Origin of the sequence: Amycolatopsis sp. CA-128772 (assembly GCF_002904295.1) — a bacterium.
In the GTDB taxonomy this organism is placed as follows: domain Bacteria; phylum Actinomycetota; class Actinomycetes; order Mycobacteriales; family Pseudonocardiaceae; genus Amycolatopsis.
This window is the reverse complement of record NZ_PPHG01000026.1, coordinates 173,014-229,404: the sequence shown is the minus strand read 5'-3', so window position 1 is coordinate 229,404 and position 56,391 is coordinate 173,014. Positions and strand designations below refer to the sequence as shown.

The following is a 56,391-nucleotide window of genomic DNA, read 5'->3' as shown; positions in this document are numbered from 1 at the left end:
GAGAACCGGAAGTCGGCCAGGGGCAGCTCGGCCCGGCCGGCCTGGGTCCGTTTGACGGGGCCGCCGCGATCCAGCTCCCAGTAGGCCAGCCCGAACGCGATCACGTTGGTCAGCCAGACCTGCAGCGCACCGATCAGCAGCTCCTGACCGCTGTTCCCCGCGCCGGCGACGAGGTCGTGGATGAGCAGCACCAGTGCGCCGAGGTTGGTGACCCCGATGACGGCGACCAGCGACAGCGACAGGACGCGGGAGAGCCGGGTCTGCCGGGTGACGCGCCGCGGGTTGATCGCGACCAGCGGCACCAGCAGCAGGATCTCCAGCCCGGGCACCACGAACCGCGGCGCGACCAGCAGCTGTTCGGGCAGCGCGAGGTAGAGGGCAATGGCGACGAGCGTCGCCACGGCGGCGGGCAGCCGAGCCTCACCCCGCCGCTGGTGACGGGGACGGCGGGCCCGGGCCTCGTCCCGATCGGCTGACATGGCGGCATCCCCCTCGCGGACGGCCGCTGACCGGCCCCTGTTCGTCGGAGCGCCAGCCTAACGCCCAGGGCGGCCGCACCTCCTGCCGAACGCCGCACGTCGGGCACCTTGCCGCCGGTGCGCCGGCGGCAAGGTGCCCGAGCACCCGGTCAGTTCCGGGTCCACTTCTGGTTGCTGCCGCCGGTGCACGTCGCCAGGTCGATCAGCGTTCCGTTGCCGGTGCCGTTCCCGATGGCCTCCAGGCACAGTCCCGCTGCGCTGCCCACGATCGTGCCGTCGGCCTTCAGGGTCCACTTCTGGTTGGTGCCGCCGGTGCAGGTCCAGATGATCGCCTTGGTGCCCGGGGTGGTGCCCTGGCCGCTGGCGTCGAGGCAGGCGTTGCCGTAGACGCGCAGCTCACCGGCGGCGGTCGAGGTCCATTGCTGGTTGGCGCCACCGTTGCAGTCCCACAGCTCCACCTGGGTGCCCGACGTCTGCGACGCGTGGGGCACGTCGAGGCAGCGGCCCGAACCGGCGCCGACGAGCGTCGACGTCGTGCCGCCGTTCCCGCCGGGGCCCGGGGTGATGGACAGGTTGTCGAACTGCGCCGTCTCGCCCTGGCTCGTGGCGTAGCCGACCTGACCGGCGCCCCGGGTGGAATCGGTCGCCGAGCCGACGGTCACGCCGTCGACGGCGGCGGTGATCGTGCTGCCGGAGAAGGTGAGGGCGAGCGTGTGCCACCGGTTGGTGCCCAGCGCCGCGACCGTGCCGCGGGCCAGGGTGGACACCGTGCCGCCGGTGTTCGAGTTCAGGATGGACCAGTTCCCGGTGTCGCTCACGCGCAGGTGGTAGGCGTTGAGCCCGGCCGCGCCGGTGTAGCTCTGGCTGCCGGCGCGCCCGATCACCTCGGCGTACCCGGCCTTCTCGAGCAGGGCGTCGGACGAAACGGTGTAGTTGCTCCACCCGAGCTCGCCGAGCAGGGTGTGCGGGTCGGTCAGCGGGTCCCAGGTGATCGGGGCCTGCGCACTCATCTGGCGCACGCACCGGCCCGCGCGGCCGCCGCCGCAGCCCGCCACCTCGAACGCACCCTGCCAGTCCATCAGGTACTTCGCCTCGGTGCCGATGGCGTTGCTGTCGAAGGAGTCGCTGTAGGGCAGGCTCAGCGCACCCGCCGCCGGGCCGGCCGCGGTGCCCTTGCCCTGCCCGGTCGTGGTGGTGAGCGTGTAGACGTACCCGGGTTGCACGGTCAGGCTGTAGCTGCCGCCGGACGGGGTGAGGTCAGTGGTGTGCACGAAGTAGTCGGCCGCGTTGCCGGAGTTGACGTTGGTGGCCCACACGTGCACCGCGCCCGTCGACAGCCCACCGGTTGCGGTGAAGGTCAGCGTCTGCGGCCCGCCCGCGTCCACCGTCTCGATGACCGTGCTGTAGTTCTGGTTGTCCGGCGACTTGAGCGAGACGTAGCTGCCGTTGTTCCGGTTGCCGCCGAGGTAGCCGCTCGCGCTGTCGAGGTACCGCCAGCCGGGCGCGGTGAACTGGGTCGTCTGAGCCATCACCCAGGCGTTCTTGCCGATCGCGTAGTGGCCGGACCACGGCTGCGCGGCCAGCGCGACCCCCATGGTCGGGTACGGCAGGTTCGGGGTGATCGCGGCGATCACCGGCCAGTTGAGGTACGCGGTCATCTTCCCGTCGATGTACCCGCGGTTGAGGCCGCGGGCCATCGCCTGGGCACCGCCGTTGTAGTCGTCCGAGCCGTTTTCACTGGCCCACAACGGTTTACCGGACGAGGTGGCGGCCGACGGCACGCTGCAGTTCGTCTGGGCCGAGCGGTAGCCGCACGGGTAGTGCGCGCCGATGATGCCGATGGCCGAGGCGAGCGCGGGGTTGGAGTTGACGTCGTTGGCGATCGACCAGTCGGAGTCGGCGCCGACGATCTTCACCGCCGGGTAGCCGGCGGAGTTGAGCGTGGAGCGCAGGTTCTCGTACCAGCCGACGTTGTAGCCGCGCTCGTTCCAGCCGCCGAGGTAGTCGATCGCCAGGTTGTGCTGCTTGGCGCAGCCCAGCCACGTGGTCAGGTAGCCGAGGGTGTCGGTGGACCAGAAGTTGCCGCCGCCGATCCAGCCGGGCGCGCCCCAGGCCAGCCCGTAGAGCTTGATGTCCGGGTTGCGGGCCTTCGCCTGTTCGGCGAGCCAGAACTCGTAGCCCACCTCGCAGTTGACGGTCCCCCGCGTGTGCTCGACGCTCGGCTCCGCGCCGGAGGTGGAGTTGGTGTCGCCGCCGATCTCGATCTTGAGGATCTGGACCGAAGCGCCGTAGCCGGGCTTGAACAGGTAGTCCAGGATCTGGCCGCGCTCCGGCTCCGGGTAGTCGATCAGCAGGCGGGAGTTGCCGCCACCGCCGCTGATCGCCCCCACGCCGTCGAACGTGCGCCCGCCCGACGAGCCGTTGATCGTGATCGAAGTCGCGGCTTCGGCCGGTGCGGCGGTGCCGGCCACGACCCCGCCGGCGGTCAGGGCGAGGCAGCAGGCCGTGACCGCCGCCGCCCGCCAACGCCTGAACCTTGCCATGACGAGTTCCTTTCCCAGCGGAGGAGGGGTTGCGCGGCTAGCCGAGCGTCCATTGCTGGTTGCTCCGGCCGGTGCAGGTCCACAGTTCGACGAGGGTGCCGTTGGCGGTGGAAGCTCCGGTGACGTCCAGGCAGAGCCCGGACTGCACACCGGTGACCGTCCCGTCGGCGTTGACGGCCCACTGCTGGTTGGCCTGGCCGCTGCAGGGCCAGATGATCACCTTGGTGCCGGGACTCGTGCCCCGGCCGCTGGCGTCGAGGCAGTCGGCGCCGTTGTACACGCTGAGCGCGCCCGAAGAGCTGAGGGTGAAGGTCTGGTTCGCCCCGCCCGAGCAGTCCCGGATCTGCAGCTGTGTGCCCGCGGTGGTGGTCGAATCCGGCACGTCCAGGCACTTGCCCGCGCCCACCGCGCGCAACGGCCCGGTCCCCCCGCCGCCGGGCGGCGGGCCACCGAGGGCCGTCGCGGTGGCGGTGTAGGCGGGCTTGGGCCGGTAGTTGTTGTCGTACATGCTCGCGGCGCCGTAGCCGGGGAAGGTCCCGGGGATCCAGGAATCGGCGTCGCCGACGCCCCACTGCGAGACGCCGGGGCACCGGGTGACCGCCAGGCAGTTCTTCACCACGGTGGCGTAGTCGGTGGCCTGCTGCTGGAGGTTGCCGCTGGACGCCGGCAGCGGGACGCGGTCGTCGAGCTCGGTGATCGCGACGTCCAGTCCCAGAGCCGCGAAGCGCTGCATGTTCGCGAGCATGGACGACGGGACCTGGCCGACGATGAAGTGGCTTTCCAGGCCGATGCCGCCGAGCGGCACGCCTTGGGACAGCAGGGATTGCGCGAGGCTGTACAGGGCGTTGCTCTTGGCGTTCTGTCCCTCGATGTTGTAGTCGTTGATGTAGAGCACGGCGGCCGGATCCGCGGTGTGCGCGGTGCGGATCGCGTCGGCGAGGTAGCCGGTGCCCATCGCGGCGGTGAAGGCGTCCTGGCGCAGGCTGCCGTCCTCGTTGAAGGGTTCGTTGATCACGTCCCAGGCGTAGATCTTGCCCTTGTAGTGGTTCACCTCGGTGGTGATGTGCGCTTCCATCGCGCCCTGGACCTGGTTGCGCGGCAGGCTGTTCACCCACCCGGGCAGCTGTGCGTGCCAGACCAGGTTGTGCCCGCGCACGCGCATGGCGTGCGCCTGCGCGAAGGACACGACGTTGTCGCCGGGGCCGAAGTTGTACGAACCGTTGCCGGGCTCGATGGTGTCCCACTTCATCTCGTTGCCCGGGGTCACCACGTCGAACTGCGTGCCGGCGAGCGAGGTGATCGTCGCGTTGTTCACCATGTTGCCGGTGAGTTCGGTGCCGATGTACCGGTGCTGGGCCTCGGCCAGCGAACGCAGCGTCGAAGCCGCGTCCGCGGGCGGTGCCACGGCCAGGACCGGCGCGACGGCGAGCCCCGTCGCGAGGGCGAGCGTGCGGATGAAGGGGCGCATGCGAACTCCGGTGGCGTCGTCGGCATCTCGGCGGGTGGCGCAGGTCGGAAGGCGGCGATGGGCGGACGGTCCGGTACCGATCCCTTGGCGCCACGGCGAAAACCAGGTAACTCCCCGGCGGTGATCGGTGTCAAGCGACCGTGAAAGGTGCACGGCCGGAGACCTCGTCCGGCACCGGCACGCGCGGCCTCCGAAGTCGAACCGGTTCGTCCGGCAGCGGATCCTGCCGACCGGCCGCGGTTGAAAGTTTCAGCGACGTTCGGTCGGAAACCGGGCAACAGTGCGGTTTTCGGCCGACCGCACGTTGACCGTTGTCCACTCACGACGTACCGTCCAGCCGACCTGGCCGGTCGAACCGGTTCGATCCCGGCGGTCGCGGGCAACGCAGGGAGGACCCCATGAAAACGAGACCCGGGCGCGGCCGGCTGCGGGCGGCGGTGGGCGCGGCACTGGTGCTGGCCGGGTCGGTGCTGGCTCCGGCCACCGGCCAGGCGGCGGACAAGTCGTTGACGGTGGACCTTTCCGCCACGCGCGGACCGGCGACCGGCGTGGGGGAAGGCTTCCTGTACGGCATCACCCAGGACGGCAGCCAGCCGGCCGACGCGTTGCTCCAGCCGTTGGCCATCAACGCCTTCCGCGGCGGCGGCTGGTTCTCCGGCGGCTGGATCAGGGACGGCTACCAGAACGGCTCCGCGACCAAGGCCGACCTCGACTCGATCATCGCGCAGGCGAAGCGGCTCACCCGGCCGCCGTACCACGCGCAGTACCAGGTGCTCGTCACCGACATCTACGGCCTCAACGGCGGGCAGCCGGCGAACACGATGTACCCGTGCGACAACGGCGACTGCTCGAACTGGCTGAAGTTCATCGACGCCACCGTGGGCGCGCTGCAGGCCTCCGGGCTGAAGTTCGCCTACGACATCGACAACGAGCCGGACGTCTCGGTGTTCTGGAAGCGCGGCGTGAACAGCCCGCAGTACCTCCGGATGTGGGACACCGCCTACCGGGAGATCCGCCGCATCGCGCCCGGCGCGCAGATCGTCGGACCGTCGTTCGGGTTCACCCCGCAGCGCAATCCCGGTGAGTGGCAGACGTGGCTCGCCCACGTCAAGGCGGCCGGGACCGTGCCGGACATGATCAGCAACCACAACGAAGGCGACGTCGACGACCCGGTGAGCGTCGGGAACACGCTCGACAGCGACCTGACCGCGGCGGGGATCGGCCGGCTGCCGCTGTCGTCGAACGAGTACCAGCCCGCCGACCGGCAGACCGCCGGGGTGACCGCGTGGTACCTCGCGCGGTTCGCGCAATCGTCGTACACCAACGCGATGCGCGGCAACTGGGTCTGCTGCGTCACGCCGAACCTCACCGGTGTCCTCACCCAGAGCGGCGGGACCTGGCAGCCGACCGGCAACTGGTGGGTGATGCGCGACTACGCCGACCTCACCGGCACGCTCGTCGGCACCGCGGGTCAGGTCGGCTCGACGGCCATCTCGGCCGCCGAGGACGCCACCGCCCAGCGCGCGGTGGCGATCATCGGCGACTCCGCCGGGTACACCGGGGCCGCGTCCGTGACCTTCACCGGCCTGGGCTCGGTTCCCTGGCTGGCGCACAACGGCAGCGTGCACGTCACCGTGCACCGCCTTCCCGATCAGGCGCCCCTGACCGCACCGCAGGTGGTGTACGACCAGAACGTCAGCGCCGGCGTGGCGATCACCGTGCCGCTCACGTTCCCGGCGCCGCACGACGCGTTCGCCGTCTACCTGACCCCCGCACCGACCTCCGGCGGCGGATTCCCCACCGGCTACCACCGGCTCGTCGCCGCCCACGACAACCTGTGCCTCGACGTCTACGGCAACTCCTCGGCCGCGGGCGCGGCGATCGACCAGTGGACCTGCAACGGGCAGGCCAACCAGCAGTTCCAGTTCGTCCCGGGCGCCGGCGGCTACGGCGAACTGCGGGCGCGGAACTCCGGCCAGGACGTGGCGGTGTCCGGCGGTTCCACCGCCCAGGGCACGCCGGACATCGTCCAGCAGCCGCCGGACACGGCCGCCGGCACCCTCTGGCAACCGGTCCCGCAGTCCGACGGCTCGTACGAATTCCGCAACCAGCACAGCGGTTTGTGCCTCGACGTGCCCAGCGCCGGCAGCACGGCGGGCCAGCAGCTGGACCAGTGGCCGTGCAAGGACGCGCCGGGCACGAACCAGGACTTCCTGGTCGGCTGACCGGCCGGGAGGTGCCGGTGGTCCGTCACGCCTTCCGGCGATGGCGGACGGGGCTGGTGACGACCACGCCGAAGAGGGCCAGCGCGATCCCGCCGGCCACAGAGGCTTCGACGGCGGAGGCGCGGGTGTCGCCGTTGCGGCCGGGGTCCTCGGGGACGTAGTCGATCTCGTAGCGGTTCCCGACGTGGGCGTCGGAGGGGATTTCCGGCTGGGTGTGGTGCGTCGTGCCGTCGACGGTGAAGACCGCGCCGACGACGAAACCCGCCCCGGAGCCTGGCTATCCGAGCCGGGATGAACGAAGATCCTCGGGTGCCCGACTTCAGAGGTTTCACCCTGATCGCCCGGATCGGCCTGACCTGCTACGCCCTCGTGCACCTGGTCGTCGCGTGGCTGGCGGCGCAGGTCGCCCTCGGCGACAACGAGAAGGCCGACAAGGCCGGTGCCCTGCAGATCGTCGCGTCGGGCGGAGGGGCGTGGTTGCTGTGGCTGATCGCCGCCGGTACCGGGTTGCTCGCCCTGTGGCAGCTCGTCGAGGCGATCCGGGGTCACCGGCACGCCGCACCGCGCCGGCGGTGGGTGCGGCGTACGGCCAGCGGCGTCGAGGTCGTCCTGTACGGCCTCGTCGCCTACAGCGCGGGAAAGATCGCGACCGGCGGCTCCGGCAAGGCGGGCTCGGTGGTGGCGACGGTGCTCGCCGAACCCTGGGGAGCCGCCGCGGTGATCGCGGCCGGTGGCGTCGTCATCGTGGTCGCGGCGTTCCTCGGTTACCGCGGGATCAGGAAGAAGTTCGTCCACGACCTCGACCTCGGCGGGACGTCCCGGACGATCCGGCGGTCGACGGAGAGACTCGGCCAGGTGGGCTGGTCCGCAATGGCGGTCACCTACGGCACGGTGGGCGCGATGTTCATCGTCGCCGCCGTCGAATACGACCCCGCCAAAGCCGGCGGCCTGGACCCCGCGCTCAAGACGCTCGCCCTCCAGCCCTACGGCCAGGCCCTGCTGCTGGCCCTGGCCGCCGGCATCGCCGTTTTCGGCGTGTTCGCGCTGATCGAGAGCCGCTACCGCAGGATCTGACGCTCCCCCGGCCTAGTGCGGGTCGGTGCCGTTGAGCGTCGCCACCACCTCGTCGTAGTCGCCGCGGACCTCGCCGTAGCGCAGGAACTTGACCCGCTCGACCTGGATCTCCTTCGCCGCCGGCTGAGTCTCCAGGATGTCCATCACCTCGGCGACGAACTCGCCCAGCGGCATCGCGTGCTCGTTGTCGGCCTGGCCCGGCAGCAGGTCGGTCTGCACCGACGGCGGTACCAGCTCCACGACCTCCACCGGGGTGTCGGCCAGCTGCAGCCGCAGGGACTCGCTGAGCTGGTGGATCGCCGCCTTCGAGGCGTTGTAGCTGGGGGTCACCCGCAGCGGGGCGAAGGCCAGCCCCGAGGAGACGGTCATGATCGTGGCGCCCGGCCGGGTCCGCAGGTGCTCGACGAACGCCGCGATCAGGCGGATCGGGCCGAGCACGTTCGTCGTCACGATGTTCTCGGCCGATTCGAGGAAGGTTTCCGGCTGGTGCCAGTCCTCGACGCGCATGACGCCGGCCATGGTCACCAGCACGTTCAGCCCGGGGTGGCGGGCGAGCACCTCCTTCGCCGCGGCCTGGATGCTCGCGGAGTCGGTGGTGTCGATCCGGACGGTGTCGATGCCGGGGTGCTCGGCCGCGATGCGCTCCAGCAGCTCGGTGCGGCGGCCGCCGACGATCACGGTGTTGCCGCGGTCCGCCCAGGCGAGCGCGAGCGCCAGGCCGATGCCGCTGGTGGCGCCGGGGATGAAGAGGGTGTTTCCGGTGTTGTCCATGCCCCGAGCTTCACCGGTCCGGGCGGGCGGCGGCAGAGACCGCACATCGGGGGACCGGGGATCCCTGGTTGCGGCCGCGGCGGGCGCGATACTGGAGGGGTGGACCGAGTGGAACTGGCGGCCTTCCTGCGACGACGCCGGGAACAGCTGTGCCCCGAGGACGTCGGCCTTCTGCCGGGCACCCGCCGCCGCACGGCGGGGCTGCGCCGGGAGGAGGTCGCGTCGCTGGCGGCGATGTCGACGGACTACTACACCCGGCTCGAGCAGCGCCGCGGCCCGCAGCCGAGTGAACAGATGCTCACCGCGCTGGCCCGCGCGCTGCGGCTGAGCAACGACGAGCGCGACTACCTGTTCGAGGTGGCCGGGCGCACGGCCCCCTCCCCCTCGGCGACGGCCGCGCACGTGGCCCCCGCCTTGCTCAGGGTGCTGGACCGGCTCTCGGACACCCCCGCGCTCATCCTGTCCAACCTCGGCGAAGTGCTGGTCCGCAACCGGCTCGCCGAAGCCCTCTACGGCGGCCCGGCCGAGCACACCGGGCTGGCGCGCAGCGAAATCTACCGCTGGTTCACCGACCCGCGTGAGCGGCTGATCTACCCGGAGCACGACCGGGACCGCCAGAGCCGCGCCCTGGTGGCGAACCTGCGCGCGGCCCACGGTTCGATGGGCCCCCGGTCCCGGGCCGGCGACCTGGTGCGAGCGCTGACCCGCGAAAGCGAGGAGTTCGCGCGGCTGTGGGAACGCCACGAGGTCGCGAAGCGGTTCGAGGACCACAAGGTGCTCGTGCACCCGCAGCTCGGCGAAATCGAAGTGGACTGCCAGGCGCTGTTCACCGAGGACCAGTCCCAGGCGCTGCTCGTGCTCACCGCACCTCCGCGCACGGAGGCGTTCGAAAAGCTGCAGCTGCTGGCGGTGCTGGGCAACGAGCGGTTCGACGCCCCGCTCGGCCGGGGGCCCGAATGACGCCGCCGGGCCGGGTGGTCACCGGTCCGGGGTCCCCTTGATCCAGGTGCGGGCCCGCTCGATTGAAGGATGGACGCTGAGCGTCGCATCGAGCCGGGTGACCTGCAGAGCGCGCAGGACAGCGTATTGGGTGGCGACGACCGCGAAGGCCGATCCCCCGTCGGCCGTGGACGTCACCAGTTCGGACAGCACCTGCAGGCCGGCCGAGCCGCAGAACTTCACCTCGGCGAGGTCCACGATAAGCCCCGGCGGCGAGTCCGCCACCGCGGCCAGGGCTTCGCGGCGCAGCACCGGAGCGGTGGCCATGTCCAGGTCACCGGCCGCCACGACGACCACCGCCTCCGGCAGCATCACGCACTGGACGGAGAACGCCGCCCCCGCTCCTTCGACGTCGGTCACCGGTGTCTCTCCCTGTCGGACTCGGCTGCGGACTTGTTGCATCGTTTTGTCATCGATTCCATGATGCAGCGAACATCGCGGATCCGCAGCACAATGGGCGGATGAGCACCTCGTCGGCCCCCGCCGCCAGCTGGCCCGCGGGGACGGTCGCCCGGATGCTCGGCCTTCCCCCGTCGACGCTCCGGGCGTGGCACCGCCGCTACCACCTGCCGCTGTCCGCGCCCCAGACCGGCAGCCACCGCCGGTACTCCAGCACCGATGTCGCCGCCCTGACGCGGATGAAGTACCTGATCGAGCAGGGTTTCAGCACGGAGAGCGCGGCCCGGCGAGCCTTCCACGCCGACGGCGCCACCGACGTGGTCACGCTGCTGGCCGCCGTCCGGCAGCTGAAGATCGACGCCGCGACCGCGTTCCTCGAGGCACACCTGGCCGCCCACGACGTCGTCGCGACGTGGGAGCAGCTCTGCCGGCCCGCGCTCGCCGCTCTGTGCGGCCCCGACGCGGACCACTGCATCGACCTCGTGCAGGGCCTTTCCTGGGCCATCGCCGCCGCCCTGCACCGCGTCACCACCGCGGCCGGCGCACCCCCGCCCGTCCTGCTCGCCTGCGCCGAGGGCGACCGGCACACCCTCCCGCTGGAAGCCCTCCGCGCGGCACTGGCGGAACAGGGCCGCACCGCGTTGTTCCTCGGACCTTCGCTGCCGGATACGGCCCTGCAGAGCGCGGTCGATCGCACGAACCCCGCCGCCGCGCTCGTCTGGGCGAGCCGCGCCGCCGGTCCGCTCCCCCGGATCAGGGGCACCCGGCTGATCCTCGCCGGCCCGGGCTGGCCCGCGACGGCGGCGGGGGAACACCCCGCGACGCTCCAGGAAGCCGTGGCGCTGCTGATCCGGTGGTGAGGCCCGGGCAGGCCGGCCGCCGAACATCATCTCGGCCTGCATCGGTTTGTCATCGTTTTGGCCGGGTAGTCCAAGATCCTGCTGCCGTCCGATGCGAAGGAAGTGCCCGATGCCCGCGTTGACCCGTGTACTCGGAGTGGCGACCGCTGCCTACAGCGCGACCATCATCGTCGCGCCGAAGGTGCTGGCCAAGCCGTGCGGCCTGACCTCGCCGGACGGCGAAGTCGGCCGGGACGTGCGGACCCTGATCGGCGGCATCGGGGCCCGCGACGCCGCCATCGGCCTCGCCATGGTGTTCGCCGCGCCCGGGCGGCCTCTGCAGCTGGCCCTGGCCGCCCGGGTGGCCTCCGACACCGCGGACGCACTGGTCTTCGGCACGGGCCTGCCCGATCGCTCGGCCCGCAAGAAGGTCGCGGTGTTCGCCGCGGCCTGGGCCGCGCTGTGCGCCGCCTCCGCCCTCTTCCCGTGACCGGTCTCGCCGCACGCCGGAGCCACTGACGGCGTGCCGGCCGCAAGGTCGTGCGGGCGCGGAGCCCACGAATCCCCGCGCCCGCACGGCGGCTCGTCCCGGCGTCCCGCGACCCAGGAGGTAGTTCCCTTGTCCACCGCCGCTCGGCTCGCCCCGGCGTCCCGCGACCCAGGAGGTACTTCCCTTGTCCACCGCCGCTCGGCTCGTCCCGGCCCGGGTCCCCCGGTCACCGGCCGGCGCGGTGCTCGTGCTGCACGGCGGCGGCGGGCGGGGGCGGGCCACGCCGGTGAGCCCCACCCAGCCTTCGGTGCTGCGCATGATCCCCGTCGCCCACCGCATCGCCCACGCCGGCCACGCGGAGCTGGCCGTGTGGCGGCTGCTGAACTCCGCCCGCGGCTGGGACGGCCCCCGCACCCCGGTCGACGACGTCCGGTGGGCCCTGGGCGAACTGCGCCGGCGGCTGCCGCCCTCGACACCGGTGAGCCTGGTCGGGCACTCGCTCGGCGGCCGCGCGGCGATCCTGAGCGCCGGCGAAGAAGACGTGTGCAGCGTCGTCGCGTTGGCGCCGTGGGTGTACGCCCACGACGGTGACGTCGACGCGGCGGGCAAGCGGATCCTGATCGTCCACGGGACGGCGGACCGGGTCGCCGACCCCCGCCGCGCGCTGGCGGCCGCGCACCGCCTCGCCCGCACCGCACGCGTCGGCGTGATCCAGGTGCGCCACGGCCGGCACGCCATGCTGCGCCGCCACGGCGTGTTCGACGGACTGGCCGCCGCCTTCACGACCGCGACCCTCCTCGGCCGGCCGCCGGACCGTCCCCACGGCCCGCTGGGCCGGATACTGGCCGGAGAGTCCTGCGCAGTCGCCTGAAACGCCGCATCACCGCCGACGCCGACCGCTGGTTCGACGCCGACGACGCCCTCCCTACGGCTTCGTCGTCGACCAGATCATCGCCGCCGGCTGCGACGGCTCTCGCCCCCGGCGCACCGGGGACGAGAGTTCACCGGGTCGGCAATCCTGCGCAGTCGCCTGAACCCGCGAGCACCGGGGAACGACCGGGCCGGGCCGGAGCTGCCGCGGGGCCACCGAAAACGTGACCACCCGAGCCCCGGCCGGCCGCGGTCAGGCGGCGCGGCGCTCCACCTCGTCGCCGCGGTAGGGACCGGGCTTCGGGCGCGGTTTACCGCCCGGGAAGGCCAGGCGCAGGATCGTGCGGTGCACCGTGCCGAGCTGGCGGGACAGCGGGCCGGTGTTGTACGGCAGGCCGTAGCGCCGGCAGATGTCGCGTACCTGCGGGGCGATCTCGGCGTAGCGGCTGCTGGGCATGTCCGGGTACAGGTGGTGCTCGACCTGGTAGCCGAGGTTGCCGCTGAGCAGGTGGAACAGCGGGGAGCCGGTGATGTTCGCCGCGCCGACGAGCTGCCGGACGTACCAGCCGCCGCGGGTCTCGCCGCGGACCTCCTCCTGGCTGAACGTGTAGGTCTGGTCGGGGAAGTGGCCGCAGAAGATGATCGAGTGCGCCCACACGTTGCGGATGATGTTCGCCGTGAAGTCGGCCCGGAAGGTCGCAGTGAACGTGGCGCCGCCGTCCTTCCGGACGGCGGCGAGCTGCGCCCGGACCGCGCCCCGGAACCCCCGGCCGCGGGCGCGGTCGGCCACAACCCGGCGCCGCGAACGGGGTTCGGGCTGCCTCAGCCGGCCGGCGGCGGTCGCGGCCAGCGCGCTCACCAGCGGCCAGCCGACGTAGTCCTTCAGGATCTGGTCGCGGGCCTTGCCCGAGATGCCCTTGATGTCGTGCCAGACGTCCTTCAGCGGCTTCTTCCCGGCGCGGATGGCCTCGACGTCCATGTCGTGCAGCGCGACCCCCCATTCGAAGAAGGCCATCAGCAGGAGGTTGTACAGCGGCTGCGCCAGGTACGCCGGGTGCCACTTCTGGTGCGGGTCGATCCGCATGATCTCGTAGCCGAGGTCCTTGTCCTTGCCGCGGATGTTGGTGTAGGTGTGGTGGACGAAGTTGTGCGAGTGCTTCCACGCCGCCGCCGTCGAGGCGGTGTCCCAGTCCCAAGTGGACGAATGGATGCCGGGGTCGTTCATCCAGTCCCACTGGCCGTGCAGGACGTTGTGCCCGATCTCCATGTTCTCCAGGATCTTCGCCACCGCCAGGCAGCCGGTGCCGGCCGTCCAGGCCACTTTGGACCGGGAACCGAGCAGCAGGACCCGGCCCGCGACCGCGATCTGCCGGTGCAGCCGGATGACGCCCTTGATGTACCGGCGGTCGCGCTCGCCGAGGTCGGCGCGGACCTGGTCGTGGATGGCGTCGAACTCGCGGGCGAGCTCGGCCAGCTGGGCCTCGTTCAGGTGGGCGAACGGGTGCGTTGTCGGGGACATGGGGTTCCTTTCCGCGCTCAGAGGTCGACCGTGACCCGGCCTTCGGCGCCGTGCACGCAGGTGCGCACGATCTCGTTGTGCTTCTCGCTGACGACGTTCGTGCGCAGGTCGCGGATCCGTCCCTCCCGGATCGGCAGCACGCACGTGTGGCAGACCCCCACCCGGCAGCCGAACGGCATCTCCACGCCCGCGTCCTCGCCGGCGACGAGGATCGGGGTGCCGGGCGGGCACTCCGCGTCGACGTTGCGGTGGGTGAAGTGCACCGTCCCGCCGGCCCCTCCGGCGTTTTGCCCGCCGACGATGGGCTGGAACCGTTCGTGGTGCAGCCGGCCGGCGTCGCCGTGCTCGGTCCAGTGCGCCTGGAGCGCGTCGAGGAGCTCGCCGGGGCCGCAGGCGTAGGTCTCCCGCTCCGGCCAGTCCGGGCACGAAGCGGCCAGCTCGGCCGGGGTGAACCGGCCGTCCCGCCCGGTGATGCGCAGCTCCAGCCGGAAGCCTTCGTGCTGCTTTTCGAGCGCGGCCAGTTCGTCTCCGAAGATGACGCCGTCCGCCTCCCGCGCGGAGTGGACGTGCACGACGTCGCGCAGGCCGGGACCGTCCGCCAGGTGCCGGAGCATGCTCATCACCGGGGTGATGCCGCTGCCCGCCGTGACGAACAGCAAGCCGCGGCCGAGCCGCTCCGGCAGCGTGAACGACCCTTCGACCTCGCCGAGCCGGACCAGCTCACCCGGGCGCGCCCGCTCGACCAGGTACGGCGAGACGACCCCGCCGTCGACCTTCTTGGGCGTCACCGAAATGAGCCCGTCCGCGCGGTCCGGGCTCGACGTCAGGGAGTACGCCCGCCAGTGGTGGACGCCGTTGATGACCACGCCCAAGCGCACGTACTGACCGGGCCGGTGCCCGACCCACTCGTAGCCCGGCCGGATCAGCACGGTGGCCGCCCCGCCGCGTTCGGGCTCGACCCGCTCGACCCGCCCGCGCAGCTCGCGGGTCGACCACAGGGGGTTGATCAGTTCGAGGTAGTCGTCCGGCCGCAGAGGGGTGAACAGCCAGCGCAACGCCCGCAACGCCCGGCGCCGCAGCGGCGACGCCGGGGGGCGCATCCCCGTTTCGGCCATCACGCACCACCCCGCACACGGCGGGCGGCTTCGCCGGGCCAGTCGACAGCGCACATGCCAATTGAGTGTACAGGCGTGCACTCAATGCGCAGCGTGGACGGCCGCGAACCGGTTCCGACCGGCCCCGGACACCCTGCCCCGCGTGAATTCCGGGATCGCCGGCGAAACCCGCGTGGGTGATTCTCGGGGTGGGCGGGTACGGCCCGCCCTTGCCGGGTACACCCCGCTCAACGGTCGGCCGGGCCGTCGAGTGAAAAGGGGTTGCCCGATGTCCGATGTGAGCCGCCTGCCCGACGCGGTCGCGGAAAACTGGGACTGGCAGAGGCGTGGAGCGTGCCGTGGCATGGACGCCGCGGTCTTCTTCCACGTCGACAACGAGCGCGGCTTCGCCCGCCGGCACCGGGAAGCGTCGGCCAAGCAGGTCTGCGCGAGCTGCCCGGTCCGGGCGGAGTGCCTCCAGCACGCCATCTCGACGGAAGAGACCTACGGCATCTGGGGTGGCCTCGGCGAGAACGCCCTGCGCCGGCTGATCGCCGCCAAGCGGCGTTCCCCGGGCCCGATCGCCTGACCGGCAGCAGGTTTGCGCACCATTTACTGTGGTGCCCTCGGAAACAGGACCACGACCTGGTCCACACCCGGCGCGAACGCTCGATCGCCGAGCGCGCCCACCTCGAGGGAGCCCCACATGGACGACAACCTGCTTCAGGAGCGGGACGCCGCGCGAAGAGTGGACGACGTCACCGCCGCGCTGGACCGGCTGGCCGGTGCCTGCACGGAGGATGAGGAGCTGACGACGGTCCTGCAGCGGGTGTGCCGGCAGGTCATCCACGCGGTGCCGGACGCGGAAATCGCGAGCATCACGCTGCTGCGCGAGGGAACCCCGTACACGGCGGCCGCCACCGGTGACCGCGCGCACCGGGTCGATCAGGCGCAGTACGAGGCGGGTCAGGGGCCCTGCCTGGAGGCCGCCCGGACCGGCGAACTCCAGCGGGTCAAGGTGACCGAGGTGGCCCACCGGTGGCCGGAGTTCGCCGCGGCCGCGGCCGGGTCCTCGGTCGTCGCCTACCTGTCCGCCCCGCTGGTCGTCGACCACCAGTACCACGGCTCGCTCAACCTCTACGACACCGGCGGCAACAGCTTCGGCGCCCTCGACGCGGCCCTGCTGGACCTGTACACCTCCGCCGCCGAAGGCGCGCTGCGCAGCACCCGCCGGCACCAGGTCGCCCGCGAAACCATGGGACAGCTCCGCGCCGCGCTGACGTCGCGCGCGGTGATCGACCAGGCGAAGGGCATCCTCATGGCCCTGCACTGCATCCCGTCCGACGAGGCGTTCGAACTGCTCGTCAAGGCGTCGCAGGAGCAGAACCTGAAACTGCGGGAAGTCGCCCAGAACTTCGTGACCGCGGCCACGCAACAGCAGTGACGGGCCATGGTTGACGGCCCCGGATCCGGGGTACCTGCGCAGTCCGCGCTCACCGATCAGTACCCGACCACCGAGGACGAGAATGCCTGAGCGGACCACGCCCGAGCCCGTACCGGCCGAACTGCGCGCGCTGGCGGCCGAAGCCGAAGCGCTCGCGACCCGGACCGCGGAAGTGGCCGCCCGGCTGCAGACCGCACCCGACGGCAATCTGCACCGGCTCGCCCGGCCCATCGCGAAGGCGACCCACGACCTGAGCGACTACACCGACGAGGTCGCCCGCGCCGCCGAGGACCTGGCCCGGGTCCGCGCGTCCCGCGACCCGGCCCTGTGCGACGTCCCCTGGGGCGTCTGCCCGGCCCACGGCGTCACGCTGCGCGCGAGCGGAGACCGAGCCTGGTGCACCGCCCCCGGCTGCACCGGCACGTGGGACTTCGACCGTCTGCACACGCCGTGCACGGAGCCGGTCACCGCGGTGATCACCGACGAGGACGGCGCAACCGCAAGGCTGTGCGCGGCCCACGCGCGCGACGCGAGCGACCGCCTGGCCGGCTGCACCGTCGCCGGTTTGGACCGGCAAGACCCGAGGAACTGACCGGGCCGGCGCCGATCTCGGTTCCCGGACCGCCGGCCGGTCAGCGTCCGTGGACCGCGCAGTGCGGCGCCGCCGGTGAGAAGTACGACTCGTGGCACGCCCAGCAGACCGGGACGCGGTCGGCTCGCAGGACCTGGGCCACCGCCTCCTCCGGGACGTCGGCCGCGAGGATGCCGCGGGTCAGGGCGAGGATCCGGCGCACCGAGTCGCCGGCCAGGTCGGGTGCCTCCGGGCGGAGCAGGCGGTGCGGGGCCGTGCCGAGCGCGGTCATGCCGGCACCGGGGTCGGTGCCGGGGTGCGGACCAGGCGGTCCACCGCCAGCAGGCCCGCCACCGCCACGGCCGCCGCGGTGCCCAGGACCCAGCGGACGCCCACCACGTCGGCCAGCGCGCCCGCGGCCAGCATCGTCACCAGCAGGATGGCCGCGTACAGCGCTCCGGACGTACCGACGATCCGGCCGCGGCTCGTCTCCGGGACCGTCAGCAGCAGCCACGTCTGGGTGCTCACCCAGGACAGCGTGAACGGCAGGCCGGACAGCGCGAAGACCACCAGGGCCATCGCCGTCGACGGCCACAACGCCAGCACCACGATCAGGGCGTTGGCGATCGCGGCGCCGGCCACCACCGGGAGCCGGTAGCCGAGCCGGCGGACCGTCAGGCCCACCACCGGGCCCGCGATCACCGCCGTGACGGCGAACGCGCTGTTCGCCGTGCCCATCTCGCCCGACGTCGCGCCGATCACCCCGAGCATCAGCACCGGGAACAGCGCCGAGAGCGGGCCCTCCTTGAGGGCGTCCAGCAGCTGCAGCAGCACCAGGCCGCGGACGCGGGCGTTGGTGCGCAGCAGCTCGCGCACTCCCCCGCCGGACCCGGCCGCCGCCCGGGCCGTCCGGCTCGCGCGGTCGCCCGGCAGCGTCAGGCTCAGCAGGAACGACACCGCCATCAGCGCCGACATGCCCACGACCGTCCAGCGGAACCCGGCCCAGGCGATCACGAAGCCGCCGAGGGCCGGGGCGATCAGGCGGGTCGCGTTGGAGGCGAACGAATTGAGCCCGTTGGCCTCCGACAGTTCCTCGCCGGAGACGTAGGACGCGATGAGCACCTGCTCGGCCGGGCCGTAGAACTGCTGGACCGTCGCCTGCAGGAACACCACGGCCACCAGCCCCGGTCCCGAGCCGGCCACGCCGAACAGGGCGAGCAGCAGCAGCACCCGGATCAGCAGCCCCGACCGGACGATGCGAAGGCGGTCGTGCCGGTCAGCCGTCGCTCCCGCCAACGCGCCGAAGGCGATGCCGGCCACCGTCGACGTCGCCGCCAGGACGCTGGTCAGCAGGGCCGACCGGGTCAGCAGGTAGACGTGGACCGACAGGGCGATGCCCAGTGACCAGCCCACCATCGACGACACGAGGTTGATCGCCCACAGCACCCGGAACCGGGGGTTGGCGCGCAGCAGTCTCACAGCCGGGACCCGGCCATGGACTGCGCGACTTCACGCATGCTTTCGGCATTGACGAAGTCGTCCATCCGGACCTCGTAGCCCAGCCCGCGCAGCCTGCTGATCAGCTCGAGCACGGCCATCGACGCCAGGCCGAGGTCGAAGATGTCCAGGTCCGGCTCGTCCAGCGGCCGGCCGGCGACCGCCGTGTACTCCCGTTCCAGGTCAACGAATGCGCTGTTCACGGTGATTTCCTTCCCGTACGTCGTGGGCCAGGGCCCGGTAGTCGGTCTTGCCGGATGCGGTCAGCGGCAGCCGGTCCACCGGGACCAGCCGGAACGCGACGTCCTCCATCGCCGAGGTGGCGCGGGCGAACTCGCGGACGGCGCGGGTGCCCGGCGCCGCGCCGGGGTCGCGCGGCCGGCACGCGAGCACCACGTGCGGGATCCCCGGCCCCTCGGTGTCCAGGAACGCGGCGCAGTCCTCGATCCCCGGGTGGGCGCGCACCACGGCTTCCAGGCCGTCCAGCTCCACGCGCACCCCGTTGAGCTTCACCTGCCGGTCGGACCGGCCGAGCACGGCGTAGACGCCCGGCTCGACCTCGACGGCGGTGTCGCCGGTGGCGTAGGCCGTGCCGTCCGGGGTGAACCCGCCGGACCCCGCGGCCGCGCCGAGGTAGCCGCCGGCCACCTGCACGCCGGAGATCACCAGCTCGCCGGACGGGCGCAGGGTCAGCTCGCAGCCCGCCGCGCCGCGGCCGATCGGGACCGGGTCCCACCGCTCGCGCTCGTCGAACGTCCAGTGGCTGACGTCGATCGCGCATTCGGTCGGCCCGTACATGTTGACGATCCGCGCGCCGGGCGCGAGCCGCTGCAGCGCCGCCGCGGTGCCGCGGTCGAGCACCTCCCCGCTGAGGGCGACCATGCGCAGGCCCGGCACCGGGCCGGCCGCCGGGTCCCGCAGCGCGGCCCGCGCGACCGACGGGACGAAGTGGCAGACGGTGACGCCCTCGTCGCGCAGCACCCGCCACAGGGCGGACCAGCCGTCCGCCGCGCGGACGTCGAGGACGGCGGTGCGCGCGCCGTGCAGCCGGGGCCACAGGTACTCCCAGACGGACACGTCGAACCCGCAGGAGGTCTTGGACAGCACCACGTCGGCGGGGCCGAGCGGGTGCACCTCCTGCATCCAGGCGAGCCGGTTGCGCAGCGCCGGCCAGGTCGTTTCGACTCCCTTGGGCGCGCCCGTGGTGCCGCTGGTGTACATCACGTACACCGGGGGCATCGGCGTCGTGTCGAGGCGGGCGACGGCGGCGGCGAGGTCCGGGATCGTCGCGTCCGGCACGGCCAGCCGGTCCGCGCCCAGCTCGGCGAAGGGCAGCGAACGGGCGCCCGGCGGCCCCTCGCCGATCACGAGGGCGGCTTCGGCGTCGGCGCAGACGTAGGCGACCCGTTCCGCCGACCACGTCACGTCCAAGGGGACGTACACGCACGACGCGACCACCGTGGCGAGGATCGCGACGTGCTGGTCGGTCCCGGGCGCCAGCCGCACCCCGACCCGGGAGTTCGGCGACACGATCTCCCGCAGCCGCACCGCGGCGGTGCCGACCGCGACAGCCAGCTCCCGGGTGGTCAGCACGCGGGCGCCGTCCCGGATGGCGGGTTCGCCGGGTGCGGCGGCCGCGGCGGCGCACAGGGCCCGCCAGAGCGTCGCCCCGCAGCTGGGCTCAGTCATCGCCGAGGCCCGTCACCGCGCGGACGGCGGCCCGGTAGGCGCGCACGGCGTCCGGCTCGAGGGCGAACCGGCCGTCGGAGTAGAGCTGCAGGTCGATCCGGCCGGCGAGCTCCTCGCTGCGGTTGAAGCTCGCCTCGAACGGGAAGTCGGTGCGCGACCAGTCGGCCACCTCCTCGAAGGTGTCGATGCCCAGCCGCCGCGCGGCCCCGGCGATGCTGTGGAAGCTGTTGAACACGAACAACGACCGCGGCGCGGCCGCCGGCCCGAGGGTGCCAACCAGGTGGGCCAGCGGCACCCGGCCGCGCGCGGTCGCGGCCAGCAGCCCGGCGCGCACCGCGGCGGGCTCGGGGCCGTCCCCGGTCCACGGCAGCGGGACGACGTTGAGGAACATCCCGCGGGCGTCGACGCCGTCCTCGACGGCGAGCCGGGTGTTGACCGTGACGCCGGTCAGCGTGCCGGCCGCGCCCGGGAGGTCCCGCAACGCCGTCAGGTGCACGGTCAGCAGGACGGCTTTCAGGCCGGTGCCGGACACTTCCGCCAGTTCCGCCAGCGCGGCGAACTCCGCACCGGTGATCGCCAGCGTGGCGTGCCAAGCAGAACTGCCGCCGGCGGGGGCGGGCACGGGCGCCTCGGTCCACGGGCGGAGCCGGGCGCGCCACCACTCGTTGTCCATTGTGGACTTGAGCATGGCTTCCTGCTGCGCGCTGTGGTGCCGCAGCCGGGCGGACGGCGGCGGGGTGACGGCGGCGCGCCCGGTGCCGAGCGCGGCGACGTAGGTGTCGAAGAGCTCGACCAGGTTGAGGTGCGTGCTCCAGCCGTCGGCGATCGCGTGCGGCTCGGTGATGGTGAACGCGATGTCCCGCTCGCTCAGCACGTGCAGGGTGAACCGGGTCAGCGGCGCGGCGGTCAGCGACAGCGTCTTGGCGTTCTCGGCCGCCGCGAACCGCGCCAGCGCCGCCTCCTGCGCGGCCGCGTCCCGGCCCCGCAGGTCGTGCACGGTCAGCACCGGCTCGGCCGCGCGGGCCAGCACGACCTGCATCGGCTGGGAGAACGTGTCGAGGTCCAGCACCGAACGGAACATCTCGTGCCGGTCCACCAGCGCCTCGGCGCACGCGGCGAACACCGCGGTGTCGACCGCCGGCACGGACATCCGGGACATGGCCACGTTGTGGTACGCCGGCACGTCCGCCGCGCCCTTGCGGCGCCGGGCCGAGCCGAGCACCAGCTGCGCGGCCATCGCGACCTGCTGCGCGGTCATCGGGAACGCGTCGACGGCGCCGGCGGGCAGCCGGGCGCGGTCGGCGTCGTCGAGCAGCCCGAACGCGGGCACCGCGGACCAGTGGTCGTCGGGCAGGTCGGCGGGGTCGGTGCCGACCGCGGGCGCGGCGGCGGTCACGACGTCGCCGCCCGCTGCCGCGCCTGCCCGGCGAGCACGGCCAGCCGGTCGTCGGCGAGCATGTCCCGCAGGGTGAGGGACAGCCCTTCGCCGCGGGCGAGCGCGACGAACCGCACCGACGTGATCGAGTCGCCGCCGACGGCGAAGAACCGGCTGTCCGGCGCCGGCGGGTCGATCCCGAGGATCTCCTCCCACAGCCGGCCGATGACCTGCTCGACGTCGTCGGCCTTCCGCACGACGAGGTGGTCGCCGAGCACCAAGGCGTCGACGTCGCTGCCCAGGAAGGTCCGCACCGCGTCCGCGGGCGAGCAGACGACCGGCTCGCCGCGCACGTTGAACGAGGTGTTGAGCACCAGCGGGGTGCCGGTCAGCTCGCGGAACCCGTCGATGATCCGCCAGTAGAGCTCGTTGTCGGCCCGCCGGACGACCTGGATGCGGGCCGAGCCGTCGACGTGCGTGACGCCGCCGAGCCGGTCCGTCCACTCCGGACGGACGTCGACGGTCTCGACCATCCAGAGGAACTCGGCCGGATCGTCGACGACGAAACAGTCCTTTGTGTACTCTTCCAGCACGGCCGGGGCCAGTGGCCGGAAGTCTTCGCGGTGCTTGACCATCGCGTTGATGCGGTCGCGCATCTCGGCGGTGGACGGGTCGGCGAGGATGCTCCGGTTGCCCAGCGCCCGCGGGCCGTACTCCATGCGCCCCTGGAACAGCGCGACCACGCGGCCGTCGGCGAGCAGCCGCGCCACCTCGGCGGCCAGTGCGCCGGGACCGGGCCGGGTCACCGTGGCGTCGATGCCGTTCAGCGCGGCCGCGACCTCGCCCGGGCCGTAGGCCGGCCCGAGGTAGGGCGGGCCCAGCCGGGTCGTGCGGCGCGCCGGGGCGGGCACCTCGGGCAGCCGGGGGTCGGCGCGGTGCAGCACGGCCAGCGCCGCGCCGAGGGCGGTGCCGTCGTCCCCCGCGGCGGGCTGCACGAACTGGCGCCGGTACAGCCCGGTCTCCCGGATCGCCTTGTTGACCACGCAGTTGAGCGCCACCCCGCCGGCCAGGCACAGCGAGTCCGCGCGCGGCCGGTCGACCGACAGGAACCGCAGGATCGCCTGTTCCGTCGCCTCCTGGAGGGCGGCCGCGAGGTCGAGGTGCCGCTGCTCCATCGGCTCCCCGGGCTGCCGGGCCGGGCCCAGCAGCCCGGCCAGGTAGGCCAGCGACCGCGCGTAGGTGGCCCGCTCCCGCGGCGTCTGGTTGAGGTAGGTGAACGGCGTGCTGTAGGTGCCGTCCTCGCGCAGCCGGACGATCTCGGCGACGGCTTCGCGCATCGGCGCCGGGTTGCCGTACGGGGCCAGGCCCATCACCTTGTACTCGTCCATGTTCATCCAGAACCCGAGGTGCATGGTGACCAGGCCGTAGGCCAGCCCGACCGAGTGCAGCCCGCGGATCTGGGCGGTGGTGCGGATCCCCGCGGCGTCGGCGCGGTAGAGCGAGGTGCTCTCGAACTCGCCGATGCCGTCGGCCACCAGCACGTCGGCCTCGGCGTAGCCCGAGCAGTAGAACGCGCTGGCGGCGTGCGCGAGGTGGTGGGCGACCGGGACGACCCGCATCGCCGGGTCCCACGTGTGCTCCGCGTGCAGCTCGCGCGCCACCGCCTCGGCCGAGTACACCTCGTCGTACTCGTCGAGCGTGCCCTCGGTCTCGAAGAACGGGCGGTAGGGCGCGAAGTCGAAGTTGTGCGCGACGAACGCGACGTCCTGCGGCTTGATCCCGGCTTCGGCGAGGACGTAGTCCACCGCCTGCCGGGGGAAGCGGCCGGTGCCCTTGTCCCGGACGAACCGCTCCTCGGCGGCCGCGGCGACCACGCCGTCCGGCGTCACCAGGGCGGCGGCGGAGTCCGCGCCCTGCGCCAGCCGGTACTGGCGGCGTTCGAGGCCGGGGAATTCCCGGCGCATGCGGGCTTCGCTGCGGTCCAGCCCGCTGATTCCCAGCACGTACACGACAGATCTCCTTGCGGTCAGGGGGTGTCCGGGCCGACGAGCGCGCGCAGCACGGCGGCGTGCCGGTCGGCGACGCCGGCGAATTCGCCGGCCAGCCGGTCGAGGGAGGAGTGGTCGCCCGCGGTCGCCGCGGCCAGCACGGCGTAGCCGAGGCTGCGGCAGAACCGGACCACGGGCCGGTAGGCGCGGGCCGCCTCCCCGGCGGCGGCCGGGTCGTCGGCGAGCATCAGCCGGATGCGGTCGAGCATCAGGCTCGAGTGTTCGAAGAGGACGCGGGCCGACCGGTGGTCGTACTCGCGCTCACCCGCGCGGGCCGCGGCCAGCTCGCGGGCGAAGCAGTCCCAGACGGCCAGCCCGTAGACCCGGTCCCACGGTTCGCGCAGCGCCCGCAGGGCGGCGGTGGGGTTCTCCGACCGCAGGTAGGTGCGGATCTCGCCGGCGACGAAGGCCCGGTCGAAGGCGAACGTGCTCTCCGGCCGGTACCGGTACATCACGAACTGGCGGCACCCGCTGCCGAGCCCCCGGTGCTCGGCGAACGCCGTGTCCAGCGCCTCGGCCGGGATGGTGACCGAGCGGAACACCGGGTTTTCGTCGTAGCCCAGGACGTCGACCGTGCCGGCTTCGGCGTCGAACCCGTGCACGAGCAGGTCGTGGGACATCCGCTTGCGCCCGAAGGCGTACCGGCGCGGGATGTGGTGCTCGTCGACGTTGAGGTAGAGGTACCAGCCCTGGGCCAGCTGCCGCGCGGCGAACCCGGACAGCCGCGAGCCGAGCAGGTCGTGCATCAGCTCCGCGTCGGTCCGCATCATCTCCAGGTGCGGGTTCGCCGCGTAGTCGAAGATGTAGAAGCACATCGGCACCGGCGTGCCCGGGCGCTGGTCGTAGGCCAGGTGGATGAAGTTCGTCAGCGTCCACTCGACCTTCGCCGGGTCGTGGGCTTCGACGATCGACACCGGGAACGCGTAGAACTGGTAGGCGCGGGTGGTCACGTCCTCGTTGACCGGCAGCCGGACGCGCACCGCCGTCCCGGCCGCGGCGGTGGCGGTCACGCCGTCCTCCGCACCAGGCCGGTCATGGCGACCGCGACGCTCCGGTCGCCGTCGTAGGGCTCCCGGCCGTGCGCGGCGAGCATGTTGTCCACCAGCAGGACGTCGCCGCGCTCGTAGTCGAACCGCGAGGACGCGCGCCGGTAGCAGTCGCGGATGTGCGCGCACACGCTGCCGGGGATGCGCTCGCCGTCGCCGTAACGGGTGTCGTTGGGCAGGTTGTCGTGGCCGAGCATGTCGGTGAGCACGGCGAGCGCGGGCGGCGGCAGCGTGCTCGGGTGGAAGAACGCGATGTGGTTGAACCACAGCAGCTCCCCGGTCTCGGGGTGCCGGTGGAAGGCGTCCCGCCGCGCGCGGGTCTGGAGCACGCCGTCGGGGCGCCAGGTCGCGGTGATCCCGGCGCCCGCGCAGTAGCGGTCGACCTCGGCGCGGTCCTCGGTGCCGAACACCTCCGGCCACGGCAGGCCGAAGCCGGGCTGGTAGGTCCGCACGTGCAGCCAGCCGCGCTCGGCGAACTCCGCCCGCACGTCCGGGTCGAGCAGCCGGGTCACCTCGCGGATGTCGGCCAGCGGCGTGGCCCCGCCACCGGTGGCCGGGACGCTGCAGTAGAAGAACAGCCAGCGCGGCCAGGACGCCTGGTAGGAGTTCTCGTTGTGGAAGAAGATCTCCTTGTCCTTGGCGTACTCCGTGGAGGTGTAGACGCGGCCGCCGAGTGACTTGCGCGGGGTCGATCGCTCGGAGTACTCCAGCCGCTCCCCGCCGAGGGCGGCGACGACCGAGGCGAAGTCCTCGGTGCCGTCGACACCGAACCCGCGCAGCAGCACGGCGCCCGCGTCGGCGACCGCGGCCCGCACCCGGGCCTCGACCGGGCCGGGCGGGGCGGTGCGCAGGTCGTGACCGAGGTCGTCCGGCGTCAGGGTGGCCGGGGTGGTGCGCAGGGGCAGGGTGGTCATGACCGGTCCTCGGGGTGGGTGGACGACATGGCCGTGGCGAGCTTCCCGCGCTCGGTCACGGTGATTTCCGGGCCGACGGCGATCTCCGCGGGCACCGCGTAGACCGGGAAGACCTCGAGCAGGTGCCGCCGCAGCGTCCGGGGGGTGATCCCGGGGCTCGCGGCGACGTGGGCGGTGAGCCCGGCCGGGCCGGCCGCGACGGCGGCGGCGAGCACCCCCGGGCAGTCCGCCAGCCGCGACTCGACCGCGGCCAGGTTGACCCGGAAGCCGTTCACCTTGACCTCGCGGCCGATCCGGCCGTGGTAGGTGAACAGGCCGCCGGTCCCGCGGGAGACGTGGTCGCCGCTGGGGTACCGGCGCTGCCCGGGCCGCCCGGCGAACGGGGTGAGTACCCCGCGCCCCACGGCGTCGGGGACCAGGTAGCCGACGGCGACCTGCGCGCCGGTGATGACCAGCTCGCCGTGCTCCCCGCCGGGCTCGCGCGGGCCCGCGTAGTCCGCCGGCAGTGGCGCCAGCTCCAGCCCGACGCCGGGCGGGGGCGTGCCGATCGGGACGTCGGCGCCGGTGAACCCGTCGGGGACGGTGTAGCGGCAGCAGCCGACGGCCGCCTCCGACGGACCGTATTCGTTGACGATCGCCGCGGCGGGGAACCGTTCACGCCACCGGGCGACGGCCGGTCCGCGCATCGCTTCCCCGCCCACCACCAGCACCGGGACGCGCGAGCGGGTGCCGGTCTCGGTCATCAGGCGGCAGGCGATGTCGAGCTGGCTGGGCGTGAGCTTGACGAAGCCGGCCTCGTCGAACGGACGCGGGTCGGTCGCGACGTCCAGCGGCCACCGCACCGGGTCGAGCACCGCGACGGTCCGGCCGGACACCAGCGGCCCCAGCAGGCTGGTCACGGTCAGGTCGAAGCCGAGCGAGGTGAACAGCGGCGCGCCGTACCCGCCGCCGTACTCGGCCATCGCCCACCCGAGGTAGGCCAGCACCGCCGACTCGGGCACCACGACGCCCTTCGGCGCGCCGCTCGTGCCGGAGGTGGCGATGACGTAGGCGGTCGTCCCGGGCACGGTTCTTCTCGTCCACGGCTCGCGACCGGCGTCCGCGACGGCTTCGGCCGGGTCGAGCCAGCGCACGCCGTGCGCGGTGTCCCGCCGGGCGCCGAGCACGACCGAAGCGCCGCAGAGCCGGGCGAAGGCGGCCACGGTCCGGTCGGGGGTGCGCGAGTCGACCGGGGCGTAGGCGGCCCCGGTCAGCAGCACCGCGACGATCTGGGTCACCGTCTCCGTCGTGCCGATGCCCTGCACGGGGACGACGGTCCCGGGCGCGGCGCCGTGCCGGCGCAGCGACGCGGCCAGCGCGGCGGCATCGTCCAGCAGCTGCGCGTACGACGTGCGCCGCCCACCTTCGGTGACGGCGTCCCCGCGCCCCGCGCGGATCGCGGCGGCGAGTTCATGCGACACGGCCGGCCTCCGCGTGGTCGAGCGCGCGGCCCATGGCGACGAGCAGGCGGCGTTCGCCGGTGTAGGGGTTGCGGGCGTGGGCCCGGCGCAGGTTGTCCAGCAGGACCACCCGGTCCTGCGCCCACGGCACGGTCTCCTCCAGCCGCGCGTACAGGGCGATCAGGGCGTCGACGGCGGCGTCCGGGATGGGCTGCCCGTCCCCGAAGGCGCAGGCCTTGGGGAACTCCGCCGGCGGCATCAGGGCGGCCATCGACGCGCGCACGTCGGCGTCCATGGCCCGGTGGTGCCAGTGCAGCACCTGGGCCACGAACGAGCGGCGGCCACCGGGCAGCCCGGCGACGGCGGGCCGGCGCTGCCGGGTGACCAGCACGTCCCCGTCCCAGTGCCACTGCGCGCCCTCGCGGACGCAGGCCGCTTCGGCCTCGGCGCGGTCTTCGGTGTCGTACAGGGTTCGCCAGTCCAGGCCGAGGTCGCCGCCGAGCCGGCGGGTGTAGGTGACGCCGGTGTCCTCGAACCGCTTGCGCAGCACCGGGTCCAGCAGGTCGTACACCGCGGCCGTGTCCACCGTGGGCGTGTCGCCGCCGGTGGCGGCGCGCCGGGCGCAGCCGAACACGATCCGCCGGGGCCAGTGCGCGGCGAAGGTGTTCTCGTTGTGCCACAGCAGCTTCCGCGCGCCGGAGAACTCCACCGGCGTGTTGACGGTGCCGGTCGGATCGTCGGTCACGTGCCGGTGCTCGGGGTTGTCCCGCGACAGCGGCCCGCACGCCCGCTCGGCCAGGTCCTGGAACACGGCGGTACCGGTCAGGCCGGGGCCGTCGAGGACGGCCCCGCCGTCGTGCTCCAGCGCCGCGTCGATGTCGGGGCCGTGGACCGGCCACCACGCGCCGACCGGGCGGTCGACGGTGAACTGCTTCATGCGTCCTCATCTCCTCGCGGGCCGCCGTGCGCGGCGCGGTCGAGCGCGGCCAGCAGGGCGCGGCCCAGTCCGGCGGGTGCCGGGCCGGGCGCTCCGCGCCGGGCGGTGACGGTCAGGTGGGCCCGCCCGCCCGCCGCGGTCAGGCCGGCGGCCAGGTCGTTGCGGGCGACGGGCAGGGCGGTGTCGATCGGCGACAGCGCCGGATCGGGCGCGGACCGCTGGTCGCGCACGTAGAACTTGCAGCTGGGACCGGCCGTTTCCCGCTCGGGCGGCAGGCCGGTGGTCAGGACGAGCGCGGCCAGGGCGCCGACGTCGGCCAGCACCGCGCGGGCGGCGTCGGGCCCGGACGTGCCGGGGCCGACCACGCCCAGCGCGCGCTGGGTCTGGAAGTAGCCGACGCGCTCGCGCGACGCCGGGTCGAGCACGCGCAGGTCGACGTCGATGTACGGCGTGACGGCCGCCTCCCCCGCGTCCGCGGTGGCGGCCGCGAAGTGCCCGACGAGCCAGCTGAAGGGGGTGACGCCGTGGGCCCGGGCCTGCCACTTGGCCGCGTCCCACACCCCCGGGGCCACCTCGGCCCGCCACTGCGGGTCCGCCGCCTCCTGCGGCGCCGCCGGCGGGGGCGGCCGCAACGGCCCGTCGGGCCCCGGCTCCGCGAGCTCGCCGGCCAGTGCCGCCCAGAACAGCTCTTCCGACCGGCCGTCCCACACGACGTGGTGCGCGACGCCGACCACCTGCCGGACCTCGCCCGCCGGGCCGGTCAGCACGCCGAGCCGCAGCACCGGGCCGGTTTCGGCCGACATCGGCTCACCGCCGAGCGCGGCGGCCGCTCCGGCCGCGGACCACTCCGGTCCGAAGCAGACGGTCGGGGCGAGGTCCGGTCCGGGGCGCCGGACGAGCGTGCCGCCGTCGTCGGGGGCGAACACCGTCCGGCACTCCGGGTACCGGTCCACGACCCGGGCGAGCGCCCCGGCGACCCGGCCGGGCGGCGCCGGGGTGGCGAGCGCGGCGGCGAAGGCGCACAGCAGCCGCCGGACCGGCGTGCCCGCCTGTTCCTCGTACCAGAGCCCGAACTCCTCGCGGGTCGCCCGGGTGACCACGTCGGACACGGCTACCCCTGCTCCCGCTCGACGTGGCCGGCCACCGTGCGGAAGGTCGGGTTCCGGAAGATCTCGACCAGCGGCAGCTCGACCCCGAACCGGACGCCCAGCTCGCGCACGAACTGGATGAACACGAACGAGTCGATGTCCTGCTCGAACAGGTTGTCGTCCGCGCCGGGCAGCCGGCCGGTCTCCGGCGCGACCCCGCGCCAGCAGTCCTCGACTTCGGCGAGCACCGTGGTCCCGGGCATCAGCCGACCCCCTGTCCGACCAGTGCGCGCTCGCCGCTCGGGCGGAGCTCGACGCCGCGCAGGAACTCCGCCGTGCGCTCGATGTCGCCGCTGAGCACCCGGTCTTCGTCCAGGCGCCCGACCAGGCCGCGGTAGGTCTCGTGCAGGGACCGGCAGTGCGCGGAGAGCACCAGGTCCGGTCGCAGGTCCACCGCCTGGCACGCGGTAAGCCACTCGACCGCCAGCACCGTCTCGAAGTCGCTGACGATCTGGCGGAGCTTGAGCACCGCCGTGCCGCCCATGCTCACGTGGTCCTCCTGCAGCTGGCAGGTCGGGATGGTGTCCACGCTGGCCGGGTGGCACAGCGTCTTCATCTCGTTGACCAGCGCCGCCGAGGTGTACTGCACGATCATCAGCCCGGAGTTCACGCCCGGGTCGGCGGTGAGGAAGTCCGGCAGGCCGCGCCGCCCGGACAGCAGCTGGTAGGTGCGGCGCTCGGAGATCGAGCCCAGCTCGGTCACCGCGATCGCCAGCAGGTCGGCCGACATGGCCACCGACTCGCCGTGCAGGTTCCCGCCGAACAGCGCGATCTCGTCGTCGGGGAAGAACAGCGGGTTGTCCGCGACCGTGTCGACCTCGTTGAGGATGGACGTGGCCGCGTTGTCGATGTGCTCGCGGGCCGCGCCGTGCACCTGCGGGATGCACCGGAACGAGTACGGGTCCTGCATCGACGGGACCGCGCTGGGCAGCTTCGCGTGGTTGCTGCCGCGGGTGTGCCCACGCAGCGCACCGGCCACCGCGCCGCGCCAGCGGTTGCCGGAACGGCGGTGGTAGCGCTCGTCGAAGAACCGCTCGGCGCAGCTGAACGCCTGCAGGCTCATCGCCGCCACCAGGTCCGCGGTCTCGGCGAGCGCGACGATCCGGCCCAGCTCCACCAGGGCCACCGAGGCGATGTACTGCGTCCCGTTGGTCAGCGCCAAGCCGTCCTTCGCGGTCAGCCGCACCGGCGGCCAGCCCAGGCGGCGCAGCACGTCCGCCGCGTCCTGGACCCGGCCCTGGTACTCGACCCGGCCGCGGCCCAGCAGCGGCAGCGCGAGGTGCGAAAGCGGGGCGAGGTCGCCGCTGGCCCCGACGGTGCCGCGTTCCGGCACGACCGGGTGCACGCCGTGGTTGAGCATGTCGGCGAGCCGCTCGGCCACCGCCAGCGACACCCCGGTCTGCCCCGAGCGGAACGTCAGCAGCTTGACCAGCAGCATCATCCGCACGACCGCCTGCGGGGACGGCCCGCCGACGCCGCAGGCGTGCGAAAGCACGTGCCGCAGCTGCAGCTCGTGCTCGTCACCGGCGCGGACCCGGACGTCGGCGAGTGCGCCGAAGCCGGTGTTCACCCCGTACACCAGGTCGGGGCCGGCCGCGAGCGACTCCACCCAGTCCGACGTGCGGGTGATCGCCCGCCGGGTCTGCTCGGAAAGCCGGACTTCGGCGCCCGGGGCGGAAGCGGCCAGCAGATCGGCGAGGGTCCACCGGTCGTCGGGCTCGATCACGAATGCGGTCACTGGTGCTCCTGTCTCGACGGCGGGCCCGCGGGCTCGGCCGTCACGGTGCGGAGGTGGGTGGCGATGGTCCGGGCGAACGCGGGAGCAGTCCCGCCGAGCACCCGGAACTCGAGGTCTTCTCCGTCCGCCGTCACGTACACGGCGACGGGGTTGCGCGGGGGCGAACCGGGCACCCGCACCGGATCCGGGCCGCCGGGGGGCGGCGCGTGTTCCAGGACGACCACGGCGTCGCCCGGCGGGGCGAGTCCCTGGCCGGGCCGCAGCCCGCCGAACCCGGGGGCCGCCGGGGCCGCGTCGACCGCGTCGAGCAGGTCGGCGGCGAGCCGCTTGCGGCGCTCGGCGCGGCCGTCCGGCGGCACGCGGTCGACCACGACCGGCACGTCGATCACGAAGTTGCCCACCGTGCGGGCCTGCGTCGACGTGCGCAGCGACACCGGCATCTCCACGACGACCGCGTCGGCGTCCGTCGCCCGCAGCAGCGCTTCGGCGACGAACTCGACGAGGACGACCGACAGCCGCAGGTCCTCACCGGACAGTAGTGCGTCCATTGTGGACATAGGGACGGCGAACGGGGCCGGTCCGGGACCGGGTTCCGGCTCCGGCTCCGGCTCTGGCTCCGGCTCCGGCTCCGGCTCCGGCTCCGGCTCCGGCTCCGGCTCCGGCTCCGGCTCCGGCGCGAGGGTGTACGGGATCGTCCGCAGGCGGTCCTTGACCGGCTGCCAGTGCCCCTCGGCCGCGGGTGCGGGTGGCGCGGCGGTCACCGCCGGCGTGGGCGACGCGGGACCCGCGTCACCGCCGGTCAGCAGCCGGTGCAACCCGGCCAGCAGGGTCGCCAGGCCGATGCCGTCGCAGACGAGGTGGTGCACCACCAGGAACACGGCCGTCCCGGCGGCCGACCGGGCGAGCACGGCCCGGACGAGCTGGTCGCGGGCGAGGTCGAACGGCCGGTACAGCTCCCGGTGCACCTCGGGCCGCGTGCAGTCGCCGGCGTCGCCGGTGACCGCCACCGTGCGGACGTCGACCGGGCGCGGCGGGCGGACGACCCGCTCCGGCCGGCCGCCGGCGGGGTAGCCGAGCCGCAGCTGCGCGGTGTCGCGCACCAGCCGGCCGGCGGCTTCGGCCACCTCGGCTTCGCCGACGGGCAGCGTCGTGCGGAAGCCGGCGACCACGTTGGCCGAGCCGTCGTGCGGGAAGAGCTGGCTCCACGCCCAGATCGGGCGTTCCGGTGCGGTCAACGCGGTGGGCCGATCGCCGGCGGGGGCGGCGGGCGCCTCGGCGCGCCTGCGCTCGACCAGCGCCGCCAGCGCCCGCGCCCTGGGGTGGCGCAGCACGTCGGCGAGGGTGACGTCGACGCCGCACCGGCGGGCGAGGCCCTGGTTGAGGTCCAAGGCGAGCAGGGAGTGCCCGCCCAGGGCGAAGAAGTCGGCGTCCGGCGTGGTCACCGGCCGCCCGAGCACGCGGGCGAACTCGGCCATCACAGCCGCTTCGCTCCTGGTCGCCGGCGCGCCACTCTCCGCGGCCGGCGCTTCCGGGCGCGGCAGGGCGCCGTAGTCGACCTTCCCGGAATGCAGGCGGGGCAGCGCCTCGACGAGCAGGACGCGCTCGGGCGCGCTCGCCGCCGCCAGCAGCCCCGCGACATCGGCTCGCAGGTCGTCGGCGGTCCGGCCGCGGGCGACCGCCCACACCCACACCGCGGCCCCGCCGTCCTCGGCGCGGGCGGCGGCTTCGGTGACGTACGGCACGGCGCGGAACGCCCGCTCGACGTCGTCCAGGTCGATCTTCACGCCGCGCCGCTTGATCGTGCGGTCCCGGCGGCCGGTCAGCCGCAGCAGGCCGCGCTCGTCGAAGTAGCCGAAGTCGCCGGTCCGGTAGGCCCGCACGCCGTCTTCGCCGGCCGGGAACGCTTCGGCCAAGGTGCCTTCGAGCCCGTAGCCGGCGCACAGGTGCGGCGACCGGATGACGATCTCGCCGGGTTCGCCGGCCGACGAGGCGGGCGGGTGCACCGTCACCTCGCGGCCCGCGATCGCCGTGCCCACCGGCAGGTCCGGCAGGTCCAGGTCGGCCGCCGTGAGTTCGTGCCACGTCGCCAGGACGCACTCGGTGGGACCGTACTCGTTGGACAGCCGGACCCGGCCGCCGAGCGCGGCGACTTCCCGCGCGAGGCCGGGTTCGAACCGCTCGCCGCTGCACATGAGGTGCACCAGGTCCGGGGGCAGGCCGCGGGTGCGGGCGGCCGCGACGAGGCCGCGCAGGATCGACGGCGTCGTCTCGAAGTGGGTGATCCGCCGGTCGGCCAGCCAGGCGAGCACGGTGCCGCCGCCGCGGCGCACCGCCGGTTCGGCGACCACCCCGACCGCACCACCGGCCAGCGCCGAAAAGAGCTGGCTGTGGTGGGCGTCGTAGGTCGGCGCGGCCCAGACGGCGAGGCGGGCCCCGGCGTCCACGGCGTACCGGGCGGTGAACTCGGCGACGTACTGCCCGAAGGCGGATCGCGCGAGCTGCACGAGCTTCGGCCGTCCGGTGCTGCCGGAGGTCCGCACGGTATAGGCGTGCGACGCCCGCACCCCGGTGTCCACATCGGACTCTTCGGTGCCGCAGAACAGCTCCGCGCCCGGCACCGAAGGCTTGCCGTACCGCAGGTTCCGGCCGGAAACGTCGATGACGGCGTCCGGCCGCAGCGCGTCGAGGTGGGCGGTGAGGACGGCGGGGTCCTCCCCCGCGTCGGCGACGGCGAACTCGCGGCCCGCCAGGTGGCAGGCGGCCAGCACCGCGGCCAGCCGCAGTGACTGCGTGCCGACGACGGCGATCCGCGCAGCCTCGCGCAGCGATTCGTGCCTTCGCACCGCCGCACCGGCGGCGGCCAGCTGGGCGCGGGTCAGCGCGTCCCGGCCGTCCGTCAGCGCCACGGCGTCGCGGTCTTCGCCGAGGAGGCCGCGGAACCGGGCGGCGATGTGATCGGGTCCGTCAGCACGCATGGCGGGGCCCTGCGAGCAGGATGACAGGAGACATTGATCCTCAAGATTTCGTGGGTACCGAGCCGAATGGGAACCGGATACGCGATCGGACCCCCCGATCAGTGCCGATCCCGGCGTACCTCATCGATTCTTACCGCCGACCACCGGCAAAAACCACCGCTGGTGCGGTAACCCACTCGAACGGCAGGCATGTTCGTCACACGCGGGAACATGCACACCGGAGCACACCCCCCGAAGGAGCCAATATCACGCGCCGATCACGGCGCCGGCGAACACGGACAGTTTCACCCGGTATTCGTCGCGGAAAAGTCGATCAACGGTGTTAATACCGGCGATTATGCGCCACCGAAAGGGCCGGATGGCGGCTTTGTGTTCCACCGACCAGCGCCCGGAAGAGCCGGTAAACGGACACCACGGCCCACAACCGCGACACCGCACCAATGCACCCATGCCGCCATTTCGCCCAGCAACCAACTTCATTGCCAGTTGGTGAGCGGCTCACCGACATGGCTGCTAAGCTGCCGAGACAGGGGGCCCTGGGGATCATCACTTTGCGTATTGCCCGCTGGATGGAGTGATCAGAAATGGCGGCAGAATTACCGTCGTGCGCCACCGTTTACCAGGCGACACCACCGCAACGCCGGTTGATCAAGATGCGCCACGCGCCCGGTGGCGTGCCGTCGCAAATCGTGGCCGTGCACCTCTTGCTGCGCGGCCCGCTGGACGTCGGCCGCCTTCGCCGCGCCCTCACCGAACTGGTCCGCAGGCATCCGATCCTGCGGACGAACTACGCGCTGCTCGACGACGAAGAAGTGCTCGCCATCGTGCACGAAAACGAAGGCCCGGACGTGTTCCGCATGGAGCGGTGCACCGGTCTTTCCGACGAACGGGCCATCCATGAACACGCCGCGCGCTCGTTCGAAGATCTTTCCCGGAATTTCCTCGCGCCGAATCGGCACTCGATCCTCCAGGCGACCCTGATCCCGCACGGCGAGCAGTTGCACAGCCTGCTCTTCGCGGTCGACCACGTCGCCATCGACGAGCGCTCACGGGTCATCCTGCAGGGCGAACTGGCCGCGCTGTACGCGCAACGGCCCGGAGACCTGGACGAGGTGCACCCCTACGACCCGGCCGCGGTCCGCAGCGCGTTCCCGAGCGTCGAGGAGACGCCGGACCTGCGCGACCTGCTCACGCCGCTGCCGCCCCGGTTCCTCGCCAGCCCGCCCCCGGACGGCGACCCGGAGGCGTTCCGGCCGCTGACCGCCGCCCAGCCCCTGGCCCCGGCCACGGCCGGCCGGCTGGACGAAACGGCCCGCCGGCTGCGCTGCACGCGGTTCGTCCTGCACATGACGGCGGTGATGTGGGCGCTCAAGCGGTTCGCCCGCACCGACGACGTGAGCCTGGTGGCCCCGATCGACACCCGCGAGCGAGCGGAGGACTTCCACGCCGTGGGCTACTACCAGAACCTGGCGCTGCTGCGTTCCCGCTCGCCGCGGGCGGCGGGCCTGGCCCAGACCCTCCGCGAATGTCGTTCGCTGATGCGCGAAACCTTCCGCCGCCGCGACTACCCCATCTCCTCCCTGGTCACCCACGCGGCGGCGAAACGCGCCGGGAAGCGGTACCGCAACCCGCTGTACCAGGTCGTCCTCATCCATTCGACGGAGGATCCGGGCCGCGGCTGGGCCCTCGACGGCCTGGAGGTGAAGCCGATGGAGATCGAACGCACCCAAGCCGCCAACGAGCTGCGCATCCACGTCACGGACCACCCGTCCCGGACGGAACTGCTGCTGGTGGGCGCCGCGGGCGCGTTCGACCAAGGGGAACTCGACCGGCTGCTGCAGTTGTGGCAGGAGGCGGAAAGCACCCTCACCCGGTAGCGCCGCGGCGTCAACGCCCGTCGTTGAGCTCACCGATGGTGCGCCGCACGGCGGTGCGCAACGCCGGGTCACGGGTGTCGGCGGCACCGACCGTCGCCGCGTGGCTGCCGGTGACCGGGCCGGCCACCGGGAAGACGCGGTCCTCGCCGGGCAGCGGGACGCCCGGGCAGGTCACTGATCCCGGCCGGGAATTCGCGACCAGGAAGACGTTGACCATGCCGTCGACGCACGGATTGCCGCCCAGGGCGTACTGGCCGTGGAACGCCGCGTCGTCGACCGAAACCAGCGGGACCCCGGCCGCGCGGACCGCCGAACGTGCTTGCTCGTAACCGGTTTGCGGGTCGAACTCGCCTTGGACCACCAGCACGTTCCCGGCGACCTCGGGCGGGAGCCCGGCCAGGGGCTGCCGGGGAAGGTCGGACCAGAACCCGCACGGCTCGGTCAGACCGTAGGCCCAGCCGAAGATCGGGTACTGCGGGCCCTGCCGGTCGGACAACCGCTTGTACCAGTCGGCGGTCCGGGCCGGCTGGTCGCCGCACGCCACCGCGTAACGCGTCCCGGAAACCTTGCGGTAGTCGGGTTCGGCGGCGGCCAGTCCGGCGGCGACGTCGGCGCCGGTCAGCTGGCCCAGCCGCTTGCCGAACACCGCAGTCGACCACGTGTCCAGCTGTCCGGCGAGCGACGCCGGGGGCTGCACCGGCTTGCCGTCCAGCTCACCCGCGCCGGCGACGAGCGCGACGGCCACCAGGATCCAGCGGATCTCGTTGCCGTTGCCGACGAACAGGGCGTCGAACTGGTCCGGTGCGACGCCGAGCCCGGCGTAGAACCCGCGCAGCCGCTCGATCTTCTGCTTCACCTCGGCCGGCGAAGCGCCCAGCTGGCCGGGGAACTGCCGGGCCAGCCACGGCACGAAGACCTCGTCGGTCTGGCGCTGGCCGATCTTCGGGAACGCCTCGAAGGCGGCCTGGAGCCGGCCTTCGAAGTCGACGCTGGAGTCGAGCACCACCTTGCCGGCGTGCCCGGGGAACACCGACGCGTACTTGGCGCCGAGCCAGGTGCCGTAGGAATAACCGAGGTAGTTGAGCTTTTCGTCGCCGAGCAGGGTCCGGATCAGGTCCATGTCGTGCGCGGTCTGCCACGTCGTGACGAACGGCGCGACCGCGTCGCTCTGGCACGCCTCCGCGACCGCCCGCGGCGTCTTCCGGTGTTCGGCGATGCTTGCCGCCGAGCGGTCACGCGCGTCGAGCGGCCCCTGCGGCAGCCGTCCCGCCGGTACCTGGCAGACGAACCCGGCGTCCGCGGTCCCTTCGTGCCCGGTGCCGCGGGGGTCCATGCCGATGAAGTCGTACCGCTCGTTCACGCTCGGTTCGAGGCCCGCCAGCGCACCCGCGAGCGAGCTGCCCTGCCCGCCGGGACCACCGGGGTTGACCAGGAGCGCACCGAGACGTTCGCCCGTCGCCGCGACGCGGCTGATGGACACGCTCAGGTCCACCCCGGAATCCGGGTCCGCCCAGTCCCGCGGCACGGTGATCACCGCGCATTCGGCCGGCTTCGCCCCGGCGGCAACGGGAAACGGGCACGCTCCCCAGGCCACCTGCTGGCCGGTGTAGCGGTCCGGGGTGGCCGCGGCGGCCGTTCCCGCGGGAACGGCCGGCACCGCGAGCAGCACGGCGGTGGCCAGGAACCGGCTCACTGTCTTCTTTTTCACGGGATACCCCTCCTCCGGGTGAATGATCACCCGGAGTATGGCGCGCATTCCCGGCGCCGGGATCAACCGAAAGTACGAGGACCGGCCCGCACCACGAGGGTCCGCGCCACCAGGTCGCCGATCCGCTGCCGGCGCCGGGTCACCACGATGCTGACGACGGCCACCAGCCCGAACAACAGCCCGTCGACCGTGCACAGGAGCCACCGCAGGACGTAGGCGCGCACCTTCGGCGGCCCGCCGCGCAGGGTTTCCACGCGCAGCCCCATGACCAGCATGCCCGGCGTGACCCCGCCCCGGCGCACCGGGATCCAGATCTGGATCACCGCGTCACAGGCGTAGCTGACCGCGAAGAACGTGATCGCCGGGGCCCACAGGATCGCCTTCGGCGGCACCCACCCCCACTGCAGCAAGGGAATGACGACGAGGCCGGCGGCGAGCGCGGCGAACACCCCCACGCCGGTGGCGAGCGCCTGGTCCAGCGCCGCCTGCACCACCCGGCGTCCCGCCATCCGCAGCGAGCCTTGCCCACCCGTCAACGTCATCCCAGCAACCCCCGCTGCCACGCCCAGACGGCGATTTCCGTGCGGTTCCGGAGTTCGAGCTTGCGCTGCACGCTCGCCAGGTGCGTCTTGACCGTCGAAAGGGAGACGCGGAGGTCGTCGGCGATCTCCGTGTTGGTCCGCCCGCGGGCGACCGCGAGCACCACGTCGGACTCGCGCTCGGTGAGCAGGCCCGGTGTCCCCTGCGCGCGCTGCCGCGCCTTTTCGGTGAACCGGGCGAGCAGGCGCACGGTCACCGACGGCGACACCATCGCCTCCCCGCCGGCCGCCGCCCGGACCGCGTCCACCAGCAGCCGCGGACCGGCGTCCTTGAGCAGGAACCCGCTGGCCCCGCCGAGCAGGGCGGCGTAGACGTTCTCGTCCGCGTCGTAGGTCGTCACCACGACCACGCGCAGGGGGTGCGCGACGGCCGGGCCGGCCAGCAGCTCGGTGGCCCGCAGACCGTCCACTTCGGGCATCCGGATGTCCATCAGCGTGACGTCCGGCCGCAGCTGCCGCGCCAGCCGGACCGCGGCCTCCCCGTCGGCGGCTTCGGCGATCACTTCGATGTCCGGCGCGGCGTCCAGCACCAGCCGGAACCCGGTGCGCACCAGCACCTGGTCGTCGGCGACGAGCACCCGGATGGTCATCAGAGCCCCCTCGGCAAGGCGTCGAAGGGCGCGTCCTCGCCGCCGAGCGGGATCCGCGCCGTGACGGTCCAGCGCGCCCCGGGTTCCGGCCCCGCGGTCAGGCTGCCGCCGAGCATGGCCAGCCGCTCGGTCATGCCGATGATCCCGAACCCGCCGGGTGCGGCACGGGAGGCCGCGGGAACGCCGTCGTTGCCCACCTCGAGCACGAGGTCGTCGGCCTCGACGCGGACGGAGACGACCACCTCGGTCGCGGCCGGCGCGTGCCGGCGGGCGTTGGTCAGCGCTTCGGTCACGACGCGGTGGACGGTGGTGGCCACCTGGGACGGCACCGGCAGCTGGTCCAGTTCCTCGGCGACGGCCACCCGGGCGGCGGACCCGGCGGCCGCGCGCACCGCGTCCCCGAGCACGGCACCGGACAACGGGGGCACGTCCCGGGTGTTCCGCAGCATCCCGACCAGCCGGCGCGCAGCGGCCAAAGCCGCACCGCCGGCTTCCTCGATCTCGCGGTAGACCGCCGCGTGCCCGCCGACGTCGGCGTTCGCTTCGGCGATCGCCCGGGCGGCCTGCACGCGGACGACGATCCCGCTGACGTGGTGGGACACCAGGTCGTGCAGTTCCCTGGCCAGCTGCAGGCGTTCCTGGCTGCGGACCCGGTCCAGCGCGTCGCGCTGCCTGCCGTCCGCCGCGCGCAGGATCAGCCCGACCCCGAGGCAGGCACCCCAGTACGCCGCGGCGGCCACCGCCAGCAGCGTCTCCGGCTCGCCGGCGCCGTAGCGGAGCAGGGGCGCGGCGATCATCACCACGCCGAGGGCCGGCGCCAGCGCGGCCGCGTGCTTCGGCTCGAGCTTGCGGCCGGCCGAAGCCGTGAGCAGCCCGGCGGCCACGATCTCGGCGATCGGCGGCGGGGGCTGCGGGTGCGCGGTGACCGCCACGACCGTGCCGATCGCCGACAGCGCGGCGACGACGCTCCCCAGCACGCCGACGTGGCGCAGGAAGCGCCGCCGCAGCACGGCGAGCACCGGGATTGCCGTCCCGGTGGACGCCAGGACCCCGGTCAGCGGCGCGGCCCAGCCACCACCGCCGCCGGGCGCGTTCAGCACCAGCACCACGTCGGCGACGATCGCCGCGGCCAGCACCGCGAGCTCGGCGCCGAGCGTGCCGCGCCGGACCCCCGCTCTGCGCATGGCCGTCATGATCCCGCGTCCCGGATCAGCCCGCGCGCCGAGCCCGGGCGAAGTAGCGGCTGGACGGAGACAGGTAGCTGAGCACGGTCGCGACGACGGCCACCCCGCAGCTCAGGTAGCCCGCCCACGAGGGTTCGGTGGCGAGCAGCGAGGCGGCCTGCAGCAGGGTGAAGACGGTCAGCGTGACGCGGGCCCAGTTGCGGCCGGCCTTGAGCTTGAACGACAGCCAGAGGTAGACCAGCGCGACGACCACGGCGATGGCGACCGGCACGGCCTGCGCGAGCAGGGTGAGCCGGTCGAGCTGCTCCGGCGTCAGCGCGGGGTTCGCCCGGCGCAGGGTCGCGGCGATTTCGTCGCGCGCACCCAGGACGAGCAGCCCGCCGGCGATGGCGGACACGGTGGACACCAGGAAGCCGAAGAAGGCGGCGATGATCGTGCTGGGCGGGTTCTCCCGCAGCGTTTCGGTAGTCATACCGGGGAAGTTAGGACCGGCCGGACCCCGGCACCGGCTGGGGCGAGCGCGTCTCGTACTTTCGGCCGAGGCCGGCCCGGGCGCGGGCACCGCCCCGATGACGTGGCCCAGGGCGGGTCCAGGAGGTCTTCGGCCACCGTCAGGCTGAAGACCGGCACGCGTTGCGCGGGACCGCCCGACTCGAGTCGGATGTCCCGGCTGATCAAGCCGCCTACAGTGAACGCGTGGAGCTGGAACTGCGCCACCTGCGCGCGCTCGTGGCCGTGGCCGATGCGCGGAGCCTCAGCCGGGCCGCGCGGCTTCTGCACGTCTCGCAGCCCGCCCTCTCGGGGCTGCTGCGCCGGGTCGAACAGGCCGTCGGCGGGGCGCTGTTCGTCCGGTCGCCCAGCGGGTGCGTGCCCACCCGGCTCGGGGCCGACGTCGTGGGCGATGCGCGGGCCGTGCTGGCCGGGGTGTCCGCGCTGACCGAGCGGGCCGGGCAGCGGCGGGCGCCCACCGGGCCCGTGCGCGTCGGCGGGTACTGCGGTTTCCTGCACCTCGCCGTGTCGCGCTGGCTGCGGGAACGGCCGTGGAGCCACGGGGTCAGCGTGCACGAGGACCCGGACGAGGCCGCCACCCTCGCCCAGCTCGCCGCCGGCGGGCTGGACCTCGCGCTGGTCTACCTGCCGCCGCTGCCCGGCGCGGTGATCCCGGACGGCGTCGAAACGCTGGTGGTGCACCCGCGGGAGCCGGTTTTCGTCATCCTTTCGCCCGACCACCCGCTGGCCGGGACCCGCGCGGTGCCGTTCGCCGGCCTCGGCGAGCACCCGTGGGCCGACGACCCGCCGGGCACCACGCGGTGGTCGGCGTACCTGCAGCGGGTGTGCCGCCGCCGCGGCGTGGCCCTCGACCAGCCGCACCGGCCGCAGTGCCTGGCGACGCTGCTGGACCTCGTCGGCGCGGGCATGGCCGTCGCCCCCGCGCTGGCGACGCGCCGAGATCGGCCCGCGACCATCACCGTGCGGGCCATCGAGGGCGCGCCCCTGTGGCAGGAGCTGCGCCTGTGCTACCGGCCGGGCACGCCGGTGGCGGCGCACGCCGAGGAGATCCACGCGGCCGTGGTCGCGAGCTACGCCGGCCGGCAGGGCTGCAGCACCGCGTTCGACACCTGGTGGCACGCGGGCGGCCGCGAGCTGCTGCCGGCCGGTTGAGCTCAGACGGTGGACGTTCGAGGGAGGTGCCGACCCGCTTCCCCCGCGCGCAGGCACCGGCCACGGCCGGCGGGGCCGCGCCCTCGACCCGCCGATCGCCGGACCAGGATCGTCCGGCGCTGCCGGCCGGTTGAGCTCAGACGGTCACGCGCCAGGTGCTGTTCGGCGACGGCACCTCGAACCGCAGGGTCGAGCAGTCGTAGTCGGCCGGACGCGGGTTCGCCGTCGGTTGCAGCGGTGAGTTCGACGGCGACGCGGCGACCCAGCGGCCGCCGATCCGCAGCTGCAGCGCGCTCGACTCGAACACCGCGCCGCGCGCGTCCGAGCAGTAATACGCGTTGCCGGTGGCGGGATTGCGGGTCGCATAGAGCTCGAAGATGTCCCAGCCTTCGTTCAGCGAGCTCTGGTCGCTGCCGCTCTGGCTGAACAGGGTGTCCCACGCTCCGGTCTTCACGTTGCGCAGCGACGCCGTCCAGCCGTTGCCCGACGAGCTGGTCCGGACCTCCTGGACGGTGTAGGCCGGGTGCCCGTCCGCCGTGCTGGTGTAGGTGGCCAGGAAAGCGCTGTCGATCGGGACGACCTTCGCCGGCGACACCGAACGGCACCAGTCCCAGGCCCAGACCTGCGCGGCTTCGCCGAGCCCGTACGCGGTCACGACTTCGATGCACGAGTGCCCGGTGGGCTTCATCGTCGGGGCGTAGACGACGTCGTTGGTGTTGGAGAGCCGCAGGCCCGGCGTGATGCTCTGGGTCACGACCACGCCGTCGGCGCCCGAGGACAGCTGGGGTTCCGGGCCCCAGAACGTGTGCCGCTGCGCCAGGGACTCCGGCTGGCGCAGCCGGCGGAACTTCTCGGCCATCGGCCCGGCCGCCGCTTTCGCGGCGGCGCCGGTCAGGCCGGGCACGGTGCCGCCCGGTGCCGCGGACACCGGGACGGCCACCGCGATCGTGGTCACCAAGGCACAGCAGAGAACGGCGAGCAGCTTCCGCATCGGCGCGTCTCCCTCGACAGGGGGCGGCCGGGTGCCCGCCCACGGGGATCCGGATGCTAGGACGCGCTTTCCGTGCTGCGGCACCGACTTTCGGCGGGTCGGCGGTATCGCCGCCGGTCGGCGGGGGCATCACTTCTGCCGTCGCCAGGTGTTATGACGCCGTTCGGAGCACGCCGTCAGTCCAGGAGGAAGCCGAACACCGCTGTGCGCAGCTCGTCGGCCGCCAGTGCGCCCTGGTGGTCGCCGGGCACGTGCTGCAGCCGGGCGTCCGGGAGGCGGGCGGCCACCGCCTCGAGGCCCGCCGTCATGGGATCGGCCGCACCGGCGAGGAACAACGTCGGAACCTTCGGGACCGCGCCCGCCGGGTCGAACGGCTCCCGGCCCAGGCCTTCCACCAGCCGCAGCAGGGAGTCCGCGTCCCCGCCTCGGATCACCCCCGCGATCCCGGCCGTCAGCGGGTCCTCCGCCGCCCCGGTGCCGATCGCGGCCCGCAGCGCCGCCGGGTCGACCGCGGCGAAGGGGTCCATTCCGCTCAGGCCGCCGAGCACCAGCCGGCGGACCGGCAGCACCTCCTCGGCCGCCAGGCTCCACGCCAGCCGGGCGCCGAGGGAGTAGCCGACGACGTCGACCTCGCCGCCGGGCACGGCGTCGGCCAGCCGGCGCAGCAACACCCCCGTCGTGACGTCCTCGACGGCCGCGACGGCGGGTCCGTCCGGGTGGCCCGGCAGGTGCACGACGAAGGTCTCGCGGCCGGCTTCGGCGAGGGGCGCGGCCCACCGCCGCGCGGGCCAGTCGGCGGTTCCGCTGGAGGCGAAGCCGTGCAGCAGCACGACGGGCGGTCCGGCCGCGCCGGCCGGCGTGGTGCGGGTGACGGGGAGAGCGTTCATTCTACGAGTGTAGACGAAAACCGCTCAATCGGTGATCCGGGCGAGCAGGCTGTCGACGTAGGCGCGGTACCGGGTGACCAGCTCGCCGACCGGGTACATCAGGCTCGACACCGTGGCCCCGATGGTCACCGAGATGATCTCGTCGGCCAGTACGCCGACCGCGCGCGCGTTCGGCCGCTCCCCCTTGCCCCGCGCGGCCGCGAGGCGGCGGCACAGCTCGGCCCGCCAGCTCGTCAGCAGCTCGCGGTACTGCGCCGCGAGGCCGGGGTTGGCCACGGAGTGGTCCCACAGCGCGAGCAGCACGCGCCCGGCCGCGATCCGGTCCGGGGTCAGCGGCAACGCGCCTTCGACGAATCCCCGCAGTGCTTCGGCCGGCCCGAGCCCGGGGTCCAGGCCGGCCAGCAGCGCCTCGGTTTCCCGCAGCACGCTCTCGAAGGTCGCCGCGATGATTTCGTCCTTGCTGGCGAAGTAGTGCTTGAGCGCGCCGTTGGCGAACCCGGCGGCGGTGACGATGCTGCGCATGGTCGCCGCCTCGAAGCCGCCTTCGATGATCAGCTTCTTGGCGACGGCCACGATTTCGCGGCGTCGTTCGTCGTGGTCGATGACCTTCGGCATGGCTACCGACTCTAGGTCATGCCGGCTCGCGCAGGCTGAGCCACGTGGCGCGGCGTTCGGCCTGGCGAGCCGGGTCGGCGACGGGGGACGCGAGGCGCAGGCGCTGCGTGTACGGGTGCTCGGGCACCTCGGTCACCGCGCGGGTCGGCCCCGATTCCACGATCTTTCCCTGGTACAGCACGCAAACCCGGTGGCAGACCCGCCGCACGACGCCGAGGTCGTGCGAGACGAACAGGTAGGACACCCCGGTTTCGCGCTGCAGGTCGACGAACAGGTCGAGGATGGCCGCCTGGGTGGTCAGGTCCAGCGCGCTGACCGGCTCGTCGCAGACGACCAGCCGGGGCCGGCGCACCAGGGCCCGCGCGATCGCGACGCGCTGGCGCTGCCCGCCGGAGAACTCGCTCGGGTACCGGTGCACCGCGCCGGCCGGCAGCCGCACGCGGTCGAGCATCCCGGCCACGAGCGTGCGCGCGTCGGCGCGCGACGTCCCGGCCACCACGAGCGGCTCGGCCAGCACCTCCCCGACGGTCATCGTCGGGTCCAGCGAGCCGTACGGGTCCTGGAACACGACCTGGACGTCGCCCGCCAGCCGGCGGCGGGCGGCGCCGCGCAGGTGCGTGATGTCCCGGCCGGCGAACGTGATCCGCCCGGAGGTGACCCCGGCGAGGCCGAGCACGGCCTTCCCGAGCGTCGACTTGCCCGAGCCGCTCTCGCCGACCAGGCCGAGGCACTCCCCCGGCCCGACCGACAGCGAGATGCCGGTCAACGCGCGGAAGGCGACGCCGCGGCGCAGCCGGTAGTCCACCACCAGGTCGTCGACCTCCAGCAGGGCAGTCATCGGGTGGCCTCCTCTCCGCGCACCCCGTCCGGGGAACACGCTTCGTCGAGTTCGTCGCGGCAGGCGGCGTCGTCCAGCGAGGCACCGATCAGCTCCGCGGTGTACGGGTCCTCCGGCCGCCGGAAGATCCGCTCGACCGGGCCCGTCTCCACGACCCGGCCGTCCTTCATGACGACGACGCGGTCGCAGATGTCGGCCACGACCCCGAAGTCGTGGGTCACGATGACCAGCGCCATCCCGTACTCGCGCTGCAGCTCGCGCAGCAGCTCGAGGACTTCCGCCTGGACCGTGACGTCGAGCGCGGTCGTCGGCTCGTCGGCGACCAGCAGCGACGGCCGCCCGGCGACGGCCCCGGCGATGAGCACGCGCTGGGCCATGCCGCCGGAGATCTGGTGCGGGTAGGCCTTGAGCACCCGGTCCGGGTCGTGGATCCCGACGCGCACGAGGACGTCCCGGGCCCGCTGCCGGGCTTGGACCTTCGACAGCCTGTGCACGCGCCGCAGCGGCTCGGCGAGCTGGTGGCCGATCGGGTAGCTCGGGTCGAGGTTGGTCATCGGCTCCTGCGGCACGTACCCGATCGCCCGGCCGAGCAGGGCGGCCCGCTCCTTCGGCGACCGGTGCCCGACCTCCTCGCCGCCGACCCAGATGCCGCCGGCGACCGCGGTTCCCCCGGCCGGGAGCAGGTCGAGCACGGAGAAGATGGTCTGCGTCTTGCCGGAGCCCGACTCGCCGACGATGCCCAGCACCTCACCGGGCGCCGCGTCGAACGACACCCCGCGCACGACCTCGTCGACTCCCTCCCGCGTCGCGTAGCCCACCCGGAGGTTTTCGACGCGCAGGGCGCTGTCGCCGGCCTCGTGCACGTGCGCCCCGCTCGGCCCGGAACCTTCCGGGGAAAGCTCCGGGGCGGCGGCCAGCTCACGGCGGACGCGTGCGCGACGGCGGGCGGTGGGCAGCTCGACCCGGACGCTGACCAGGTCCGCCAGCGTCGAGCCGATGAACGCCAGCGCGGCGATCGTGAGGCCGAGGGCGATCGAGGGCCAGAGCAGGATCAGCGGGTAGCTGAGCATGGTCTGGAAGCCGTCGTTCATCATCTGGCCCCAGCTGGGCGTGGACGCCGACCCGACGCCGAGGAACTGCAGCCCGGCCTGCAGGCCGATGGCGATCCCGGCGGTCAGCGCCGTCTGCACGATGACCGGGGCGTACACCGCGCGCAGCATGTGCGTGCGCAGGATGCGCAGGGTCGTCACGCCGGACACGCGCGCGGCGTCGATGTAGGGCTCCCGGCAGACCGTCAGCGCCCGCGCCCGGGCGATCCGGTAGTGGCCGGGGGCCAGCAGCACGCCGAGAGTGACCATCAGGACCGCGAAGTTCTGGCCGGTGCCCGCGGCGACCACCAGCAGCACGATCATCACCGGCACCGACTGCAGCGCGTCGCTGATCCACGACGCAACGCGGTCGGTCACCCCGCCGAAGTAGCCCGCGGCGACCCCGGCGGGGACGCCGAGCACCACGCAGGTCAGGCAGGTGATCAGGGCGCCGTAGAGCGTGGTCCGGGCGCCGTAGAGCAACCGGCTGAGGATGTCGCGCCCCGCCGAGTCGCCGCCGAGCGGGTGCCCGTTGCCCGGGGTGGCGTGCGACAGCGCGAAGTCGAGGTGGTCGGGGTCGAACGGCGCCAGCCAGGGGGCGAGCACCGCGACCGCCACCACGATCGCGAACACGGCGAGGGCGGCCACCCCGAGGGGGCGGCGGAGGTAGCGCCGGCCCAGCGACACCCGCTTGACGGGCGCCGGGCCGACGGGGAGCGGAACCGCGGTCATCGCTGGCGCACCTTCGGGTTGACCCACCCGAGCACGAGGTCGAGCAGGAAGTTGACGATGACGACGAACACCACGGTCACGGCGGTCAGGCCGAGCAGCACCGGGATGTCGCCGATCTGGGACGCCGACTGCGTCAGGCTGCCGATGCCGGGCAGGTTGAACACGATCTCCACGACGATCGCGCCGCCGAGCAGCCCGACGAACAGCAGCGCCAGCACGGTCAGCGCGGCCGGGGAGGCGTTGCGCAGCACGTGGGCGGTCACCCGGGCCTTCGACAGGCCGCGCGCCCGCAGGGTCCGGACGAAGTCCTGGCCGGCGACCTGCAGGAAGCTGTTGCGCAGCTGCTCGGCGATCATCACGATCGCGCCGAGGGCCAGTGCGATCGCCGGCAGCGTGATCGACTGCAGCCAGCCGCCCACCGACTCCTCCGGCGACACGTACCCGACCGCCGGGAACCACCTGAGCCGCAGCGCGAACCACGTCACCAGCACCAGGCTGAGCCAGAACCCGGGCAGCGCGAACAGCACCACCGACGCCAGCTTGAGCACGCGGTCGCCGAGGCCGCCCGGGCGCAGCCCGCACGCCACGCCCGCGGCGACGCCGACCACCGCGGCCAGCACGGTGGCGGCCACGACCACCGAGAGCGTCACCGGCACGCGCAGCGCGATCTGGTCCCCGACCGGCTGGAAACTGCGCCACGACGTGCCGAAGTCCCCGGTGACGGCGTGGGAGAACCAGGTCCAGAACTGGGTCAGCAGCGGCTGGTCGTAGCCGATCTTGGCGCGCAACGCCGCCTGCTGGGCGGGGGTCGCGCTGTTGCCGAGCAACCCGGCGGTCGGGTCGCCCACGGCGAGGTGCGCGAGGAAGAAGGTCCCGCTCGTGACGAGCACGAGCAGCAGGACCCCCGACGCCAGGCGCTTGAGGACGAAAGTCAGCATTTCCGGCTCCCTCGGCGGCGGGTGCGTCCGGTGTGGACGAACCCGCCGCGGGACGGGCGCGTCAGCCGCGCTGGATGAACCGCAGGGTCGGGAACATCATGCCGGTGACCGGGGTGACCGTGATGCCCTTGACGCTGTAGTAGAGGTTGTCGGCCTGGTACCAGACGTCCCACCAGGCGAGGTCCACGAGCTTCGTGTTGAGCTGCTTGAGCAGGGCGGTCTGCGCCGGCCCCGGCTCCGCCTGCTCTGCTTGCTCGACCAGCGCCTTGACGTCGGGGAACGCCTCGACCGAAGGCTTGGGGTTGTACCACTGGGCCGAGGTGACCTGGTCGGTGAGCGTGGCCATGTCGTTGCCGTCCATGGCGATGACCGCGAGGAACATCGGGTAGGTAGGCGCGTTCTTCTGGTAGTCGGCCATCGCCATGTCCTGCCACTCGACCTTGATGCCGAGCTGGCCGAACGTCTGGTTGGCGGCGGGCTGCCACGCCTGGAAGATCGGCGACATCGGCATCTTCACCGGGAAGCCGCCCGGGTAGCCCGCCTCGGCCAGCAGCTGCTTGGCCTGGGCGAGGTCCGTCCGGTACTTGCCGTTGAGGCCCTCGTCGTAGGTCGCGCTGCCGACCGGCCACAGCTGGCCGGTGACCGTCCCGGCGTCGTTGCCGACCGCCTTGAGGATGCCCGCGGCGTCGAAGGCGTGGCTGATCGCCTGCCGGACGCGCGGGTCGCCGAGCGCCTTGACCTGCTCGCCGGTCCGGTCGGCGAACTGCACGCCGACCCAGGAGGCCGCCTTCTTCGCGACGTTCCAGCCGTTCTGCTGCGCCTTGGGCAGGTTGGCCGCGTTGGCGAACTGGACGTTGAGCTGGCCCGAGAGCATCGCGTTGAACGCCGCGGTCTGGTCGGTGATCGGGAACAGCCGCACGGTCGGGAAGGGGTAGGTCGCGCTGTCCCAGTGGTTCGCCTTCTTGGCGAACACGTACTGCGACTGCGGCGTCGACTGCGCCTTTTCGTAGGTGTAGGGCCCCGAGCCGGCCGGGCCGTTCGCCAGCGTGTTCGCCTGGATGGCCGCGGGCGAGGCCATCCAGCTGCGGCCGAGCCCCATGAAGTACAGCAGCGCGTCGTCGCGTTTGGACAGGTGCAGCTCGACCGTGTCGGTGCCCTTGGCGTCGATGCTCGCGACGTTGAGGTACGCCTGCCCGGACCGGACACCGGACTTGAGGTGCTTCAGGTTCGCGACCGCGGCGGCGGCGTCGAACTTCTGCCCGTCGTCGAAGGTGACGCCCGGGCGCAGGTGCAGGGTCAGCGTCCGGCGGTCGGGCGTCCAGTCCCAGGAGGTGGCCAGCGCGGGCACCGGCTTGGCGTCCTTGTCCAGCGCGACCAGCGGGTCGTACACGGCCGAGAGGTACGGCCCGTCGAAGCCGATGTCGGCGTTGGCCGGGTCCCAGGACGTGACGTCCAGGAACACCCCCGCCTTCAGCTCGTCGGTGCCGCCTGCCCCGGACGCGGTGGCCCCACCGGATCCGGTGCACCCGGCCACCGCGGCGGCCACCAGCGCCACCGCCGCGGCGAACGCCGCTCTCCGTGTCCTCGTCATTGAGTCCTTCTTTCGGGTACTCCCGGCGTGCGGGTGAGACCGGGCTCACCCTCGACCGGGGTTAGTCTACGACTGTCGGCTATAAAATCAACGGGCCGCCGCCACGGCGTTGCACACTTTCGGGTCAGACTGCTTCGGCGACGAGGACGCGCGGGCTTCCCGGCAGGGCCAGGACTTCGCGCACCCGCCAGCCGGCGTCGGCCAGCCAGCCGCGCACCTCGGCCTCGGGGTAGACGACCGTGCCGTCGATGACGAAGTACTCCCCCGCGTGCAGCGCGTCGATGGGCCGCTGCCGCTCGTCGTCGTCGAGGAAGAAGTCGAGCAGCAGCAACGTCGCGCCGGGCGCGGCGGCGGCGCGGGCGTTCGCCACGATCGCCCGGTTCTGCCCGGCGGTGAACCGGTGGATCACGTGGTTGAGCAGAACGAGGTCGTGGTCGCCGCCGGGGGCGGCCGTTTCGGTCTCGGCCGGCTCGACGCGCACGCGGTCGTCGAACCCGGCCGACTTCACGGCGTTGGTGACGCCTTCGGTGAAGTCCGGCGCGAAGACGAACCGCACCGCCAGGCCGTCGTTGGCGCGCAACGCACCGAGCGAGAACTCGGGCGAAAGGCCACCGAGGTCGAGCAGCGAGCGGTAGGGCGCGAAGTCGAACGCCCGGGCCAGCATGGCGGCGTGCAGCGCGTTGTACCGCATCACCCCGCCCATGAACGTGGCCCAGCGCCCGTCGTCCATCTGCAGGTCGCCGGGCTCACCCGAGTCCACCGCGGTGTCGAACTGCAGCCAGTGCCCGTAGCTGATTTCGTTGAGGAACTGGACGAACGGCGTCAGATCGGTGGTTCCCCGGCCACCGAGGTACGCCTCGGCGTCGGCGGCGAGGCGGTACCGGCCGTGTTCGCGGTCGAGCAGCCCGAGCGCGTTCATCGCGTCGGCGAGGATCCGGGCCAGGCGGGGGCTGACGCCGGTGACGCCGGCGAGCTCGCCGGCCGTCCGGGGACCGTCGGCCAGCGCCGGGAACAACCCGATCCGCGACGCGGCGAACAACTGCTTGGCTCCCATGTAGCCGATCGCGATGTCGACGATGCGGTCCGGGACGGGGGCGGTCATCGGGGAACTCCTCTCGGGAGGGCGGGAAGTTTCTACGACTGTAGACATAAACCGGCGCCGTCACCAGGTCCCGTCGGCCGCAACTTCGCGATCGAGGCGGAATTCTTCGGTGAGCGCGCGGATCCGCTCCGCACCGAGGGTGTCCGCCAGCTCGACGGCGGCGGCGTTTTCCTCGAGCTGCGCCAGCCGGGACGCCCCGACGAGCACGTTGGCCGTCGCCGGATTCGCGAGGCAGAAGGCGATGCCGAGCTGCGCCGGGGACACGCCGAGCTCGCCGGCCGCGCGCCGCACCGCGGGCCACGCGCCGGCGATCCGCTCGCGGATCCCGCCGACGTCCGCGCCGATCTTGCGGCCGGGCCGCAAATTACCGACCAGCAGACCACCTTCGAAGATGTCCGACGCCTGCAGGGCGAGCTCCCCGGAGGCGAACAGGGGCGCGTAGTACCCGCCTTCGGCCATCGACCGGCGCACCAGGCTGTACTTCAGCTGGGCGAAGGACGGCGGCACCAGACCACGGCGGCGGGCGACGTCGATCGCCGCGCGCACGTCGGCGAACCGCCAGTTGTTGACGCCCCAGGCGGTGAACCGGCCGGCGTCGAGCTGCTCGGCGACGTCGGCGACCACGCGTTCGACGTCGAGCTCGCCGAAGTAGTCGCCGACCACGACGAAATCGGCGTGGTCGGTCCCGACCCGCTCGAGCGCGGTGCGCAGCTGCGGCCCGAACCCGGTGCGCGGGTAGTCCCAGAGCCAGAGTTTCCCGCAGTAGAGCCAGTCTTCGCGGGCCAGCCCCGCCTCGCGCACCGCCTCGCCGAAGATCAGGTCGGTGCGGGCGTTCTCGGCGTGCGGGCCCATGTCGTACTGGGCGACGTCGAAGAACGCGCAGCCGAGCTCGGCCGCGCGGGCGATCATGGTCACCGCCTCGCCGAACTCCACCCGGTCCCAGGTGTTCCACGAGCCCAGCGACAGGACCGGGACCGCACGGTCACCAAGGTGTCGTTGTCGCACTGTTTCCTCCTGCGCGCCGATGGTTTATTTTCTACGGTTGTATACTATAAACCCCCTTGCGCGAAAGGAATCGCTGATGAGCACTCCCCGTACCGTGCCGGTGACCGGAGGGGCGGGCGGGATCGGCCGCGCCATCGCCACGGCGTTCCGCGACGAGGGCGACGACGTCGTGCTCGCCGACGTCCACGGCGCGGGCGAGGCGGCCGCGGACCTGGGCGTGCGGGGCGTCGACGCCGACATCACCGACGAGGACTCCATCGCCCGCGCACTCGGCGAAGCCGGTCCCGTCGACGTCCTGGTCAACAACGCGGGCCTGCTCAGCGTGCACGGCACGCTGCTGGACCTGCCCGGCGACGCCATGCTCGGCATCCTCCGCACGAACGTCCACGGCACGTTCCTGGTGACCCAGCAGGTGGCGCGGCAGATGGTCGCCGGCGGCCGGCCCGGGGTGATCGTCAACCTGTCCTCGATCGGCGGCCGCCAGCCGACCCCGGGCATGGGCGGCTACGAAAGCAGCAAGGCGGCCGTGGACGCCCTGACCCGCTGGGCGGCCATCGAGCTGGCCGGGCACGGAATCCGCGTCAACGCCGTCGCCCCGGGCCCGGTCCTCACGCCGATGCTGGCCGCGGGCCTGCCGGAGGGCTCGCCGGCCCGGGACGCCTGGGTGAACCGGATCCCGTTGCGGCGCATGGCCTCGGTCGAAGACGTGGCCGGGCTGGTGGTGTTCCTGGCGAGCGACCGCGCCGCCCACATGACGGGCACGAGCGTCCCGGTCGACGGCGGCCAGCTGCTCACCTGACGCCCGGTCCCCCAACGCCCCAATGTGGCGTTGGTTGCGTCCGACGCACCCAATGTGGCGTTCGGTGCGTCCGACGCACCGAACGCCACATTGGGGCGTTTTGGCCGGGGTCAGCGCTCGTGCACCACCCGTCCCCCGAGCACCGTCAGGTCCACCTCGACGTCGGGCAGCTCGGCCGGGGTCAGGGTCAGCGGATCCGCGGCCAGCACGCAGAGGTCGGCCACCATGCCTTCGGCCAGGGTGCCCTTCCACGTCTCGGCGCCGTCCTGGCGCGCCGGGTGCACGGTGTAGCAGCGCAGCATTTCCGTCATCCGCGCGCGCGGGTCGGCGGCCGGGCCCATCCAGGTGTCGGCCGCCGCGATCTCGCGCCGCCAGTCGGGGGCGAGGACCGGGGCGTCCGACGTCAGACACAGCGGGATACCCGACTCCAGCGCCGCCCGCAGGGGCCACGCGCCCTCGGCGTGGCCCGCCCCGAGCGCCGCGTCCACCGCACCGACGGTCCGGACGGCGATGCCCGCCTGAGCCGACAGCCCGACCCCCAGCCGGGCCATCCGCGTCAGCTGCGCCGCGCTCACCAGGTCGCCGTGGATGACGTAGTGGCGCAGGTCGGTGTCGTGTTCGGCCCGGGCCTGCGCCACCGCGTCCAGGACCAGGTCGACCGCGCGGTCGCCGGTCGCGTGCACGCCGACCTGCAGCCCGGCGCGGTGGGCGGCGAGGACCATGGCGGTCAGGTTGGCTTCGCGGTCGGCGTCGCTCTCGCCGTGCACCAGCAGCTGCGCCCGGCTGCCGTCGGCGTAGCAGCGGTGGGTGTAGGCCGAGCGCATCGGCGGGATGCCGTCGGCGAAGATCTTCACCCCGGCGAACCGCAGCACCCGCTCGTCGGGGCTGGACGTGTCCAGTGCGGCCAAGCCGGCCCGGTAGTCCTCGACGGTGCTCGGGCCGTCCAGTTCGCCGTAGAGCCACAACGCCGTGACGCGCGCCCGCAGCAGCCCCTCCGCCGCCAGCGCCCGGTACTCCTGGACGACGGAGGTCCCGAACGCCCCGGTGGTGCCCGCGTCTTCGCCGGGGCCGAGCCCGGGCTCGGTGTAGCTGGTGATGCCGAGCCGGGCGAGCAGGTCGCCCGCCTTGAGGATCGCGGCCCGGCGTTCGGCACCGGTGCGCAGCGGGCGCTCCGGCCCCGGGCCGGGTGCGCCGTGGTCGCCGAAGAGGGTGTCCGGCCACAGCGCGCCGAGCCAGGTGGCGTGCAGGTGGGCGTCGTTGATGCCGGGCAGCACCGCCCGGCCGGCCAGGTCCACCACCTCGGTGCGCGGGCCGGTCAGCGCGCGGACGTCGGCGTCGGTGCCCGCGCGCAGGACCCGGCCCGCCCGGACGGCCAGCGCGGTCGCGCCGCCGGGGCCGGCGAAGGTGTGGACGGCACCGCCCCGCAGGACCAGATCAGCGACAGGTGTCGGCACAGGCGCTCCCCGAAGTTCGTGTGAGGTCTCGACATTTTCGTCGACACCCGTAGACTAACCCATCACGCGGCCGATCTCCTACGGCTGCGCCGGAAGGAGCGCGATGAGCATCCCCACCTCCACCCGCGCGGCGGTGCTGACCGGGCACGGCGAACCGCTGCGCCTGACCGAACTCCCGCTGCCCGCCGAGCTCGAGCCCGGCGCCGCGCTCGTGCGCCTCTCGTGCGCCACGCTCTGCGGCACCGACGTGGAGATCTGGTCGGGCAAGATGTCCTTCCCGGGCATGCTGCCGATGGTGCTGGGCCACGAAATGGCCGGCGAAGTCGTCGCCGTCGGCGAGTCCACCCGGGACGCGCTCGGCCGCGAAATCCCGGTGGGCGCCCGGATCGGCTGGTCGGAGTCGACGTGCGGCGAGTGCTACGGCTGCACCGTGCTGCGCCAGCCGGTCGCGTGTTCCCGGCGGGGCTACGGGTTCCTGCAGCGTTCCGACGTCCCGCCGTACGCCACGGCCGGGCTGAGCGAGTACGCCTACGTCGTCCCGGGCGCGGCGAAACTGCTGCTGCCGGACGAAGTCCCGGACACGTGGGCAGCCATGGCGGGCTGCGCGGCCAAGACGGTGCTGCGCGCCTACGGGCGCGCGGGCGGGGTGCGTCCGGGTTCGAACGTGGTCGTCCAGGGTTCCGGCGCGCTCGGCCTGTTCGCCACCGCCGTCGCCCGGATCTCCGGCGCCGGCACGGTGCTCACGGTCGGCGCGCCCGCGTCCCGGCTCGCCCTGGCGGCGGAGTTCGGCGCGGACGCCACGGTGGACGTCGGCGACCTCGGCTCCGAAGAGATCGCCGAGCGGGTCCGGGACCTCACCGGCGGCCACGGCGGCGACCTCGTGCTCGACTTCGCCGGCGCCCCTTCGGTGGGCCGCGAAGCCGTGGCGATGGCCGCGCAGCGGGGCACGGTCGTGGTCGTGGGCAGCACCGGGCCCGCCGAAGTGCCCGTGCCGCTGGGTGCGGTGATGGGCAAGGAACTCACCGTCGTCGGCTCGCTCAACGGCGACATCGCCGACTACCACGAGGCGATCGCGTTCTTCCGCACCTTCGCCGGCCGGATGCCGTGGGACAAGCTCTTCGGCACGCCGTCCGGGTTGTCCTCGGCCTCCGAGCGGATTGCCGCCATGCACCGGCTCGACGAAGTCAAAGCCGTCATCGACCCCCGTCTTCCCTGACCACCGGAGGAGGTTTTCCGTGCCCACCCTGCCCCGCCGCCGCGTCGGATCGTCCGAAGTCGAGGTTTCCGCGCTCTCCCTCGGTTCGTGGCACATCTACGACCGGATCCACTTCCACGACGCCGTCGCCATGGTCCGCGCCGCGGTGTCCGCGGGCGTGAACCTGTTCGACGTCGGCGTCTACGGCGGCCCCGGCATGCCGCCGGCGTACACCGACGTCCTCTGGGGCGCGGTCATGCGCGCGTCCGGGATCCCGCGCGAGGAGTACCTCGTCTCGGCCAAGCTGTGGATCGAGGCGTTCGGCGACGACGGCTTCCGCCCGCAGCTGGAGAACGCTTTCTCCCGCGGCGGGTTCGACCGGGCCGATCTGGTGATCCTCGGCGACCTGCGCCGCGACGACGTCGCGCTCGAAGACCTCGTCGACGACCTCGCCGGGCTGGCCCGCGCCGGGCTGATCCGGGCGTGGGGCGTCAACAACTGGTCGGCCGGCAACATCCAGCGGCTCCGCGAAATCGCCGCGGCCCGCGGGGTAGCCGGACCGCAGATCGCGCAGCTGAAGTACAGCGTCGCCCGGCGGTCCATTCCGGACGGTGAGCCGTTCGCCCGGCTCTTCGCCGAGGGCTTCACCATGCAGGCCTCCGACGTGCTCGAAGGCGGCATCCTCGCCGGGCGCACCGAGCTGACCCGCGAGATCGGCCGCGACCCCGGTGGCGTCCGCGAAGCCATCAGCCGCACGGCCGCCGACTTCGTCGCGACCGCGGAGAAGCTCGGCACCAGCGCGGCGCGGCTCGCCGTCGCCTTCACCCTGACCCACCCCGCGAACGTCACCACGCTGGTCGGCACGAGCACGACGGCCCAGGTCGAGGACAACCTGGCCGCGCTCGAACTGGTCGAGCGGGTCGGCGCGGACGAGCTGCGCGCCCTGGTCGAGCCGTTCTGGGCCGACCGCGGCATCGTCGACCCGGAAGGACCGTGACCATGTCCGAGCAGATTCCCGTCCCCTTCGACCCGGCGCTGCTGCCGGTGCTGGCCCAGGTGACCCAGCCGGACGCGCCGCCCTTCACCCCGGAGACGATCCCGGAGCTGCGCCGGGCCATGGCCGCGCAGTTCCCGCCGGCCGCCGAGGTCGTCGGCGACGCGCCCGTCGACGTCGAAGAGCGGACCATCCCGGGTCCCGAAGGCGCCCCCGACCTCACCGTCACCGTCCTCTCGCCGCGGGAGCGGACCGGCGCGGTGCCCGCGCTGTACAACATCCACGGCGGCGGGATGATGGTCGGCTGCCGGGCGATGGACACGCCCCGGCTGCTCGCCCTGGTCCTGGAGCTGGGCGTCGTCGCGGTCAACGTCGAGTACCGGCTCGCGCCCGAGCACCCGCACCCGGCGCCGGTGGAGGACTGCTACGCCGGTCTCCTGTGGACGGTCGAGCACGCGGCCGAACTGGGCGTCGACCCCGAGCGGGTCGTCGTCATGGGCGGCAGCGCCGGTGGCGGGCTGTCCGCCGGCGTCGCCCTGCTGGCCCGCGACCGCGGCGGCCCGCAGCCGGCCGGGCAGCTGCTGCTGTGCCCGATGATCGACGACACGAACACCACCGTCGCGAGCCGCCAGTACCGCGGGCTCGGCACGTGGACGACGGAGGCGAACGAGGCCGGCTGGCGGTCCCTGCTCGGCGACGCCGCCGGCACGGACGCGGTGTCCCCCTACGCGGCCCCGGCCCGCGCCGCCGACCTCTCCGGGCTCCCGCCCGCGTTCGTCGAGGTCGGCAGCGCGGAGCCGTTCCGCGACGAAGACGTCCGGTACGCGCTGCGGATCTGGGCGACCGGCGGGCCGGCCGAGCTGCACGTCTGGAGCGGCGCGTGCCACGGGTTCGACATCTACGCGCCCGGCTGGCCGGTCACCGCGGACGCGCTGGCCACGCGCAGCTCGT

General features: G+C 73.3%; 52 protein-coding genes (2 of these 52 cut by a window edge). 16 read left to right on the top strand and 36 right to left on the bottom strand.

The window, feature by feature from the left end; genetic code table 11:
* From C2L59_RS12205 to C2L59_RS12195, 3 genes are all read right to left on the bottom strand, one after another.
* On the bottom strand, nt 1-479 hold the 5' portion of the coding sequence (locus C2L59_RS12205; RefSeq protein ID WP_103349636.1) for a hypothetical protein. The gene continues 238 nt to the left of window position 1, outside the view; the window shows 479 of its 717 coding nt (coding positions 1-479); its start codon is at nt 477-479; the stop codon falls past the left edge of the window.
* Between the two features lie 149 nt (nt 480-628).
* Nucleotides 629-3,022 carry a ricin-type beta-trefoil lectin domain protein gene (locus C2L59_RS12200; protein WP_103349635.1) on the bottom strand — a complete coding sequence of 798 codons (2,394 nt, stop codon included), beginning with the start codon at nt 3,020-3,022 and terminating at the stop codon, nt 629-631.
* Nucleotides 3,023-3,059: 37 nt separating this feature from the next.
* On the bottom strand, nt 3,060-4,490 hold the full coding sequence (locus C2L59_RS12195; protein WP_199199034.1) for an endo-1,4-beta-xylanase: 1,431 nt from the start codon (nt 4,488-4,490) through the stop codon (nt 3,060-3,062).
* Nucleotides 4,491-4,888: 398 nt separating this feature from the next.
* Between C2L59_RS12195 and C2L59_RS12190 the strand changes: the two genes are divergently transcribed.
* The 3 genes from C2L59_RS12190 to C2L59_RS12180 are packed head-to-tail and all read left to right on the top strand — an operon-like array spanning nt 4,889 to nt 7,789.
* A complete protein-coding gene (locus tag C2L59_RS12190) occupies nt 4,889-6,715 on the top strand; it encodes an RICIN domain-containing protein (RefSeq protein WP_103349634.1) in 1,827 nt (608 codons plus the stop codon).
* Between the two features lie 40 nt (nt 6,716-6,755).
* On the top strand, nt 6,756-7,010 hold the full coding sequence (locus C2L59_RS12185) for a hypothetical protein (protein WP_103349633.1): 255 nt from the start codon (nt 6,756-6,758) through the stop codon (nt 7,008-7,010).
* A 14-nt stretch (nt 7,011-7,024) separates the two neighbouring features.
* Nucleotides 7,025-7,789: a DUF1206 domain-containing protein gene (locus C2L59_RS12180; protein WP_103349632.1), complete on the top strand. Its 765-nt coding sequence runs from the start codon at nt 7,025-7,027 to the stop codon at nt 7,787-7,789.
* 12 nt (nt 7,790-7,801) lie between these two features.
* On the opposite strand, the gene C2L59_RS12175 is transcribed toward C2L59_RS12180, so the two are convergent.
* Complete coding sequence (locus tag C2L59_RS12175) at nt 7,802-8,560, bottom strand: SDR family oxidoreductase (protein WP_103349631.1); 759 nt, start codon at nt 8,558-8,560, stop codon at nt 7,802-7,804.
* 99 nt (nt 8,561-8,659) lie between these two features.
* Between C2L59_RS12175 and C2L59_RS12170 the strand changes: the two genes are divergently transcribed.
* Nucleotides 8,660-9,520, top strand: coding sequence for a helix-turn-helix transcriptional regulator (locus C2L59_RS12170; RefSeq protein ID WP_103349630.1), 861 nt, complete (start codon nt 8,660-8,662; stop codon nt 9,518-9,520).
* Between the two features lie 18 nt (nt 9,521-9,538).
* Here the strand turns inward: C2L59_RS12170 and C2L59_RS12165 are convergent, their stop codons facing one another.
* Nucleotides 9,539-9,919: an STAS domain-containing protein gene (locus C2L59_RS12165; RefSeq protein ID WP_233223432.1), complete on the bottom strand. Its 381-nt coding sequence runs from the start codon at nt 9,917-9,919 to the stop codon at nt 9,539-9,541.
* 101 nt (nt 9,920-10,020) lie between these two features.
* On the opposite strand from C2L59_RS12165, the gene C2L59_RS12160 reads away from it, so the two are divergent.
* From C2L59_RS12160 to C2L59_RS12150, 3 genes are all read left to right on the top strand, one after another.
* Nucleotides 10,021-10,818 (top strand): MerR family transcriptional regulator, encoded by a 798-nt coding sequence (locus tag C2L59_RS12160; RefSeq protein ID WP_103349628.1) that lies wholly within the window; start codon nt 10,021-10,023, stop codon nt 10,816-10,818.
* 109 nt (nt 10,819-10,927) lie between these two features.
* Nucleotides 10,928-11,287 (top strand): hypothetical protein, encoded by a 360-nt coding sequence (locus C2L59_RS12155; RefSeq protein WP_103349627.1) that lies wholly within the window; start codon nt 10,928-10,930, stop codon nt 11,285-11,287.
* Nucleotides 11,288-11,471: 184 nt separating this feature from the next.
* A complete protein-coding gene (locus C2L59_RS12150) occupies nt 11,472-12,158 on the top strand; it encodes an alpha/beta hydrolase (protein ID WP_103349626.1) in 687 nt (228 codons plus the stop codon).
* Nucleotides 12,159-12,410: 252 nt separating this feature from the next.
* Here the strand turns inward: C2L59_RS12150 and C2L59_RS12145 are convergent, their stop codons facing one another.
* Together C2L59_RS12145 and C2L59_RS12140 are read right to left on the bottom strand one after the other, a co-directional pair.
* Nucleotides 12,411-13,676 carry an acyl-CoA desaturase gene (locus C2L59_RS12145; RefSeq protein ID WP_103349625.1) on the bottom strand — a complete coding sequence of 422 codons (1,266 nt, stop codon included), beginning with the start codon at nt 13,674-13,676 and terminating at the stop codon, nt 12,411-12,413.
* Nucleotides 13,677-13,693: 17 nt separating this feature from the next.
* Nucleotides 13,694-14,791, bottom strand: coding sequence for a ferredoxin reductase (locus tag C2L59_RS12140; RefSeq protein ID WP_103349624.1), 1,098 nt, complete (start codon nt 14,789-14,791; stop codon nt 13,694-13,696).
* A gap of 268 nt (nt 14,792-15,059) precedes the next feature.
* On the opposite strand from C2L59_RS12140, the gene C2L59_RS12135 reads away from it, so the two are divergent.
* The 3 genes from C2L59_RS12135 (at nt 15,060) to C2L59_RS12125 (ending at nt 16,806) form a co-directional block, all read left to right on the top strand.
* Nucleotides 15,060-15,359: a WhiB family transcriptional regulator gene (locus tag C2L59_RS12135; RefSeq protein WP_103349623.1), complete on the top strand. Its 300-nt coding sequence runs from the start codon at nt 15,060-15,062 to the stop codon at nt 15,357-15,359.
* Between the two features lie 117 nt (nt 15,360-15,476).
* Nucleotides 15,477-16,214: a GAF and ANTAR domain-containing protein gene (locus C2L59_RS12130; RefSeq protein WP_103349622.1), complete on the top strand. Its 738-nt coding sequence runs from the start codon at nt 15,477-15,479 to the stop codon at nt 16,212-16,214.
* 82 nt (nt 16,215-16,296) lie between these two features.
* Entirely contained in the window at nt 16,297-16,806 is a 510-nt protein-coding gene (locus tag C2L59_RS12125) for a hypothetical protein (RefSeq protein WP_103349621.1), read from the top strand.
* 40 nt (nt 16,807-16,846) lie between these two features.
* Here C2L59_RS12125 and C2L59_RS12120 read toward each other — a convergent pair whose 3' ends face one another.
* Genes C2L59_RS12120 through C2L59_RS12055 form a run of 14 tightly spaced genes read right to left on the bottom strand, consistent with a single transcriptional unit; the run spans nt 16,847 to nt 33,591 of the window.
* Entirely contained in the window at nt 16,847-17,077 is a 231-nt protein-coding gene (locus C2L59_RS12120) for a hypothetical protein (protein ID WP_103349620.1), read from the bottom strand.
* Nucleotides 17,074-18,264, bottom strand: coding sequence for an MFS transporter (locus tag C2L59_RS12115; protein ID WP_103349619.1), 1,191 nt, complete (start codon nt 18,262-18,264; stop codon nt 17,074-17,076). Before C2L59_RS12115 ends, C2L59_RS12120 begins: the two co-directional genes overlap by 4 nt.
* Nucleotides 18,261-18,485, bottom strand: coding sequence for an acyl carrier protein (locus tag C2L59_RS12110; RefSeq protein WP_158263047.1), 225 nt, complete (start codon nt 18,483-18,485; stop codon nt 18,261-18,263). The genes C2L59_RS12115 and C2L59_RS12110 overlap by 4 nt, the downstream gene beginning before the upstream one ends.
* On the bottom strand, nt 18,466-19,971 hold the full coding sequence (locus tag C2L59_RS12105; protein WP_103349617.1) for an AMP-binding protein: 1,506 nt from the start codon (nt 19,969-19,971) through the stop codon (nt 18,466-18,468). The genes C2L59_RS12110 and C2L59_RS12105 overlap by 20 nt, the downstream gene beginning before the upstream one ends.
* A complete protein-coding gene (locus tag C2L59_RS12100; protein ID WP_103349616.1) occupies nt 19,964-21,367 on the bottom strand; it encodes a condensation domain-containing protein in 1,404 nt (467 codons plus the stop codon). The genes C2L59_RS12105 and C2L59_RS12100 overlap by 8 nt, the downstream gene beginning before the upstream one ends.
* A complete protein-coding gene (locus tag C2L59_RS12095) occupies nt 21,364-23,355 on the bottom strand; it encodes a carbamoyltransferase C-terminal domain-containing protein (protein WP_103349615.1) in 1,992 nt (663 codons plus the stop codon). The genes C2L59_RS12100 and C2L59_RS12095 overlap by 4 nt, the downstream gene beginning before the upstream one ends.
* Nucleotides 23,356-23,372: 17 nt before the next feature.
* Nucleotides 23,373-24,404 carry a hypothetical protein gene (locus C2L59_RS12090; protein ID WP_103349614.1) on the bottom strand — a complete coding sequence of 344 codons (1,032 nt, stop codon included), beginning with the start codon at nt 24,402-24,404 and terminating at the stop codon, nt 23,373-23,375.
* Nucleotides 24,401-25,354 carry a TauD/TfdA family dioxygenase gene (locus C2L59_RS12085; protein ID WP_103349613.1) on the bottom strand — a complete coding sequence of 318 codons (954 nt, stop codon included), beginning with the start codon at nt 25,352-25,354 and terminating at the stop codon, nt 24,401-24,403. The genes C2L59_RS12090 and C2L59_RS12085 overlap by 4 nt, the downstream gene beginning before the upstream one ends.
* Complete coding sequence (locus C2L59_RS12080) at nt 25,351-26,814, bottom strand: AMP-binding protein (RefSeq protein ID WP_103349612.1); 1,464 nt, start codon at nt 26,812-26,814, stop codon at nt 25,351-25,353. Before C2L59_RS12080 ends, C2L59_RS12085 begins: the two co-directional genes overlap by 4 nt.
* Nucleotides 26,804-27,730 (bottom strand): TauD/TfdA family dioxygenase, encoded by a 927-nt coding sequence (locus C2L59_RS12075; protein WP_103349611.1) that lies wholly within the window; start codon nt 27,728-27,730, stop codon nt 26,804-26,806. Before C2L59_RS12075 ends, C2L59_RS12080 begins: the two co-directional genes overlap by 11 nt.
* Entirely contained in the window at nt 27,727-28,839 is a 1,113-nt protein-coding gene (locus C2L59_RS12070) for a hypothetical protein (RefSeq protein WP_103349610.1), read from the bottom strand. Before C2L59_RS12070 ends, C2L59_RS12075 begins: the two co-directional genes overlap by 4 nt.
* A 2-nt stretch (nt 28,840-28,841) precedes the next feature.
* A complete protein-coding gene (locus C2L59_RS12065) occupies nt 28,842-29,081 on the bottom strand; it encodes an acyl carrier protein (RefSeq protein ID WP_103349609.1) in 240 nt (79 codons plus the stop codon).
* Complete coding sequence (gene hutH, locus C2L59_RS12060; RefSeq protein WP_103349608.1) at nt 29,081-30,616, bottom strand: histidine ammonia-lyase; 1,536 nt, start codon at nt 30,614-30,616, stop codon at nt 29,081-29,083. The genes C2L59_RS12065 and hutH overlap by 1 nt, the downstream gene beginning before the upstream one ends.
* Nucleotides 30,613-33,591 carry an AMP-binding protein gene (locus tag C2L59_RS12055; RefSeq protein WP_103349607.1) on the bottom strand — a complete coding sequence of 993 codons (2,979 nt, stop codon included), beginning with the start codon at nt 33,589-33,591 and terminating at the stop codon, nt 30,613-30,615. The genes hutH and C2L59_RS12055 overlap by 4 nt, the downstream gene beginning before the upstream one ends.
* Nucleotides 33,592-34,175: 584 nt before the next feature.
* On the opposite strand from C2L59_RS12055, the gene C2L59_RS12050 reads away from it, so the two are divergent.
* Nucleotides 34,176-35,468, top strand: coding sequence for a condensation domain-containing protein (locus C2L59_RS12050; RefSeq protein WP_103349606.1), 1,293 nt, complete (start codon nt 34,176-34,178; stop codon nt 35,466-35,468).
* A 10-nt stretch (nt 35,469-35,478) separates the two neighbouring features.
* Here the strand turns inward: C2L59_RS12050 and C2L59_RS12045 are convergent, their stop codons facing one another.
* From C2L59_RS12045 to C2L59_RS12025, 5 genes are all read right to left on the bottom strand, one after another.
* Complete coding sequence (locus tag C2L59_RS12045; RefSeq protein WP_103349605.1) at nt 35,479-37,176, bottom strand: alpha/beta fold hydrolase; 1,698 nt, start codon at nt 37,174-37,176, stop codon at nt 35,479-35,481.
* Between the two features lie 62 nt (nt 37,177-37,238).
* Nucleotides 37,239-37,718 carry an RDD family protein gene (locus C2L59_RS12040; RefSeq protein ID WP_233223431.1) on the bottom strand — a complete coding sequence of 160 codons (480 nt, stop codon included), beginning with the start codon at nt 37,716-37,718 and terminating at the stop codon, nt 37,239-37,241.
* The gene (locus C2L59_RS12035; protein ID WP_103349603.1) at nt 37,715-38,365 is read right to left on the bottom strand and encodes a response regulator transcription factor; all 651 of its coding nucleotides are present in this window, start codon (nt 38,363-38,365) and stop codon (nt 37,715-37,717) included. The genes C2L59_RS12040 and C2L59_RS12035 overlap by 4 nt, the downstream gene beginning before the upstream one ends.
* A complete protein-coding gene (locus C2L59_RS12030; RefSeq protein ID WP_103349602.1) occupies nt 38,365-39,549 on the bottom strand; it encodes a sensor histidine kinase in 1,185 nt (394 codons plus the stop codon). The genes C2L59_RS12035 and C2L59_RS12030 overlap by 1 nt, the downstream gene beginning before the upstream one ends.
* A gap of 25 nt (nt 39,550-39,574) precedes the next feature.
* Complete coding sequence (locus C2L59_RS12025; protein WP_103349601.1) at nt 39,575-40,021, bottom strand: hypothetical protein; 447 nt, start codon at nt 40,019-40,021, stop codon at nt 39,575-39,577.
* A 224-nt stretch (nt 40,022-40,245) separates the two neighbouring features.
* On the opposite strand from C2L59_RS12025, the gene C2L59_RS12020 reads away from it, so the two are divergent.
* Nucleotides 40,246-41,211, top strand: coding sequence for a LysR family transcriptional regulator (locus C2L59_RS12020; protein ID WP_103349600.1), 966 nt, complete (start codon nt 40,246-40,248; stop codon nt 41,209-41,211).
* 136 nt (nt 41,212-41,347) lie between these two features.
* On the opposite strand, the gene C2L59_RS12015 is transcribed toward C2L59_RS12020, so the two are convergent.
* From C2L59_RS12015 to C2L59_RS11975, 9 genes are all read right to left on the bottom strand, one after another.
* Entirely contained in the window at nt 41,348-42,202 is an 855-nt protein-coding gene (locus tag C2L59_RS12015) for a carbohydrate-binding protein (RefSeq protein WP_103349599.1), read from the bottom strand.
* A 176-nt stretch (nt 42,203-42,378) separates the two neighbouring features.
* Nucleotides 42,379-43,089, bottom strand: coding sequence for an alpha/beta fold hydrolase (locus C2L59_RS12010; protein WP_199199033.1), 711 nt, complete (start codon nt 43,087-43,089; stop codon nt 42,379-42,381).
* A gap of 24 nt (nt 43,090-43,113) precedes the next feature.
* On the bottom strand, nt 43,114-43,704 hold the full coding sequence (locus tag C2L59_RS12005; protein ID WP_103349598.1) for a TetR/AcrR family transcriptional regulator: 591 nt from the start codon (nt 43,702-43,704) through the stop codon (nt 43,114-43,116).
* A 16-nt stretch (nt 43,705-43,720) separates the two neighbouring features.
* Nucleotides 43,721-44,542 carry an ABC transporter ATP-binding protein gene (locus C2L59_RS12000; protein ID WP_103349597.1) on the bottom strand — a complete coding sequence of 274 codons (822 nt, stop codon included), beginning with the start codon at nt 44,540-44,542 and terminating at the stop codon, nt 43,721-43,723.
* Entirely contained in the window at nt 44,539-46,362 is a 1,824-nt protein-coding gene (locus tag C2L59_RS11995; protein ID WP_103349596.1) for a dipeptide/oligopeptide/nickel ABC transporter permease/ATP-binding protein, read from the bottom strand. The genes C2L59_RS12000 and C2L59_RS11995 overlap by 4 nt, the downstream gene beginning before the upstream one ends.
* The gene (locus C2L59_RS11990; RefSeq protein ID WP_103349595.1) at nt 46,359-47,300 is read right to left on the bottom strand and encodes an ABC transporter permease; all 942 of its coding nucleotides are present in this window, start codon (nt 47,298-47,300) and stop codon (nt 46,359-46,361) included. Before C2L59_RS11990 ends, C2L59_RS11995 begins: the two co-directional genes overlap by 4 nt.
* A gap of 61 nt (nt 47,301-47,361) precedes the next feature.
* The gene (locus C2L59_RS11985; RefSeq protein WP_103349594.1) at nt 47,362-48,891 is read right to left on the bottom strand and encodes an ABC transporter substrate-binding protein; all 1,530 of its coding nucleotides are present in this window, start codon (nt 48,889-48,891) and stop codon (nt 47,362-47,364) included.
* A gap of 124 nt (nt 48,892-49,015) precedes the next feature.
* A complete protein-coding gene (locus tag C2L59_RS11980) occupies nt 49,016-49,993 on the bottom strand; it encodes a methyltransferase dimerization domain-containing protein (RefSeq protein WP_103349593.1) in 978 nt (325 codons plus the stop codon).
* Between the two features lie 60 nt (nt 49,994-50,053).
* Complete coding sequence (locus tag C2L59_RS11975) at nt 50,054-50,998, bottom strand: aldo/keto reductase (RefSeq protein ID WP_103349592.1); 945 nt, start codon at nt 50,996-50,998, stop codon at nt 50,054-50,056.
* Between the two features lie 76 nt (nt 50,999-51,074).
* Between C2L59_RS11975 and C2L59_RS11970 the strand changes: the two genes are divergently transcribed.
* On the top strand, nt 51,075-51,797 hold the full coding sequence (locus C2L59_RS11970) for an SDR family NAD(P)-dependent oxidoreductase (protein ID WP_103349591.1): 723 nt from the start codon (nt 51,075-51,077) through the stop codon (nt 51,795-51,797).
* Nucleotides 51,798-51,907: 110 nt separating this feature from the next.
* Here C2L59_RS11970 and C2L59_RS11965 read toward each other — a convergent pair whose 3' ends face one another.
* On the bottom strand, nt 51,908-53,251 hold the full coding sequence (locus C2L59_RS11965; RefSeq protein WP_103349590.1) for an amidohydrolase: 1,344 nt from the start codon (nt 53,249-53,251) through the stop codon (nt 51,908-51,910).
* Nucleotides 53,252-53,354: 103 nt separating this feature from the next.
* Here C2L59_RS11965 and C2L59_RS11960 point away from each other — a divergent pair, with 103 nt between their 5' ends.
* The 3 genes in view from C2L59_RS11960 to C2L59_RS11950 are tightly spaced (at most 19 nt apart) and all read left to right on the top strand, a layout consistent with a single transcriptional unit that may run on beyond the window.
* Nucleotides 53,355-54,467 carry a zinc-binding dehydrogenase gene (locus C2L59_RS11960; RefSeq protein ID WP_199199032.1) on the top strand — a complete coding sequence of 371 codons (1,113 nt, stop codon included), beginning with the start codon at nt 53,355-53,357 and terminating at the stop codon, nt 54,465-54,467.
* Nucleotides 54,468-54,486: 19 nt separating this feature from the next.
* Nucleotides 54,487-55,443 (top strand): aldo/keto reductase, encoded by a 957-nt coding sequence (locus C2L59_RS11955; RefSeq protein WP_103349589.1) that lies wholly within the window; start codon nt 54,487-54,489, stop codon nt 55,441-55,443.
* A 2-nt stretch (nt 55,444-55,445) separates the two neighbouring features.
* A protein-coding gene (locus C2L59_RS11950) for an alpha/beta hydrolase (protein ID WP_103349588.1) crosses the window boundary here: on the top strand, nt 55,446-56,391 show its 5' portion. It continues 32 nt past the right edge of the window; only the first 946 of its 978 coding nucleotides appear in the window; its start codon is at nt 55,446-55,448; its stop codon lies off the right edge, out of view.

What these genes read in the sequence shown, in the direction of transcription:
- C2L59_RS12025 (WP_103349601.1), bottom strand. Translation starts at nt 40,021, where the DNA reads ATGACTACCGAAACGCTGCGGGAGAACCCGCCCAGCACGATCATCGCC.
- C2L59_RS12030 (WP_103349602.1), bottom strand. Translation starts at nt 39,549, where the DNA reads ATGCGCAGAGCGGGGGTCCGGCGCGGCACGCTCGGCGCCGAGCTCGCG.
- C2L59_RS12185 (WP_103349633.1), top strand. Translation starts at nt 6,756, where the DNA reads ATGGCGGACGGGGCTGGTGACGACCACGCCGAAGAGGGCCAGCGCGAT.
- C2L59_RS12155 (WP_103349627.1), top strand. Translation starts at nt 10,928, where the DNA reads ATGCCCGCGTTGACCCGTGTACTCGGAGTGGCGACCGCTGCCTACAGC.
- C2L59_RS12040 (WP_233223431.1), bottom strand. Translation starts at nt 37,718, where the DNA reads ATGACGTTGACGGGTGGGCAAGGCTCGCTGCGGATGGCGGGACGCCGG.
- C2L59_RS12195 (WP_199199034.1), bottom strand. Translation starts at nt 4,490, where the DNA reads ATGCGCCCCTTCATCCGCACGCTCGCCCTCGCGACGGGGCTCGCCGTC.
- C2L59_RS12050 (WP_103349606.1), top strand. Translation starts at nt 34,176, where the DNA reads ATGGCGGCAGAATTACCGTCGTGCGCCACCGTTTACCAGGCGACACCA.
- C2L59_RS12145 (WP_103349625.1), bottom strand. Translation starts at nt 13,676, where the DNA reads ATGTCCCCGACAACGCACCCGTTCGCCCACCTGAACGAGGCCCAGCTG.
- C2L59_RS12135 (WP_103349623.1), top strand. Translation starts at nt 15,060, where the DNA reads ATGTCCGATGTGAGCCGCCTGCCCGACGCGGTCGCGGAAAACTGGGAC.
- C2L59_RS11980 (WP_103349593.1), bottom strand. Translation starts at nt 49,993, where the DNA reads ATGACCGCCCCCGTCCCGGACCGCATCGTCGACATCGCGATCGGCTAC.
- C2L59_RS12075 (WP_103349611.1), bottom strand. Translation starts at nt 27,730, where the DNA reads ATGAAGCAGTTCACCGTCGACCGCCCGGTCGGCGCGTGGTGGCCGGTC.
- C2L59_RS12130 (WP_103349622.1), top strand. Translation starts at nt 15,477, where the DNA reads ATGGACGACAACCTGCTTCAGGAGCGGGACGCCGCGCGAAGAGTGGAC.
- C2L59_RS12055 (WP_103349607.1), bottom strand. Translation starts at nt 33,591, where the DNA reads ATGCGTGCTGACGGACCCGATCACATCGCCGCCCGGTTCCGCGGCCTC.
- C2L59_RS12200 (WP_103349635.1), bottom strand. Translation starts at nt 3,022, where the DNA reads ATGGCAAGGTTCAGGCGTTGGCGGGCGGCGGCGGTCACGGCCTGCTGC.
- C2L59_RS11960 (WP_199199032.1), top strand. Translation starts at nt 53,355, where the DNA reads ATGAGCATCCCCACCTCCACCCGCGCGGCGGTGCTGACCGGGCACGGC.
- C2L59_RS12120 (WP_103349620.1), bottom strand. Translation starts at nt 17,077, where the DNA reads ATGACCGCGCTCGGCACGGCCCCGCACCGCCTGCTCCGCCCGGAGGCA.
- C2L59_RS12010 (WP_199199033.1), bottom strand. Translation starts at nt 43,089, where the DNA reads ATGAACGCTCTCCCCGTCACCCGCACCACGCCGGCCGGCGCGGCCGGA.
- C2L59_RS12125 (WP_103349621.1), top strand. Translation starts at nt 16,297, where the DNA reads ATGCCTGAGCGGACCACGCCCGAGCCCGTACCGGCCGAACTGCGCGCG.
- C2L59_RS12085 (WP_103349613.1), bottom strand. Translation starts at nt 25,354, where the DNA reads ATGACCACCCTGCCCCTGCGCACCACCCCGGCCACCCTGACGCCGGAC.
- C2L59_RS12105 (WP_103349617.1), bottom strand. Translation starts at nt 19,971, where the DNA reads ATGACTGAGCCCAGCTGCGGGGCGACGCTCTGGCGGGCCCTGTGCGCC.
- C2L59_RS11990 (WP_103349595.1), bottom strand. Translation starts at nt 47,300, where the DNA reads ATGCTGACTTTCGTCCTCAAGCGCCTGGCGTCGGGGGTCCTGCTGCTC.
- C2L59_RS12175 (WP_103349631.1), bottom strand. Translation starts at nt 8,560, where the DNA reads ATGGACAACACCGGAAACACCCTCTTCATCCCCGGCGCCACCAGCGGC.
- C2L59_RS11970 (WP_103349591.1), top strand. Translation starts at nt 51,075, where the DNA reads ATGAGCACTCCCCGTACCGTGCCGGTGACCGGAGGGGCGGGCGGGATC.
- C2L59_RS12005 (WP_103349598.1), bottom strand. Translation starts at nt 43,704, where the DNA reads ATGCCGAAGGTCATCGACCACGACGAACGACGCCGCGAAATCGTGGCC.
- C2L59_RS12000 (WP_103349597.1), bottom strand. Translation starts at nt 44,542, where the DNA reads ATGACTGCCCTGCTGGAGGTCGACGACCTGGTGGTGGACTACCGGCTG.
- C2L59_RS12035 (WP_103349603.1), bottom strand. Translation starts at nt 38,365, where the DNA reads ATGACCATCCGGGTGCTCGTCGCCGACGACCAGGTGCTGGTGCGCACC.
- C2L59_RS12065 (WP_103349609.1), bottom strand. Translation starts at nt 29,081, where the DNA reads ATGCCCGGGACCACGGTGCTCGCCGAAGTCGAGGACTGCTGGCGCGGG.
- C2L59_RS12160 (WP_103349628.1), top strand. Translation starts at nt 10,021, where the DNA reads ATGAGCACCTCGTCGGCCCCCGCCGCCAGCTGGCCCGCGGGGACGGTC.
- C2L59_RS12190 (WP_103349634.1), top strand. Translation starts at nt 4,889, where the DNA reads ATGAAAACGAGACCCGGGCGCGGCCGGCTGCGGGCGGCGGTGGGCGCG.
- C2L59_RS12140 (WP_103349624.1), bottom strand. Translation starts at nt 14,791, where the DNA reads ATGGCCGAAACGGGGATGCGCCCCCCGGCGTCGCCGCTGCGGCGCCGG.
- C2L59_RS11985 (WP_103349594.1), bottom strand. Translation starts at nt 48,891, where the DNA reads ATGACGAGGACACGGAGAGCGGCGTTCGCCGCGGCGGTGGCGCTGGTG.
- C2L59_RS12015 (WP_103349599.1), bottom strand. Translation starts at nt 42,202, where the DNA reads ATGCGGAAGCTGCTCGCCGTTCTCTGCTGTGCCTTGGTGACCACGATC.
- C2L59_RS11995 (WP_103349596.1), bottom strand. Translation starts at nt 46,362, where the DNA reads ATGACCGCGGTTCCGCTCCCCGTCGGCCCGGCGCCCGTCAAGCGGGTG.